The 57,671-nt window shown below is 62.9% G+C and carries 43 protein-coding genes and 1 tRNA gene; 17 read left to right on the forward strand and 27 right to left on the reverse strand.

The window, feature by feature from the left end; translation table 11 throughout:
• Window positions 1-138: 138 nt before the first annotated feature.
• Genes ACTS1Z_RS13440 through ACTS1Z_RS13450 form a run of 3 tightly spaced genes read right to left on the reverse strand, consistent with a single transcriptional unit; the run spans window position 139 to window position 1,579 of the window.
• Entirely contained in the window at window positions 139-801 is a 663-nt protein-coding gene (locus tag ACTS1Z_RS13440) for a hypothetical protein (protein WP_442624983.1), read from the reverse strand.
• Window positions 801-1,010 carry a helix-turn-helix domain-containing protein gene (locus ACTS1Z_RS13445; protein ID WP_442624984.1) on the reverse strand — a complete coding sequence of 70 codons (210 nt, stop codon included), beginning with the start codon at window positions 1,008-1,010 and terminating at the stop codon, window positions 801-803. The genes ACTS1Z_RS13440 and ACTS1Z_RS13445 overlap by 1 nt, the downstream gene beginning before the upstream one ends.
• Window positions 1,010-1,579 (reverse strand): DUF2975 domain-containing protein, encoded by a 570-nt coding sequence (locus ACTS1Z_RS13450; RefSeq protein ID WP_442624985.1) that lies wholly within the window; start codon window positions 1,577-1,579, stop codon window positions 1,010-1,012. Before ACTS1Z_RS13450 ends, ACTS1Z_RS13445 begins: the two co-directional genes overlap by 1 nt.
• A gap of 184 nt (window positions 1,580-1,763) precedes the next feature.
• On the opposite strand from ACTS1Z_RS13450, the gene ACTS1Z_RS13455 reads away from it, so the two are divergent.
• Window positions 1,764-2,510 carry a hypothetical protein gene (locus ACTS1Z_RS13455; RefSeq protein WP_442624986.1) on the forward strand — a complete coding sequence of 249 codons (747 nt, stop codon included), beginning with the start codon at window positions 1,764-1,766 and terminating at the stop codon, window positions 2,508-2,510.
• Window positions 2,507-3,313, forward strand: coding sequence for an SdiA-regulated domain-containing protein (locus ACTS1Z_RS13460; protein WP_442624987.1), 807 nt, complete (start codon window positions 2,507-2,509; stop codon window positions 3,311-3,313). The genes ACTS1Z_RS13455 and ACTS1Z_RS13460 overlap by 4 nt, the downstream gene beginning before the upstream one ends.
• On the opposite strand, the gene ACTS1Z_RS13465 is transcribed toward ACTS1Z_RS13460, so the two are convergent.
• Both ACTS1Z_RS13465 and ACTS1Z_RS13470 read right to left on the reverse strand, forming a co-directional pair.
• Window positions 3,305-4,351 (reverse strand): hypothetical protein, encoded by a 1,047-nt coding sequence (locus tag ACTS1Z_RS13465; RefSeq protein ID WP_442624988.1) that lies wholly within the window; start codon window positions 4,349-4,351, stop codon window positions 3,305-3,307. The two genes, ACTS1Z_RS13460 and ACTS1Z_RS13465, sit on opposite strands and share 9 nt — an antisense overlap.
• A complete protein-coding gene (locus tag ACTS1Z_RS13470; RefSeq protein WP_442624989.1) occupies window positions 4,351-5,430 on the reverse strand; it encodes a metallophosphoesterase in 1,080 nt (359 codons plus the stop codon). Before ACTS1Z_RS13470 ends, ACTS1Z_RS13465 begins: the two co-directional genes overlap by 1 nt.
• 129 nt (window positions 5,431-5,559) lie before the next feature.
• On the opposite strand from ACTS1Z_RS13470, the gene ACTS1Z_RS13475 reads away from it, so the two are divergent.
• From ACTS1Z_RS13475 to ACTS1Z_RS13490, 4 genes are all read left to right on the forward strand, one after another.
• Window positions 5,560-6,396: an alpha/beta hydrolase gene (locus ACTS1Z_RS13475; protein WP_442624990.1), complete on the forward strand. Its 837-nt coding sequence runs from the start codon at window positions 5,560-5,562 to the stop codon at window positions 6,394-6,396.
• A 224-nt stretch (window positions 6,397-6,620) separates the two neighbouring features.
• Window positions 6,621-10,781 carry a DNA-directed RNA polymerase subunit beta gene (gene rpoB, locus ACTS1Z_RS13480; protein WP_442624991.1) on the forward strand — a complete coding sequence of 1,387 codons (4,161 nt, stop codon included), beginning with the start codon at window positions 6,621-6,623 and terminating at the stop codon, window positions 10,779-10,781.
• A 67-nt stretch (window positions 10,782-10,848) separates the two neighbouring features.
• Window positions 10,849-15,036 (forward strand): DNA-directed RNA polymerase subunit beta', encoded by a 4,188-nt coding sequence (rpoC, locus tag ACTS1Z_RS13485; protein WP_442624992.1) that lies wholly within the window; start codon window positions 10,849-10,851, stop codon window positions 15,034-15,036.
• Window positions 15,037-15,162: 126 nt separating this feature from the next.
• Complete coding sequence (locus ACTS1Z_RS13490) at window positions 15,163-16,344, forward strand: glycosyltransferase family 4 protein (RefSeq protein WP_442624993.1); 1,182 nt, start codon at window positions 15,163-15,165, stop codon at window positions 16,342-16,344.
• A 21-nt stretch (window positions 16,345-16,365) separates the two neighbouring features.
• Here ACTS1Z_RS13490 and ACTS1Z_RS13495 read toward each other — a convergent pair whose 3' ends face one another.
• Entirely contained in the window at window positions 16,366-16,959 is a 594-nt protein-coding gene (locus tag ACTS1Z_RS13495; protein WP_442624994.1) for a PadR family transcriptional regulator, read from the reverse strand.
• 115 nt (window positions 16,960-17,074) lie between these two features.
• Between ACTS1Z_RS13495 and ACTS1Z_RS13500 the strand changes: the two genes are divergently transcribed.
• The 4 genes from ACTS1Z_RS13500 (at window position 17,075) to ACTS1Z_RS13515 (ending at window position 20,694) form a co-directional block, all read left to right on the forward strand.
• Window positions 17,075-18,388: a replication-associated recombination protein A gene (locus ACTS1Z_RS13500; RefSeq protein WP_442624995.1), complete on the forward strand. Its 1,314-nt coding sequence runs from the start codon at window positions 17,075-17,077 to the stop codon at window positions 18,386-18,388.
• Window positions 18,389-18,459: 71 nt separating this feature from the next.
• Entirely contained in the window at window positions 18,460-19,710 is a 1,251-nt protein-coding gene (locus ACTS1Z_RS13505) for a mechanosensitive ion channel (protein ID WP_442624996.1), read from the forward strand.
• Window positions 19,710-20,591, forward strand: coding sequence for a hypothetical protein (locus ACTS1Z_RS13510; RefSeq protein ID WP_442624997.1), 882 nt, complete (start codon window positions 19,710-19,712; stop codon window positions 20,589-20,591). The genes ACTS1Z_RS13505 and ACTS1Z_RS13510 overlap by 1 nt, the downstream gene beginning before the upstream one ends.
• Window positions 20,592-20,618: 27 nt before the next feature.
• Window positions 20,619-20,694 (forward strand) — tRNA-Thr (locus ACTS1Z_RS13515).
• A gap of 192 nt (window positions 20,695-20,886) precedes the next feature.
• Here the strand turns inward: ACTS1Z_RS13515 and ACTS1Z_RS13520 are convergent.
• The 9 genes from ACTS1Z_RS13520 to ACTS1Z_RS13560 all read right to left on the reverse strand — a co-directional run bounded on the left by ACTS1Z_RS13520 (window position 20,887) and on the right by ACTS1Z_RS13560 (window position 33,171).
• Entirely contained in the window at window positions 20,887-22,323 is a 1,437-nt protein-coding gene (locus tag ACTS1Z_RS13520; RefSeq protein WP_442624998.1) for an efflux transporter outer membrane subunit, read from the reverse strand.
• On the reverse strand, window positions 22,320-25,517 hold the full coding sequence (locus tag ACTS1Z_RS13525) for an efflux RND transporter permease subunit (protein WP_442624999.1): 3,198 nt from the start codon (window positions 25,515-25,517) through the stop codon (window positions 22,320-22,322). Before ACTS1Z_RS13525 ends, ACTS1Z_RS13520 begins: the two co-directional genes overlap by 4 nt.
• On the reverse strand, window positions 25,514-26,689 hold the full coding sequence (locus ACTS1Z_RS13530) for an efflux RND transporter periplasmic adaptor subunit (RefSeq protein ID WP_442625000.1): 1,176 nt from the start codon (window positions 26,687-26,689) through the stop codon (window positions 25,514-25,516). Before ACTS1Z_RS13530 ends, ACTS1Z_RS13525 begins: the two co-directional genes overlap by 4 nt.
• A gap of 278 nt (window positions 26,690-26,967) precedes the next feature.
• Window positions 26,968-28,362, reverse strand: a complete 1,395-nt coding sequence (locus ACTS1Z_RS13535) for an alginate export family protein (protein ID WP_442625001.1) — start codon at window positions 28,360-28,362, stop codon at window positions 26,968-26,970.
• 2 nt (window positions 28,363-28,364) lie between these two features.
• The gene (locus tag ACTS1Z_RS13540) at window positions 28,365-28,535 is read right to left on the reverse strand and encodes a DUF1427 family protein (protein WP_442625002.1); all 171 of its coding nucleotides are present in this window, start codon (window positions 28,533-28,535) and stop codon (window positions 28,365-28,367) included.
• A complete protein-coding gene (locus tag ACTS1Z_RS13545; protein ID WP_442625003.1) occupies window positions 28,532-28,753 on the reverse strand; it encodes a DUF1427 family protein in 222 nt (73 codons plus the stop codon). The genes ACTS1Z_RS13540 and ACTS1Z_RS13545 overlap by 4 nt, the downstream gene beginning before the upstream one ends.
• Window positions 28,750-30,372 (reverse strand): MFS transporter, encoded by a 1,623-nt coding sequence (locus ACTS1Z_RS13550; protein WP_442625004.1) that lies wholly within the window; start codon window positions 30,370-30,372, stop codon window positions 28,750-28,752. The genes ACTS1Z_RS13545 and ACTS1Z_RS13550 overlap by 4 nt, the downstream gene beginning before the upstream one ends.
• 58 nt (window positions 30,373-30,430) lie before the next feature.
• Window positions 30,431-32,311 carry an amidohydrolase gene (locus ACTS1Z_RS13555; protein ID WP_442625005.1) on the reverse strand — a complete coding sequence of 627 codons (1,881 nt, stop codon included), beginning with the start codon at window positions 32,309-32,311 and terminating at the stop codon, window positions 30,431-30,433.
• Between the two features lie 161 nt (window positions 32,312-32,472).
• Window positions 32,473-33,171: a hydrolase gene (locus ACTS1Z_RS13560; protein ID WP_442625006.1), complete on the reverse strand. Its 699-nt coding sequence runs from the start codon at window positions 33,169-33,171 to the stop codon at window positions 32,473-32,475.
• A gap of 172 nt (window positions 33,172-33,343) precedes the next feature.
• Between ACTS1Z_RS13560 and ACTS1Z_RS13565 the strand changes: the two genes are divergently transcribed.
• Entirely contained in the window at window positions 33,344-34,306 is a 963-nt protein-coding gene (locus tag ACTS1Z_RS13565) for a helix-turn-helix domain-containing protein (RefSeq protein ID WP_442625007.1), read from the forward strand.
• 151 nt (window positions 34,307-34,457) lie between these two features.
• On the opposite strand, the gene ACTS1Z_RS13570 is transcribed toward ACTS1Z_RS13565, so the two are convergent.
• From ACTS1Z_RS13570 to ACTS1Z_RS13580, 3 genes are read right to left on the reverse strand one after another with little or no spacing between them, the layout of a single operon-like run.
• The gene (locus tag ACTS1Z_RS13570) at window positions 34,458-34,775 is read right to left on the reverse strand and encodes a 2Fe-2S iron-sulfur cluster-binding protein (protein ID WP_442625008.1); all 318 of its coding nucleotides are present in this window, start codon (window positions 34,773-34,775) and stop codon (window positions 34,458-34,460) included.
• A gap of 23 nt (window positions 34,776-34,798) precedes the next feature.
• Window positions 34,799-36,046 (reverse strand): cytochrome P450, encoded by a 1,248-nt coding sequence (locus ACTS1Z_RS13575; RefSeq protein WP_442625009.1) that lies wholly within the window; start codon window positions 36,044-36,046, stop codon window positions 34,799-34,801.
• A 24-nt stretch (window positions 36,047-36,070) separates the two neighbouring features.
• Window positions 36,071-37,531: a coniferyl aldehyde dehydrogenase gene (locus tag ACTS1Z_RS13580; protein ID WP_442625010.1), complete on the reverse strand. Its 1,461-nt coding sequence runs from the start codon at window positions 37,529-37,531 to the stop codon at window positions 36,071-36,073.
• A 211-nt stretch (window positions 37,532-37,742) separates the two neighbouring features.
• Here ACTS1Z_RS13580 and ACTS1Z_RS13585 point away from each other — a divergent pair, with 211 nt between their 5' ends.
• Window positions 37,743-38,261 carry a MarR family winged helix-turn-helix transcriptional regulator gene (locus tag ACTS1Z_RS13585; RefSeq protein ID WP_442625011.1) on the forward strand — a complete coding sequence of 173 codons (519 nt, stop codon included), beginning with the start codon at window positions 37,743-37,745 and terminating at the stop codon, window positions 38,259-38,261.
• 21 nt (window positions 38,262-38,282) lie between these two features.
• Here ACTS1Z_RS13585 and ACTS1Z_RS13590 read toward each other — a convergent pair whose 3' ends face one another.
• The gene (locus tag ACTS1Z_RS13590) at window positions 38,283-38,699 is read right to left on the reverse strand and encodes a nuclear transport factor 2 family protein (RefSeq protein WP_442625012.1); all 417 of its coding nucleotides are present in this window, start codon (window positions 38,697-38,699) and stop codon (window positions 38,283-38,285) included.
• A 27-nt stretch (window positions 38,700-38,726) separates the two neighbouring features.
• A complete protein-coding gene (locus ACTS1Z_RS13595) occupies window positions 38,727-41,171 on the reverse strand; it encodes a TonB-dependent receptor (RefSeq protein WP_442625013.1) in 2,445 nt (814 codons plus the stop codon).
• 697 nt (window positions 41,172-41,868) lie between these two features.
• Between ACTS1Z_RS13595 and ACTS1Z_RS13600 the strand changes: the two genes are divergently transcribed.
• Together ACTS1Z_RS13600 and lptB are read left to right on the forward strand one after the other, a co-directional pair.
• Window positions 41,869-43,047 carry a hypothetical protein gene (locus tag ACTS1Z_RS13600; RefSeq protein WP_442625014.1) on the forward strand — a complete coding sequence of 393 codons (1,179 nt, stop codon included), beginning with the start codon at window positions 41,869-41,871 and terminating at the stop codon, window positions 43,045-43,047.
• Between the two features lie 66 nt (window positions 43,048-43,113).
• A complete protein-coding gene (gene lptB, locus ACTS1Z_RS13605) occupies window positions 43,114-43,896 on the forward strand; it encodes an LPS export ABC transporter ATP-binding protein (RefSeq protein WP_442625015.1) in 783 nt (260 codons plus the stop codon).
• 44 nt (window positions 43,897-43,940) lie between these two features.
• Here lptB and ACTS1Z_RS13610 read toward each other — a convergent pair whose 3' ends face one another.
• From ACTS1Z_RS13610 to ACTS1Z_RS13625, 4 genes are read right to left on the reverse strand one after another with little or no spacing between them, the layout of a single operon-like run.
• Window positions 43,941-44,624 (reverse strand): phosphoribosyltransferase, encoded by a 684-nt coding sequence (locus tag ACTS1Z_RS13610; protein ID WP_442625016.1) that lies wholly within the window; start codon window positions 44,622-44,624, stop codon window positions 43,941-43,943.
• Between the two features lie 12 nt (window positions 44,625-44,636).
• Window positions 44,637-45,275, reverse strand: coding sequence for a dienelactone hydrolase family protein (locus tag ACTS1Z_RS13615; protein ID WP_442625017.1), 639 nt, complete (start codon window positions 45,273-45,275; stop codon window positions 44,637-44,639).
• 17 nt (window positions 45,276-45,292) lie between these two features.
• Window positions 45,293-46,633, reverse strand: a complete 1,341-nt coding sequence (locus ACTS1Z_RS13620) for an erythromycin esterase family protein (RefSeq protein ID WP_442625018.1) — start codon at window positions 46,631-46,633, stop codon at window positions 45,293-45,295.
• Window positions 46,634-46,688: 55 nt separating this feature from the next.
• Complete coding sequence (locus ACTS1Z_RS13625) at window positions 46,689-47,567, reverse strand: class II glutamine amidotransferase (protein WP_442625019.1); 879 nt, start codon at window positions 47,565-47,567, stop codon at window positions 46,689-46,691.
• Between the two features lie 67 nt (window positions 47,568-47,634).
• On the opposite strand from ACTS1Z_RS13625, the gene ACTS1Z_RS13630 reads away from it, so the two are divergent.
• Both ACTS1Z_RS13630 and ACTS1Z_RS13635 read left to right on the forward strand, forming a co-directional pair.
• The gene (locus ACTS1Z_RS13630) at window positions 47,635-48,132 is read left to right on the forward strand and encodes a hemerythrin domain-containing protein (RefSeq protein WP_442625020.1); all 498 of its coding nucleotides are present in this window, start codon (window positions 47,635-47,637) and stop codon (window positions 48,130-48,132) included.
• Window positions 48,133-48,217: 85 nt separating this feature from the next.
• Window positions 48,218-49,657, forward strand: coding sequence for a hypothetical protein (locus tag ACTS1Z_RS13635; RefSeq protein ID WP_442625021.1), 1,440 nt, complete (start codon window positions 48,218-48,220; stop codon window positions 49,655-49,657).
• 7 nt (window positions 49,658-49,664) lie between these two features.
• On the opposite strand, the gene ACTS1Z_RS13640 is transcribed toward ACTS1Z_RS13635, so the two are convergent.
• Window positions 49,665-50,750: a site-2 protease family protein gene (locus tag ACTS1Z_RS13640; RefSeq protein WP_442625022.1), complete on the reverse strand. Its 1,086-nt coding sequence runs from the start codon at window positions 50,748-50,750 to the stop codon at window positions 49,665-49,667.
• A 150-nt stretch (window positions 50,751-50,900) separates the two neighbouring features.
• Entirely contained in the window at window positions 50,901-51,470 is a 570-nt protein-coding gene (locus ACTS1Z_RS13645) for a hypothetical protein (protein ID WP_442625023.1), read from the reverse strand.
• A gap of 229 nt (window positions 51,471-51,699) precedes the next feature.
• On the opposite strand from ACTS1Z_RS13645, the gene ACTS1Z_RS13650 reads away from it, so the two are divergent.
• Window positions 51,700-52,719 carry a 2-hydroxyacid dehydrogenase gene (locus ACTS1Z_RS13650; protein WP_442625024.1) on the forward strand — a complete coding sequence of 340 codons (1,020 nt, stop codon included), beginning with the start codon at window positions 51,700-51,702 and terminating at the stop codon, window positions 52,717-52,719.
• Between the two features lie 56 nt (window positions 52,720-52,775).
• Here ACTS1Z_RS13650 and ACTS1Z_RS13655 read toward each other — a convergent pair whose 3' ends face one another.
• The gene (locus ACTS1Z_RS13655; RefSeq protein ID WP_442625025.1) at window positions 52,776-57,581 is read right to left on the reverse strand and encodes a GH36-type glycosyl hydrolase domain-containing protein; all 4,806 of its coding nucleotides are present in this window, start codon (window positions 57,579-57,581) and stop codon (window positions 52,776-52,778) included.
• Window positions 57,582-57,671 lie beyond the last annotated feature (90 nt).

Genomic DNA, 57,671 nt, shown 5'->3' on the forward strand with positions numbered 1-57,671 from the left:
AGAAATCAAGGGCAAGATCGAAGAGGCCGGCGGTACCGTCGAACTCAAATAAGCCCTTCGGATATTCCGAACGCACAAAAGGGGCGGTTCCTGTCGGGACCGCCCCTTTTTTGTATCCCGTCTGGTCGACAAGCTGGACTAGTGCTGCGGCACTGCTACGGGACGCCGCAGCATCAGCATGCCCAGCAGGGCGAACCAGAGGATCTGGCCGAGGCCGAACAGCGCGGCAAAGTCGCCCAGGCCCGGCACAAATGTCACGATACCCGCCAGAGCCACCACGATACCCGGCCAGTTGAGCCAGCGCGGCAATAGGCCCGTCTGCAGGCCGACGATGCTGATCAGCAACATCCACAAACCGCCGACAAGTTCGATCCCACCGCCCAGCGCGGACTGGACGATCCCGACCGCGGACCAGATCGACGCCGCTGCATCGGTGTCGTTCGTCGCGACCGAAGCGACTGTCTGCAGCCCGACCAGTCCGGTCATGCCGCTGGCGAGAACCAGTCCGGACCAGATCAGGCCGAAAGCGCTGGCGATCTGCATGGTCAGTTCGGTATCGGAACCGCGCGCCAGATAGCGGTGCAGCGTGACCACCAATATGGTCAGCGCCACGCCGAAGGCGAGATAGAGCGCCACCATCGCCAGCGCGATCATCGCCTGATTGTCGAGCGCGAATGTGAGATTGCCCGCAAGCCCCTCATATCCGCTGCGGTCCAGCACGGCGAAGAATAGGGCAAAGCCGAACAGATAGGCGGCGGCGTTGAACAGGGCGGCAACGCCGCCGATACGGTTTGGTTTCATTATCGGTCTCCGTCGTAGCGCATGAGATCGCCCGGCTGGCAGCCGAGCTCGCGGCAGATCGCTTCCAGCGTCGAAAAGCGGATCGCCTTGGCCTTGCCGGTCTTGAGGATGGAAAGGTTGGCCAGCGTCAGCCCGACGCGGTCGGACAGTTCGGTGAGCGTCATCCGGCGATCGTGCAGCAGGTCGTCGAGCCTGATCGTGATCGCCATCAGACCGTTCCTTCCAGGTCTTCGCGCATCGCGGCCCCGCGATCGAATACGCGCGCCAGCACGATCAGCAGCAGGCCTAGCAATATGCCCGAAAGCGAGATGCCGGACTCCATGCCCAGGTTCACGTCCGCGCTGGGCTTCCATTCGCCGAGCATGGCGACAAGCGCCGTCGCTATCATCGTGGCCGCAAAGCCGAAAAGCTGGATGGCGAGTACCGCCAGCCCCATGCCGCGCAATCGGACGCCGTTGATGGGTATGAACGGATCGCCCAGCCGGACCGACTCCACGATCCGCCGCAGCCGGTTGAACGCGAAATATGTGAGGCCTGCGACGACAAGGCACATGACGAGCAGCGCCGCCATCATGAAGATCGCCGGCATATCCGGCTGCTCCACCAAGAGGCCACCCAAAGCCTCCAGGATCGGACCGGAGAAGATGAACAGGCAGGGGATCATGATAACCAGCGCGGCGCTGGCGAGTATCAACGCCCATTGCGCAATTATGATGAGGGCGCGCGCGATCTTGAGCACCGCGTCATTCTCACCATGAGCATTTTCCGACTCATACATTGTCTTTTCTCCTTCACTTATCGATATTCAATAAGGATTTATCGATAAACGTCAAGAGATTTATTGTTTTTCAATAATACTGAGCGTCTGAACGGCGGCCGCGCGATTGATCCGCCCTTTTCGTCGCGCGACCGAGCGCATATGCAGCCGGGATGACCACTGGGTTCGATGTGAGGGGGGTAGTATGCGCATTCGGTTTCCGAGGCTCTTCTACGCGCTGACCAAATATTATATCGGCGTGGCGCTCGTCCTGCTGATCGCCTTCGCGCTCAATCCCGAAATCCGAAATTATCTCCCGATCGGCGGCGTCGAGGAGCTGATCGACCAGACCGTCGAGGGGCCGTTCGACGGGATCGAGATCGGCGCGACGGGAACAGGCGCGCTCGGCAGCTTCGTCTGGCTGATCATCGCGGTGGGCGCGGCCCTGCTCGCCGCCCTCCCCGTCAGCTGGACCTATATGGCGATCCGGACGCGCGAGGAATATAACCAGTCGCTGATCCAGACGATCATCCTCCTGCCGATGATCGTCACCGGCATCGTCATCGTCGTTCACAACTCGCTCGCCCTCGCCTTCTCACTCGCCGGCATCGCGGCGGGCGTGCAGTTCCGGAACGCACTCAAAAGCCCCGGCGACGCGCTCTTCATTCTTCTGTCGATCGGCACGGGTCTCGCGGCGGGTATCGGCGCGGTCGAACTCGCCTTCGTGATGACGATCGGTTTCAACTACGGCTTCCTCGTGCTCTACATGTACGATTACGGCGCGCGCGACGGCACGCAGCGTTATATGCGCGCCCGTGGGGAACGGACCTCTGCGAAAACGGACAAGAAGAAAAAGAAGCGCGCGGTAGACGATGCGACCACCGAAACGGAAGCTCCGGACATAGGGGCCGAACCGTCGCCAGCCACAGACAGTTCATCGCGCCAGTCATGATGCGTGCACTGCTTCCGCTGGCCCTCTTGGGTGCCTGCACGCAATCGCAGCCCAACGACGACGCGCGCTATTTCGAACTGCCCGAAGCGCTGGAGGAAATTTCGGGCCTTGCGGTGGCGTCGCCCAACAGCGTGTTCGCGCATAACGACGAATATGCGACGATCCACGAAATCTCGCTCGAAGACGGACGGATCATCCGGTCCTTCGCGCTCGGCAATCCCGTTATCGAGGACGATATCGAGGGGATCGCTGCAGACGGGAACCGGCTCTGGATCATCAACAGCGAGGGCGTGATCCGCGCCTTCGAAGCCGGGCGGGACCGCACCCGTGTCGTCCATGCCCAATATGACACTGGCGCCGGCGATTATTGCGAAGTCGAGGGGCTCTCGCTGTCGCCTGAGCCCGATACGCTGCTCATCGTCTGCAAGAATATGCGCATGGGCACGCGGCGCGGCACGCTTATCATCTACGAATGGGACACCCGGGCGCGCGATCGGGTCGCGCGGCCATGGCGGCAGATCCCGCTCGCCGAGGCGCTGGGCGCGGAACGCAGCGAATTCGCGCCGTCGGGCATCGAATGGCTGCCCGACTACCGCCAACTCCTGGTGATATCGGCGCGCGGCCGCTCGTTGATGGTGCTCGACGAGGACGGCGTTGTCGTAGCACGCCATCGGCTCAACCCGGTCAATCATCCGCAGTCCGAAGGCGTGACCGTCGTCGGATCGGACCGGCTCGTGATCGCGGACGAAGGCCAAGACGGCGAACCGGGCACGCTCGCCGTCTATCCGTTCCCGCTAGGTTAGGCAGTCGTCGATCAGATTGTTCTCGACGTCCTGCGGCGTCGCGATATCCTCGAAGAAATCGGCAAGATAGGATATCGCCCGATCGCGCCGGCGCTCGCTCAATTGCGGAATGGAGGCGAGAACGGCCTCTAGCCGCGGGCGGGCCGCGCGGAATTCGGCCGCTGCCGCGCGCGTCTCGTCGTTATGGAAACAGAAGCCCCGGAACACGCGCGTACGGACGCTAGATACGCGTATCTGGGCGGGCGGCGCCGAGTACGGTGCGTCCACCAGCCCCGTCTGATCGAAATCATAGGGGAGCGAAACGAGGTTGCTCGTGGCCGTTTCGGTCATGCCGATGGGCCGCGTATTGTGGCAGCAATCCTCGCCGCGCGGACCGGACTGCACCGCCCAGTCGAGATTGCCGACCATATATTGGAAGACCGCAATCCGGCCCAGATCGGCGCGGCTGAGCTGCGACGGCGGAAAGCTCGGTGTTTCGACCTCGACCATAGCATTGCGCTCGGCCGCATCGTCGACATCCTCGATCAGGAAACCGATGCGCGAGATGGTCGGCGTGTCCGCGTCCCCGCGATAATAGTCGATCTGCGCCAGCCGGACGCGAAAGCTGCGCGGCGTCATCGCATTGTAGAGGCGGTAAGCCGCATATTCGAGCAGCACATGTTGCTGATGCGCGCCGCGCGACTGACAATGGGTGACGAGTTTGAGACGACGCTGGCCCTGGAACAGACCCGATTCCGGCCGGGCCGGCAGCTCGATGCGGAGCGGCGGAAAGGTGCAGATGCCGTTGTGGCGCCGCGAAACGCCCCGCGGCGATAGCTGGATCTGGTGCGTCTCGGGCGCGGCGCCGTGCAGCGTCAAGGTCGCAGGCCCACCGTCATCGGCGCGCGTGATCCGCCGCAGATCGCCGCGGATGGAAAGCTGGATCATCTCGTCCGAGGCAAAGAGCGGCGTCGGTTCGGCTTGCTGTGCGAAAGCTGGTCGCGCGATGACGATCGGGGCAAGTGCGAGCACGCACCACATAAACCTAAATATTCGCATCACGGACTTTCCCCCTCTTCCCCGACAACATGCGGAGTAACGGTATCGCCGACGATTTCGAGATAGGTTCGTGGCCCGCCATAATAGACCGAGATCCCGGTATCGATCCCGATCAGCCGCCCGTCCAGCAACATCCTAATCCCGCCCAATGACGGCGTGTGCCCGACCACGATGCGAGATACCCCATGGGCGGCCAGCACCAGCGCGATTTCCGGCTCGACATCCTCCGGCGGAATCAGCGCGATCTCGCCGCGTTCGTCGCGCAGGAAATAGCCCCGGTACCAGAGCGGGCCGTCAGGATCGTTGAGTATCGAACCGTTGGAATCGTCGCGTTCGGCAATCGCCCGCGCGACCCGGTCGTTGATCTCGGCGACCGACATCCCGGCATAGTCCGCGCTGATCCCGGCATGGACGAACAGCGTATCGCCGATCTTCGCGACGGCCGGATTGCCGGCCAGCCATTGGCCGATCTCGCCCTCCGGCCCCCAGGCCATGATGAGCTCGGCGCCGCCCAGCGGCGTCTCGCGCAGCCATAACCGCCTGATCTGGTCTTCGGACAGCGCCGGCTGTTGCCGCCGATACGCCCGCTCGATCCGGGCCTGGTTTTGCCGGTAATAGCGGCGCCGGACCCGGTCGGACTCTTCGGAGCGAAAAGCGGCAAAATCGTCCTCGTGGACATAGCGGATATCGCCCAGCACGTTCATCGCTTCGTGATTGCCGATCAGCACGATTACGCGCCCGCCCGCGGCGGCGGCTTCGTCCCGCAACCGCATCAGATCGCGGATGATGGGCAGCGAATTGGGGCCGCGGTTCGGCACATCGCCGACCTGAAGCAAGGTCGCAGTGCCGCCGACCCAGGCGCCGGCGGCATCCACCAGCCCGGCCGCCTCGACGATCGCGCGGAACGCCTCATGATCGCCATGCACGTCGCCGATCGCGACTATGCGTGGGACGGTTTCGGTTTCCCGGCTTTCCTCGAGCCATGCGGGCGCGATGGGCTCGGTAATCGCCGGCGCAGACGCGAATCCGATCAGCAGAGCGGCACAAACGACCAATCCACGCTGCAGCCAATGCGCCATTCCGTTACCCCTCCTTCGTGCTGGAAGGTAAGCACGACCCGTTTGCCAAGGCAAACGCGCAATGGCGGCAAGGCCCAAGATGAGCGCCGCTGGACTGACAGCCTCTCGTCGATGGGGTAGCATGATAGGATGCTGTTCCGGCTCTTCGCCCCCCTTCTCGCCCTGCTGGCGGCTGCCGGATGCGACGGCGTAGTCCGCGACGCCATCTATCATCCACCCCAAGCGCCGCTTTCGCTCGCGGGCCTCCCGGCGGGGGCAGAGATCGTCGAGGTCGAAACGGAAGACGGACTGACGCTATCGGGCATTGCTACGCCGCCGCGCGGCGACCGGCCGGTGCTGCTGCTGTTTCACGGCAATGCAGCGAGCGCCAGCGGGATGTTGCGATGGTTCGCCCCGATGGCGGAGGCCGGCTTCGGTATCGTGGCGGCCGAATATCGCGGCTATAGCGGCAATCCGGGTACCCCCAGCCAGGACGGCATCGCCCATGATGCCGATACTTTTCTGGCGCTGGCGCAAGAACTCGCCGGAGACCGGCCTGTGATCGTCATCGGCCACAGCCTGGGCGGCGGCGTCGCCTTCGATCTCTCGCGGCGCACCCGGCTCGACGCTCTGGTGACGATCGGCACCTTCACATCGATCGAGGATATGGCGCCCGGCTGGGCGCGCGGTCTCGTTCCGGACACCTACGACAATCTCGCCGCGATCCGAGCCGCAGACGAACCGGTGTTCCTGATCCATGGCAGGCGCGATTCCGTCGTGCCGTTCGATCATAGCGAAAGACTGGCGAGCGCCGCGACGATGGCCGGACTGACTGGCGGCCGGACGGTGCTCGCTACGGCCGATCACATACCGGCGGCCGGGGACATCGCGGCCGTGGTCGAAGCTGTAGCCGCACGGCTGGCCCCAGAGCGCCGTAGCGAACGCCTTCGCCCTGAGATCGCCGCGTGGCGGAATTTCGGGGCTTGAGCGCTGCCGAATTGACTCTCCAACAGCCTGTTCCTATATCCCGACTATCACCGCTGCCGTTCGAGCAATGATGCGAATTTGCGCGCCGCATCACAGGAATGGATCGGCTTCGGTCTCATAGACGCTCAAAGCTGCAGATTCCCCGGTTTCGAGGACAGGGAGTCTTGCGGCTTTTTGTCGTCTCTGCGCTGCGAAATTAGAGCAGAAACCGAGGCAAATACTCCATGGCGACCAAGGCGAAAGCGGCTCAGCAGACCCGCACCAAGCGTATCCGCAAGATTTTCGGCGACATTCACGAAGTCATCCAGATGCCGAACCTCATCGAGGTTCAGCGCGACAGCTACGAGCAGTTTCTCCGCTCCAATCCCGAGATCGACTATGTATCGGGTCTGGAAAAGACGCTCCGCTCGGTCTTCCCGATCCGCGATTTCGCCGGCACCGCCGAGCTCGATTTCGTCCATTACGAACTCGAACCGCCGAAATACGATACCGAAGAATGCCGCCAGCGCGGCATCACCTATGCCGCGCCGATGCGCGTCACGCTGCGCCTGATCGTCTTCGAAGTCGATCCCGACACCGAAACCCGCTCCGTCCTCGATATCAAGGAGCAGGACGTGTACATGGGCGACATGCCGCTCATGACCGAGAACGGCACCTTCCTGATCAACGGCACCGAGCGCGTTATCGTTTCGCAGATGCACCGCTCGCCGGGCGTGCTGTTCGATCACGACCGCGGCAAGACGCACGCCTCGGGCAAATATCTCTTCGCCGCGCGCGTTATTCCCTATCGCGGTTCCTGGCTCGATTTCGAGTTCGACGCCAAGGACATCGTCAACGTCCGCATCGACCGGAAGCGCAAGCTGCCGGTCACCGCGTTGCTGCACGCGCTTGGCCTCACCAGCGAGGAAATCCTCCAGCATTTCTACGAGACGGTCACCTACAAGCGTGCCAAGGACGGCTGGGAAATCCCGTTCGTCAGCGAGAATTGGCGCGGCCAGAAGCCGGCCTTCGACATCGTCGATGCGAAGTCGGGCGAGGTCGTCTTCCCGGCCGGACAGAAGATCACGCCGCGCACGGCGACGAAGGCCGAAAAGGATGGCCTCAAGAACCTGCTGATCCCGACCGAGGAGATTTTCGGTCGCTACAGCGCGTTCGACCTGATCAACGAGAAGACCGGCGAGATCTACATCGAGGCCGGCGATGAAGTGTCGGAAGAGAATCTCGAAAAGCTCGACGGCGCGAAGATCAAGGAACTCGTGCTGCTCGACATCGACCATGTCACGACCGGCCCGTGGATCCGCAACACGCTGAAAGCTGACAAGGCCGAGGATACGGACCAGGCCCTGGCCGACATCTATCGCGTCATGCGCCCGGGCGAACCGCCGACGCGCGAGACCGCCGATGCGCTGTTCGAAGGCTTGTTCTTCGATGCCGAGCGCTACGACCTGTCGGGCGTCGGCCGCTGGAAGCTCAACATGCGCCTCGATCTCGACGCGCCGGAAGACCTGACGACGCTGCGCAAGGAAGACATTCTCGCGGTGGTCAAGGAACTGGTCGATCTCAAGGACGGCAAGGGCGAAGTCGACGATGTCGACAACCTCGCCAACCGCCGCGTCCGCTCGGTCGGTGAGCTGCTCGAGAACCAGTATCGCGTCGGGCTTCTGCGCATGGAGCGCGCCGTCAAGGAACGCATGAGCTCGGTCGACGTCTCGACCGTCATGCCGAACGACCTGATCAACGCGAAGCCGGCCGTGGCCGCGGTCCGCGAATTCTTCGGTTCGTCGCAGCTCTCGCAGTTCATGGACCAGACGAATCCCCTGTCCGAAGTCACGCATAAGCGCCGCGTCTCGGCGCTTGGGCCGGGCGGCCTGACCCGCGAGCGCGCCGGCTTCGAAGTCCGCGACGTGCATCCGACCCATTATGGCCGGATCTGCCCGATCGAAACGCCGGAAGGCCCGAATATCGGTCTCATCAACTCGCTCGCTTCGTTCAGCCGCGTCAACAAATATGGCTTCATCGAGACGCCGTACCGCAAGGTCGAGAATGGCAAGGTGACCGACGAGGTCGTCTATCTGTCGGCCATGGAAGAGCAGAAGCATACGGTCGCGCAGGCCAATGCCGATCTCGATGCCAAGGGCGGCTTTGTCGAGGAAATCGTCTCCTCGCGACAGGCCGGCGAATTCCTGATGGCGCCGCGCGATACGATCACGCTGATGGACGTGTCGCCGAAGCAGCTCGTTTCGGTCGCCGCCTCGCTGATCCCCTTCCTCGAAAATGACGACGCGAACCGCGCTCTCATGGGATCGAACATGCAGCGCCAGGCCGTGCCGCTCGTAAAAGCCGAAGCGCCGCTGGTCGGCACCGGCATGGAAGCGACCGTGGCCCGGGATTCCGGCGCCGCCGTCGTCGCGCGTCGCGGCGGTATCGTCGACCAGGTCGATGCGACCCGTATCGTGATCCGGGCGTCGGGCGCGGTCGATGCCAATGAAAGCGGCGTCGACATCTACACGCTGATGAAGTTCCAGCGCTCGAACCAGAATACCTGCATCAACCAGCGTCCGCTGGTGAAAGTGGGCGAGATGGTCGAGGCCGGCGACGTTCTCGCCGACGGTCCGTCGACCGAATATGGCGAGCTGGCGCTCGGCAAGAACACGCTCGTCGCGTTCATGCCGTGGAACGGATACAATTACGAGGATTCGATCCTCATCTCCGAGCGCATCGTGAAGGACGACGAATTCACCTCGATCCATATCGAGGAATTCGAGGTCATGGCGCGCGATACGAAGCTCGGCCCCGAAGACATCACCCGCGACATTCCCAATGTCGGCGAGGAAGCGCTGCGCAACCTCGACGAAGCGGGCATCGTCTATATCGGCGCCGAAGTGCATCCGGGCGACATCCTGGCGGGCAAGATCACGCCCAAGGGCGAATCCCCGATGACGCCGGAGGAGAAGCTCCTCCGCGCGATCTTCGGCGAAAAGGCGTCCGACGTGCGCGACACGTCGCTGCGCCTGCCGCCGGGTGTTGCCGGTACGGTCGTCGAGGTCCGGGTGTTCAACCGCCACGGCATCGACAAGGACGAGCGTGCGCTGGCGATCGAACGCGAGGAAATCGAACGCCTCCGCAAGGACGCCGACGACGAACGCGCGATCCTGAACCGCGCCACCTATGGCCGGCTGAAGGACATGCTGACCGGTCAGACGGCGACCGCGACGCCCAAAGGCGTTACCAAGGGCTCCAAGATCACGGTCGGCATGCTGGACGAGGTCGAGAAGCACGACTGGTGGCAGTTTGCCGTCAAGAACGACAAGCGCCAGGGCGAGCTCGAAGTCGTCAAGCAGCAATATGACGAGGCGGTCGAGAAGATCGAAGCCAAGTTCGAGGACCGTCGCGAGAAGCTGGAGCGGGGCGACGAGCTGCCGCCGGGCGTGCTCAAGATGGTCAAGGTCTTCGTCGCGGTGAAGCGCAAGCTGCAGCCGGGCGACAAGATGGCCGGCCGCCACGGCAACAAGGGTGTGATTTCGCGCATCCTGCCGCAGGAAGACATGCCGTTCCTCGAGGACGGCACGCCGGTCGACATCGTGCTCAACCCGCTGGGTGTGCCCAGCCGCATGAATGTCGGGCAGATTTTCGAAACGCATCTCGGCATGGCCGCGCGCGGCCTTGGCCGGCAGATCCGGGGTGCGCTCGAAGACTGGCGGCATGCCAATCCGGACGCCAAGGCCGGCAAGGCGCCGGCTGCGGTCCGCGATGCGATGAAGACCGCCTATGGCGAACCCTATCACGACAGCATCAAGGCGCTGGACGATGATACGGTCGTCGAGATGGCGGGCCGGCTCACCAATGGCGTGCCGATGGGTACGCCGGTGTTCGACGGTGCGCGCGAGAGCGATGTCTCCGACATGCTCGATCTCGCCGGGCTCGATCAGAGCGGCCAGGTCGTCCTCTACGACGGCCGGACGGGCGACCAGTTCGACCGCAAGGTGACGGTGGGCTATATCTATATGCTCAAGCTGCATCACCTGGTGGACGACAAGATCCACGCCCGCTCGATCGGACCGTACAGCCTGGTCACCCAGCAGCCGCTGGGCGGTAAGGCGCAGTTCGGCGGTCAGCGCTTCGGCGAGATGGAGGTCTGGGCGCTCCAGGCCTATGGCGCAGCCTACACCTTGCAGGAAATGCTGACGGTGAAGTCCGACGACGTTGTCGGCCGCACCAAGGTCTACGAAGCGATCGTCAAGGGCGACGACACGTTCGAGGCCGGCATTCCGGAGAGCTTCAACGTGCTCGTCAAGGAAATGCGCTCGCTGGGTCTCAGCGTCGATTTGAAATCGCTGTCGGAAGACGGCGAGGAAGAAGACGACCTCTCCGAAGCCGCCGAATAAACACGATTATCAGTCCCCTGCCCTCCGGTGATCGGATCGGGCGGGCGGGGGCAGACAAGGATCAGACATGAACGAACTGACCAATTTCCAGAACCCGGTGGCCAAACCGGAGACATTCGACCAGATCCAGATCGGCCTCGCCTCGCCGGAAAAGATCCGCAGCTGGTCCTTCGGCGAGATCAAGAAGCCGGAAACGATCAACTACCGTACGTTCAAGCCGGAACGCGACGGCCTGTTCTGCGCGCGCATCTTCGGTCCGATCAAGGATTATGAATGCCTGTGCGGCAAGTATAAGCGCATGAAATACAAGGGCATCGTGTGCGAGAAATGCGGTGTCGAAGTCACCGTGTCGAAGGTGCGCCGCGAGCGGATGGGCCATATCGATCTCGCTGCCCCGGTCGCGCATATCTGGTTCCTGAAGTCGCTGCCGAGCCGCATCGGGCTTCTCCTGGACATGCAGCTCAAGCAGCTCGAGCGCATCCTCTATTTCGAGCAGTATGTCGTCATCGAGCCCGGTCTGACCGCGCTGGAAAAATTCCAGCTGCTTACCGAAGACGAGCTGCTCGAAGCGCAGGACGAATATGGCGAAGACGCCTTCTCTGCCGGTATCGGCGCGGAAGCCGTCAAGCAGATGCTGATCGATCTCGACCTAGAGCAGGAGAAGGAAGACCTGCTCGAAGAGCTGGCGACGACCAAGTCAACGCTCAAGCCGAAGAAGATCATCAAGCGGCTCAAGGTCGTCGAGAGCTTCATTGAGTCAGGCAATCGTCCCGAATGGATGATCCTCGACATCGTGCCGGTCATCCCGCCCGAGCTGCGCCCGCTGGTGCCGCTGGACGGTGGCCGCTTCGCGACGTCGGACCTCAACGACCTCTATCGCCGCGTCATCAACCGGAACAATCGCCTCAAGCGGCTCATGGAGCTGCGCGCGCCGGACATCATCGTGCGCAACGAGAAGCGCATGCTGCAGGAATCGGTCGATGCGCTGTTCGACAACGGCCGGCGCGGCCGGACGATCACGGGCGCGAACAAACGTCCGCTGAAATCGCTGTCCGACATGCTCAAGGGCAAGCAGGGTCGGTTCCGGCAGAACCTGCTCGGCAAGCGCGTCGACTATTCGGGCCGCTCGGTCATCGTGACTGGTCCCGAACTCAAGCTGCACCAGTGCGGCCTGCCGAAGAAGATGGCGCTCGAGCTGTTCAAGCCGTTCATCTACGCCCGTCTCGACGCCAAGGGTCTCTCCATGACCTTGAAGCAGGCGAAGAAATGGGTCGAGAAAGAGCGCAAGGAAGTCTGGGACATCCTCGACGAGGTGATCCGCGAACATCCGGTGATGCTGAACCGCGCGCCGACTCTCCACCGTCTCGGCATCCAGGCGTTCGAGCCGGTCCTCATCGAAGGCAAGGCAATCCAGCTGCACCCGCTGGTCTGCGCGGCGTTCAACGCTGACTTTGACGGCGACCAGATGGCCGTTCACGTGCCGCTGAGCCTCGAGGCGCAGCTGGAAGCGCGCGTGCTGATGATGTCCACCAACAACATCCTCTCGCCCGCCAACGGCAAGCCGATCATCGTCCCCTCGCAGGACATGGTGCTGGGCCTCTACTATCTGTCGATGGACCGCGAAGGCGAGCCCGGCGAAGGCTCGATCCTCGCCGACATCACCGAAGTGCATCAGGCGCTCGAGGTCGGTGCGGTGACGCTCCATTCGAAGATCCACACCCGCGTCCCGCAAACCGACGAGGACGGTAACACCTTCATGCAGCGCGTCGAAACCACGCCGGGCCGCATGCTGATCGGCGAGAAGCTGCCGCAGTCGCACAAGGTGCCGTATGAGACGATCAACCGTCTGCTGACCAAGAAGGAGATCGGCGACGTTATCGACATCGTCTATCGCCACACGGGTCAGAAGGACACGGTTCTGTTCGCCGACGGCATCATGGCGCTCGGCTTCCGCCACGCCTTCAAGGCCGGCATTTCGTTCGGCAAGGACGACATGATCATCCCGGAATCGAAGGACGAGCTGGTCGAAGAAACCCGCGCGCTGGTCGCCGATTACGAACAGCAGTATCAGGACGGCCTGATCACCCAGCAGGAAAAATACAACAAGGTGATCGACGCCTGGAGCCGCTGTTCGGACCAGGTCGCCAACGCGATGATGGACGAAATCCGCGCCACGCCGAAGGACGAGGACGGCCGCGAGAAAGAGATCAACTCGATCTACATGATGTCGCACTCCGGCGCCCGCGGCAGCCCCGCACAGATGAAGCAGCTCGCCGGCATGCGCGGCCTGATGGCCAAACCGTCGGGCGAGATCATCGAGACGCCGATCCTGTCGAACTTCAAGGAAGGCCTGACGGTTCTCGAATACTTCAACTCGACTCATGGCGCCCGCAAGGGCCTTGCCGACACGGCGCTCAAGACGGCGAACTCGGGCTATCTGACCCGCCGGCTTGTCGACGTGTCGCAGGACTGCACGATCGTCGAGGAAGACTGCAAGACGAAGAACAGCCTGGAGATGAAAGCCATCGTCCAGGGCGGTTCGACGATTGCGACGCTTGCCGAGCGTATCCTCGGCCGCACGGCCGCCGAAGACATTGTCGACGGCAAGTCGGACGAAGTGATCGTCAAGGCGGGCGAGCTGATGGACGAGCCGATGGTCGCGGCCGTCGAAGAGTCGGGCGTCCAGTCGGTGCAGATCCGCTCGCCGCTGACCTGCGAATCCAAGGTCGGCGTCTGCGCGAAATGCTATGGACGCGATCTCGCCCGCGGTACGCCCGTGAATATCGGCGAAGCGGTCGGCGTTATCGCCGCCCAGTCGATCGGCGAGCCCGGCACGCAGCTGACGATGCGGACCTTCCACATCGGCGGCGCGGCGCAGCTCAACGAGCAGTCGAACCTCGAATCGCCGGCCGACGGCAAGCTTGAATATCGCGATCTCAACCCGATCGTGGACAGCAAGAGCCGCACGCTCGCGCTGTCGCGTTCCGGCGAACTGGCGATCATCGACGATGAAGGCCGCGAGCTCGGCGTGTTCCGTATTCCGTACGGCGCACGGCTGCTGCATGATGATGGCCATATCGTCAGCAAGGGCGATCGCATCGCGGAATGGGATCCGAGCTATGCTCCGGTCATCACCGAAAAGGGCGGCACGGCAAAGTTCCAGGACATTGTCGACGCGCGCACGGTCAAGGAAGAAACCGACGAAGCGACGGGCATTACCCAGCGCGTGGTTACCGAAGACCAGGCCAAGTCCAAGAAGGACGATCTCAAGCCGCGTATCACGCTGCTCGATGCCGATAGCGGCGAGGCGGGCGTCTATCGCCTGATCCCCGGCGCGGTCATCTCGGTCGAGGACGGCCAGGAGCTGCAGGAAGGCGATATCGTCGCCCGTCTGCCGCGCGAAGCCGCCAAGACGCGTGACATCACCGGCGGTCTGCCGCGTGTGGCCGAGCTGTTCGAGGCACGTGTGCCGAAGGACAATGCGGTCATCGCCAAGATCGACGGCCGTATCGAGTTCGTCCGCGACTATAAGGCGAAGCGCAAGATCGCGATCGTTCCGGAAGAGGGCGATCCGGTCGAATATCTGATCCCGAAGACCAAGATCATCGATGTGCAGGAAGGCGACTTCGTGAAGAAGGGTGACGATCTCGTCGCCGGTTCACCCGATCCGCACGACATTCTCGAGGTCATGGGGATCGAGGCGCTGGCCGAGTATCTCGTCTCGGAGATCCAGGAGGTCTATCGTCTGCAGGGCGTGAAGATCAACGACAAGCATATCGAGACGATCGTCCGTCAGATGCTTCAGAAGGTCGAAATCACCGATGGCGGCGATACCACGCTGCTGGTCGGCGAGCAGATCGACGAAGAGGAGATGGACGAGATCAACGACCGGCTCGGCAAGGGCAAGAAAAAGGCCCAGGGCAAGCCGGTGCTGCTCGGCATCACCAAGGCGTCGCTGCAGACCCGCAGCTTCATCTCGGCCGCGTCCTTCCAGGAAACGACGCGCGTCCTCACCGAGGCCGCCGTTCAGGGCAAGGTCGATACGCTGCAGGGGCTCAAGGAGAACGTCATCGTCGGCCGGCTGATCCCGGCGGGCACCGGGGCGGGGATGAACCGCGTCCGTGTGACGGCCTCTTCGCGCGATGCTGCGCTCCGCGCCCAGCAGAAGAAGATGGAAGAAGCGATGCTGGCGGCCCAGGAAGCCGAGGCCGAACCGGCGGCCGAAGACGCCGTCGAGGAAGCCAGCGAAAGCTAAGCGCCTTCGCTTCGCGAAACGAAAGAGCCCCGCCGAGGCAAATCGGCGGGGCTTTTTCACGGCCAAAACAGGGGCTTATCCCGCGGCATTGGCCTTTCGAGCGCAAACCACTATCCCCGACACCCCATGGACGTCACCGATCTCCGCATCGCCCTGTTCAGCGGCAATTATAACTATGTCCGCGACGGCGCGAACCAGGCGCTGAACCGTCTGGTCGGCTATCTGCTGCGCCAAGGCGCGGCCGTGCGCGTCTATTCGCCGACGGTCGACGAGCCCGATTTCGAGGCGACGGGCGACCTCGTCCATGTCCCCGCACTCGCCCTCCCCGGCCGCGCCGAATATCGCGCGCCGCTCCGCCTGCCGGGCAAGGTCCGCCGCGACATCGCGGATTTCGAACCCAACCTGTTCCACATCGCGAGCCCGGAAATACTCGGTCATCGCGCGCTGACGCTGGCTCGCCGCTGGAACATACCCGCCGTGGCTTCCGTGCACACGCGGTTCGAAACCTATCCGCGCTATTATGGCATGGCCTTTTTCGAGCCGCTCGTCGTCGCCCTGCTCCGCCGTTTCTACCGGCGGTGCGATGCGATCTTTGCGCCGTCGGAATCCATGGCGCAGATCCTGCGCGAACAACGGATGAGCTACGATGTCGGCATCTGGTCGCGCGGCATCGACCGCGAAACCTTCCATCCGAAGCATCGCGATCTGGAATGGCGCCGCGAGCTGGGCATTGCCGATGACGAGGTCGTGATCGGCTTTATCGGCCGGCTCGTGATGGAGAAGGGTCTGGACGTCTATTCGGACGCGATCGATCAGCTCGAAAAGCGCGGCGTCAGGCATCGCGTGCTCGTGATCGGCGAAGGTCCGGCACGCGAATGGTTCGAGCGGCGGCTGCCGAACGGCGTGTTCGTCGGTTTCCAGCGCGGGTCCGATCTTGGCCGCGCGGTAGCCTCGCTCGACATGCTGTTCAATCCGAGCATCACGGAAACCTTCGGCAATGTGACGCTGGAGGCGATGGCGGCCGGCCTGCCCGTCGTCGCGGCGCGTGCGACGGGCAGCCAGAGCCTCGTCGATGACGGCGTTACCGGCCGCCTCGTACGTCCCGGCGCGATCGAGGCCTTTGCCGATGCGCTGCAATATTATTGCGAGCATGATGAAGCCCGCAACGCCGCGGGCGAAGCCGGCTGCGCGGCCAGCGAACGCTATGGCTGGGACCAGGTCAACCAGGCGCTGGTCGACGGCTATCTGCGCGTCGTACGCCAACGCGCAGACGGGGTTACGGGGCCGCCCCGCAGCCCCGCTCCCTGAACATCTGGCTAGCTAAGCAGCCTAGAGCCGCTCGATCCGCTGCGCGGCCTCGTCGAGAATATCCGTCACCTCGCGGATCAGCTCTTCATCGATACCCTTGGCCGAAAGCCGATGGCCGAGCACGGCGAAGAGGTTGCCCATCGCCCGCTTCACCGCCGCGCTGTCGCCCTTTGCATGGCGCTTCCCGTGGCGGGACAGGCGATCCATCAGCGCCTCGACTTCTTCCGCCTTCTCTTCGAGTTCCGCCTTGCCGTCCTTGGTGATCTTGAACGTCTTGCGGCTGTCATCGCTGTCGACCGGCTTGATCAGCCCGCCATCTTCGAGAAAGCTCAGCGTCGGATAGATGATGCCGGGGCTCGGCGTGTAATCGCCGGCCGTCATTTCCTCGATGGCGCGGATGAGATCGTAGCCGTGACGCGGCTCTTCCTCGATCAGCTTGAGCAAGACGAGCCGCAGCTCGCCGCCATCGAACATCCGCCGTCTACGCTTGCGCTGGCCACGTGGACCCCAGTCTCCTGAACCCTGGCCCCAATTGGCGAACTGCATGGCGAGCAGCGCTTCCGGCCAGCTTCTCGGCCGGCGCGAACCGCAATTATTCCAGCTACGATAGGTCATTTTCGAGTCTCCTAAACCTTGTTCCGATCTATCTAAGATATATCGCAGATATATTTGTCAAGAGGCGGACCCGTAGAAACATGCCATTTGATGCCGTCTGCGCTAGGCTGATCCGATGGCGGACCTGTTTACGGACGATGCGGATTCGGGGGCGGAGGCACGCAGCAATGCGCCGCTCGCCGATCTGTTGCGGCCCGCGACTCTGGACGATGTTGTCGGGCAGGGTCATCTGACCGGTCCCGACGGTCCGATCGGCCGCATGGTGGCCGCCGGCAAGCTCGCCTCGATCATCTTCTGGGGCCCGCCCGGCACAGGCAAGACGACCATCGCCCGCCTGCTTGCAGATGCCGTCGGCTTGCGCTTCGTCGCCATCTCGGCGGTTTTCTCCGGCGTCGCCGATCTCAAAAAGGCGTTCGCCGAAGCGCGGCAGATGGCCAGTGCCGGCAAGCCGACATTGTTGTTCGTGGACGAGATCCACCGCTTCAACCGGGCGCAGCAGGACAGCTTCCTGCCCTATGTCGAGGACGGCACGGTCACGCTCGTCGGCGCCACGACTGAGAACCCGTCATTCGAACTGAATTCCGCGCTCCTCAGCCGCGCGCAGGTGCTGATCCTCAACCGCCTCGATGCGGAGGCGCTGGATACGCTGCTCGCCCGCGCCGAAGCGCATGAGGGCCGCCCCCTGCCCCTCACCGATGCCGCCCGCGATGCGCTGGTCGCGTCGGCCGATGGCGATGGACGGTTCCTGCTCAACCAGGCCGAGACGCTGTTTTCGGTGGAGCTTTCCGAGCCGCTCGATCCGGCGGGCCTTGCCGAAATGCTCCACCGCCGCGTCCCCGTTTACGACAAGGATCGTGAGGGCCATTACAATCTGATCTCCGCGCTCCACAAGGCGATGCGCGGGTCCGACCCGCAGGCGTCGCTCTACTATCTCGCCCGCATGCTCGTCGCCGGCGAAGAACCGCTCTACGTGCTGCGCCGTATCACGCGTTTCGCCTCGGAGGATATCGGCCTCGCCGATCCGCAAGCACTGGTCCAGTGCCTCGCCGCCAAGGACGCCTACACTTTTCTCGGTAGCCCGGAAGGCGAGCTCGCCATCGCCCAGGCCTGCCTCTATTGTGCGACCGCGCCCAAATCGAACGCGGCGTATAAGGCGCAGAAAGCGGCCTGGAAATCTGCGAAGGAAACCGGCTCGCTCATGCCGCCCAAGAATATCCTCAACGCACCGACCAAGCTGATGAAGGAGGTCGGCTATGGCAAGGGCTATGCCTATGATCACGAAGCGGAAAACGCCTTTTCCGGCGACGATTACTGGCCCGAAGAGATGAAGGCGCAAGAGTTTTACGCCCCTTCGCCGCGCGGCTTCGAAGCAAAGATAGCCCAACGCTTGGAATTCTGGAACAAATTGCGCGCGGAACGCCAACAATAGATTCGAAAATGCCGACAAAAGGGGTTATCCCGGCATCCGGCATCACGGTTATCGACAATAGGGGAAGTCCAATGGAATTCGATTTCAATCGCGACATTGACTGGCCGATGGTTTGGGAATGGGTTCTGAAGATCGGCGCGGCGCTGCTGATCCTCCTGATCACGCATTTCATCGCCAAAGGCGTCAAATGGGCCATCGCGCGCATGGTGGATCGCGTACCGGCCCTGCAGAAACACAGTACGGCATCGCCCGGCGAAACCGTGGGCAGCCAGATCGGCACACTCGCCTATTGGATTGTCTGGCTGGTCGGCCTCGTCGTCGCGCTGCAGCCATTGGAACTTTCCGGCGTCCTCGATCCGGTGCGCGCGCTAACGACGGAAATCTTCAATTATGTGCCGCACATCATCGGCGCAGGCCTGATCATGTTCTTCGGCGTGATCGTCGCTACGATCGTGCGGCGCATCGTCGAAACGGCGCTGATGGCGGTCAACGCCGACGGCTGGTTCGCGCGCGCGGGCGTGACGGAAATCACCGGTACCGACGACGCCCCGGCCAAGGGCGAAGGGCGCACGACCCTGAGCTCCGCCATCGGCCTGATCGTATTCGTGCTGATCATCATTCCCGTTGCGACCGCGGCGCTGCAGACGCTCGAGCTGAGTTCGATTTCCGATCCGCTTGTCTCGATCCTCAATGACGTCGCGCACTTCCTGCCGCGGGCCATCGCCGCAGCGCTGATCCTCGGCATCGCCTATTTCATCGGCCGCTGGGTCAAGGACTGGCTGCAGCGGCTGCTGGAGGCGCTGGGCGTCGACAATGCCGCGTCCGGTTCCGGCCTGATGCCGGCCAGCGTCAAGCTGAGCGGCGTGATCGGCACGATTGCGCTGACGGCTATCATGCTGGTGTCCGCGGTGGCGGCGATCGAAGTGCTTGAAATCGAATCGGTGCAGGCGATGGTGACCGAAGTCGTCGCCCTCGGTAGCAGGGTGATCTTCGGGCTCGTGATCATCGCCGTGGGCATCCTGCTCGCGCGCGTGCTCACCAACCTGATGGCGAGCTCCACCGGCGAGACTGCGGGCATGTTGCCGGTCATCCTCAAATGGCTGATCATCGCGCTGTTCGTCGCCATGGGCCTCGAGTTCATGGACATCGCCGACCAGATCGTCGTGATCGCCTTCGCCGCCATCCTCGGCTCGGCGGCCGTCGCGGCGGCGATCGCCTTCGGGCTCGGCGGCCGGCCGACCGCGCACAAGTTGCTCGAGCGCTGGACCGGTGGCGGTTCGACCAAGAGCAACCCGGGAGACAAGACGCCTCCGGGGATTTGATGCGCACATTCGCCAGCTTCGCCTGTTTCGACTGGTCGGGACAGGCGGTGGCGAGACCTACGGGCATAGCCCTGGCGGTAACGAGGGCGGGGGCCGAGGCTCCCGCCCTTGTTGCGTCCGATGGCGGCTGGTCGCGGCAGGACGCACTCGACTGGCTCTTGCAGCAGGCCGCAGCCCAGTCCGACATGCTGATCGGTTTCGATTTTTCGGCTGCGCTGCCCTTCGCCGATCGCGGTGCCTATTTTCCGGGATCGCCCGCCGATCCGCCGCATGCGCGCGTGCTCTGGCAATGGATAGACGAGCGGTGCGCAGACGAACCGCGTCTGTCGGCGTCCAAGCTGGCGGATCGCCAACCGCTGGCCGACCATGTGCGCCGGCAATCCGGGCGCGAAACGATAACGGGCAGCCGCTTCGAACCGCCGCTCGGGCGGCTGCGCCTGACCGAAAAGCGATGCCGCGATCAGAAGCAGGGCAATGCCGTATCCTGTTACAATCTTGTCGGCGCAGCGCAGGTCGGCAAATCGAGCTTCACCGGGATGCGCGTCCTGCACCGGCTGGGCGGGGCGATACCCGTCTGGCCGTTCGACCCGGTGCCGGAGACGGGGCCCATGCTCGTCGAAATCTATACGGGCATCGCCGCGCGCGCCGCGGGCCTCACCGGCCCGACAAAAGTGCGCGGGCTCGCCGACCTCGATAAGGCGCTCGCGGCTCTGGAGAGCGAAACGCACGCCCCCCTGCCCCGCTATGACGATCACAGCACAGACGCGATCCTCGGCAGCGCGTGGCTGCGCCGTGCGGCGGACGACTCCGCACTCTGGCAACCGCCGGGCCTAACCGGCCGGCTCGCACAACAAGAGGGCTGGACCTTCGGCGTGCGATAACGCATGGGAGCGCCGTGCACATGGCGCGCCGGATTAGCTCAGCTGGTAGAGCAACCGCCTTGTAAGCGGTAGGTCGTCCGTTCGAGTCGGACATCCGGCACCACTTTGCGCAATAAACTGAACTAGCGCTGGCGCCGCAAGCGAGATTGGCCCGTGCGCGGCAGGATAATCTGACAGCGGGTTTCCGTGGTTCGTGCGCTAAAAATAAGCGCTCTCGCGAATTTTTCGTGAACTCAGTCGGTCGTAATTTCTGTTGGTACTGAAACGGGTAACGAACCTGTCGGCACACTAGTCTTCACTGCCGGTCTTGCTCGTCGCTCACTTCCCAACCGCCGCCGAGCGCCTTGTAGATTGCGATGATCTGCCGCGCGACCTCGATTTCGCTGACGACGTGCCGGTCTTCATTTTCCAGCGTCACGCGCTCGGCATCGAGCACGGTCAGAAAGTCGTCGACGCCATTGTCGAAGCGCAACCGGGCGAGGCGCGCGGCTTCGCGCGCCGATTGCCGGGCCTGGGCCAGCCGATCGCGCCGTTGCAATTCGTTGCCATAGCGGGTCAGCGCGTTTTCGGTCTCCTCGAAGGCAAGCAAAACGGTCTGTTCATAGCGCGCCGCGGCGGCTTCTGCCCGCGCGCCTTCGGCATCGACGGCCGCGTCGATACGCCCGAAGTCGAGCAGGTTCCAGATGAGCTGCGGACCGAAGGTGAAAGCGAACGCCGACCCTTGGAGCAGGCTGCCGATCGCCGTCGACTGGAACCCGGCGTCGCCGACAATGCTGACGGTGGGGAAAAAATCGGCCGCCGCGACGCCGATCCGCGCGGTGGCCGCTGCCAGCTCGCGTTCGGCGCGCCGGATATCCGGGCGGCGGCGGAAAAGGCCGGACGGATCGCCGATGGCCACCATACGCGGCAGTTCGGGCAGCGGTTGCGGATCGATCAATGTGCCGCGAAGACCGGTCGGCCCGTTGCCGGTCAGTACGCCCAGCCGATGGATCAGCGCATCGATCTCAGCGCGCAGGGGCGGGATCGATGCCAGGGTGGTTTCGAGCTGCGCCCGTGCCCGCTCGGTATCGAGCCGCGTGCCGCGGCCGCCGCGCAGCAACACCTCGGTGAGTGCGTAGCTGTCCTGCTGGTTGGAGGCGTTGCGTTCGGCTACCGCGAGGCGCTGCTGCGCGCCCCGCAGCTCCACATAGGCCGTCGCAACCTCAGCGGCGACCGAGACGAGTAGATCGTCGCGCGTCGCGCCGACGGCCTGTGCATCGGCGCGCGCCGCTTCGTTGGCACGGCCGATCCGGCCGAATATGTCGATCTCCCAGATCGCGTCGAAACCGACATCGTAGAAATCCCGGTCGGGAATGTTGAGGCCGGCCGGCGCGCCCGCCTGCTGCGCTTCTTCGGAGAAACGCTGGCGCGCATAGCTCGCATCGACGCCGCCCGTCGGGAAATAGTCCCAACCACGACCCCGCAGAACCGCACGCGAGGCCCGCAGATTGGCGCGCGCCGCCTCGATATCGCGATTATGTTCGAACGCGCGGCGGATCAGATCGTCGAGCAGCGGGTCGTCGAGCTGCGTCCACCAGGCAGCGATCGGCTCGCCGTCGCTGACCGGCGCGGCTTGCGCCCGGTCGAATTGTGCCGTGCCGACGCTCTCGACGGCCGGCGGACCGCCATAGTCCGGGCCGGCGGCACAGCCAGCCAGACCAATCGCGAGAACAGGCAAGACGTAGCGGATCATTCGGCCGGCTCCGGCAGCGCATCGCCGGACGGTGTTTCGCCATCCGGATCGCCTGTAGCGTCAGAGCCTTTCTTGCGGCGTCCGGCAAGGCTGCGGCACATGACGTAAAAGGCAGGGGTCAGGAACAGCCCGAATATCGTGACGCCGAGCATCCCGAAGAACACGGCCGTGCCGAGCGCCTGGCGCATCTCGAAGCCGGCGCCGCTGGCGATCACGAGCGGCACGACGCCGAGGATGAAGGCGAAGCTCGTCATCAGGATCGGGCGGAGGCGGAGTTTGGCGGCCGCGACCGCCGCCTCGAATCGGTTCATGCCCGCATCCTCGCGCTGCTTCGCGAATTCGACGATCAGGATCGCATTCTTGGACGCAAGCCCGACCAGCACGACCAGCCCCACCTGGGTCAGGATATTATTGTCCATCCCGCGCAGCGCGATGCCGAGAATGGCGGAGAGCAGGCACATTGGTACGATGAGTATGATCGCAAGCGGCAACAGCCAGCTCTCATATTGCGCCGCGAGCAGGAGGAAGACGAACACCACGGCCAGCACGAAGACCAAAGCGGCCGTCGATCCGGCATTCACCTCCTGATAGGCGAGACCCGTCCATTCGAAATCGAAGCCCGAAGGAAGCGTGCTTTCCGCGATCTCCTCCATCGCCGCGATCGCATCGCCCGAGCTGACGCCAGGCGCCGCGGCGCCGTCGATCTCGGCCGCGCCGTAAAGATTATAGCGCGGCTGGCGCGACGGACCGGTGATGTCGCGGAAGTTCACGACACTGCCGATCGGCACCATCTCGCCCGTATAGGCGTTGCGTGCACGCAAGCGGGAGATATCGCTGCGCTCCATGCGGAATGGGGCATCGGCCTGCGCGCTGACCCGATAGGTTCGTCCGAGATAGTTGAAATCGTTGACGAAGGCGGAGCCGAGGAAAACTTCGAGCGTGTTGAACACGTCGGTTATGGGCACGCCCAGCTGCTGCGCCTTGACCCTGTCGATATCGAGGTAGAGCTGCGGCGTCGCCGTCTCATAGGATGTGAAGACATTGACGAGCCGTGGATCGGCATTGGCCGCGGCGACCATCTGCTGGGTCGCGCCGTTGAGTTCGTCGCTGCCGCGTCCGGCACGGTCCTGAACCATCATGCGGAAGCCGCCGGCATTGCCGATGCCTCGGACCGAAGGCGGCGCGATCACGATGATGAACGCTTCGTCTATGGCCTGGAGGCGCTGATTCAGCTCGTTCAGCAGCGCCGGCGCGCCGTCCCGTTCGCTGAATTCCTCCATGACCGAGAAAATCGCCGCAGCGTTGGGGGAGTTGGTGAAGGTGGCGCCGTTGAACCCGGCAAAGCCCGCCGTGTTTGCAAAGCCCGGCGTGTCGAGGATGATGTCGGTCGCTTCCTGCAGCACCGCATCGGTGCGCGAGAGCGAGCTGCCGGGCGGCAGTTGGATTGCCACGATGAGATAGCCCTGATCCTGTTCGGGGATGAAGCCAGTCGGCGTCGCCGTGAACCGCCAGCCGGTGGCCGCGATGAGCAGCGCGTAGACGATGAGCACCGCGCCGGTCATCCGGATCAGCTTGGAAGTGACATTGCCATAGCGCTCGCTGATATTTTCGAAGCTGCGATTGAACCAGGCGAAGAATCTCTGCAGCCGCGCGTGGAACCGGTTGCGTGGCTCGGGCGGCGTTTCGGGTTCGGGCTCGAGCAGGATTGCCGCCAGCGCGGGCGATAGGGTCAGCGAATTGAAGGCCGAGATGATCGTCGCCGTCGCGATCGTCAGCGCGAACTGCTGGTAGAATTGGCCCGAGATACCGCTGATGAACGCGGTCGGGATGAAGACGGCGCACAGAACGAGCGAAATCGCGATCAGCGCACCACCCACTTCGTCCATGGTAGTATGCGCCGCTTCCTTCGGCGTTTTCCCTGCGCGCAGTTCGCGTTCGACATTCTCCACGACGACGATCGCATCATCGACCACGATGCCGATCGCCAGCACCAGACCGAACAGCGTTAAGGTATTGAGCGAAAAGCCGAACGCGCCCATCACGGCAAAGGTGCCAACGAGCGAGACGGGAATCGCTACGATCGGGATGATCGCGGCGCGCCAGCTTTGCAGGAAGATGAATACGACGATCGTTACGAGGATAACCGCCTCGAAGATCGTGACGTACACCTCGTTCACCGATTCCGCGATGAATTCGGTCGGGTTGTAGATGATGTCATAGGCGAGCCCCGCCGGGAAATCCTGGCTCAGCTCCTCGATCGTCTCCTCGATGCCAGCCGCGGTCTGGAGCGCGTTGGAGCCGGGCCGCTGGAAGATCGCGATCGCAACCGCCGGATTGTCGTCGAGATAGGCGTTGGTCGAATAGTCCTGCGCGCCGAGTTCGACGCGCGCAATATCGCGCACGCGCGTGATGCTGCCGTCGGGATCGGTCTTGACGACGATATTCTCGAAATCGTCCGGTTCCTGGAGCCGCCCCATCGTCCGGACGCTGATCTGGTTGGCCGTTTCCGTCTCTACGGGCGGCTGTCCGAGGATGCCGGAGGCGACCTGTACATTCTCAGCGCGCAGCGCCGCGACCACATCGGATGCCGTGAGTTGCAGGCCGGCCATGCGATCGGGATCGAGCCATATCCGCATCGAATATTCGCGCGCGCCGAAGATGGTGATCGATCCGACGCCGTCGAGCCGCGCCAGCGTGTCGCGGATCTGCAGCAGCGCATAGTTGGATATGTAGAGCTGATCCCGGCTGTTGTCGGGCGAATAGAGATGGATAACGGTGAGAAGGTCGGGCGAGCTTTTTTGCGTGATCACACCGAGACGGCGCACTTCTTCCGGCAGGCGCGGTTCCGCGATGCTGACCCTGTTCTGGACGAGCACCTGCGCCTCGTCGAGATCGGTGCCGAGCGCAAAGGTCGCGGTGATCGTCAGTCTGCCGTCATCGGTAGCCTGGCTCGACATGTAGAGCATGTTCTCGACGCCGTTCAGCTCCTGCTCGATCGGCGTGGCCACCGTGTCCGCCACGACTTCCGCGCCGGCACCCGGATAGGTTGCGCTGACAGTGATCGTGGGCGGGGCGATCTCGGGATATTGGGCGACCGGCAGATTGAGATAGCTGATCGCGCCGACGAGCACGATCAGGATCGACAGGACGGCAGCAAATATCGGGCGTTCAATGAAAAAATGCGGAAATTTCACGAGGCGTTGGCCGCGTCGTCGGTCGCGTTTTGCCGCTCGGCCGCTTCAGCCTCTGCCGGCTCATCTGCTACCACCGGGACTACCGGATTGCCCGGCCGCGCCCGCATCAAGCCGCCGACGATGACCCTGTCCGTCCGGGCAAGACCGGACCGGATAACGCGCATATTGCCCTCTTGCAGCGAACCCAGCTCGACCGTGCGCGGCTCGACGATATCTTCCGCGTTGACGACCATCACGATCTTGTTCGACTGGTCGGACAGAATCGCCGCGTCCGGCACGAGGATCGCTTCATATTCGCTCGAGCCGAGCAATTGGAGCCGCCCGAACATGCCGGGAATGAACAGGCCGTCGTCATTTTCGAAGATCGCGCGACCCTCGACCGTCCCGGTATCGGGATCGACGCGGTTGTCGACGAACGTCATCCGTCCTTCGTGGACGAACGCCTCCTCGTCCTGCAGCCGCAGCCGCACGGGGTTGGCGACGTCGCGCGAAGAGGGGCGCGATCCTTCCCGGTTCTGACGGTAATAGTTGAGATAGGCCGCTTCGTTGGCGGTGAAAGTGAAATAGATCGGATCGACCGAGAAGATCGTGGTCAGCAAAGTGGAGGTCGGGCCGCCGCCCGATACGAGGTTGCCCACCGTGATCTCGCGCGCGCCGATCCGCCCGGTGACCGGTGCCCTGATCTGCGTAAAGCCGAGTTCGAGCTGGGCCTGCCGCACCGCGGCCTGGGCAGCGGCCACACTGGTCTGCGTTTCGCGCTGGGCCTGTACCCGCGCATCATATTCTTCCTGGCTGATCGCCTGTTCGCTGAGCAACAGTTCTGCGCGCTGCAGGTCGGCGACCGCGAGATCACGGCGCGTGAGCGCGCCCTGCAGCGCCGCGCGCGATTCCGCCAGCGCGGCCTGGAACGGCCGCGGGTCGATCTGCGCGAGCAGCGTGCCGCGCCGCACGATCGATCCTTCGCGGAAATAGATCTGCTGCAGATATCCGGAGACGCGCGCGCGTACTTCGACGGATTCCACGGCTTCGAACTGGCCGGTATATTCGTCCCAGTCGACAATCGTCCGGACTTCGGGGGTTTGTACGGTAACTTCGGGTGCGGACTGCGTGGCCTCTTCCGATCCGCTGCATCCGGCCAGCAGGGCCAAAACGATCAGGCCAACTCTCAGCACCGTCTTCCTTCCGTTTGTCGCACAGGACGATCTCCTGAAACAAACGCTTCCCCGGACTCAGCCTCGATCGGCCAACGCAACAGGAACTGGAAAACGAATCGTCCCGCATTTTGTTCAGAGTTTTGACGGACTTGGCAACCCGTAAAGCGATGGATTTCCGGCTTTTTCCGCAGTTCCGCATTTGGAAACTGGTTGCGCCGGGTACGATCAATCTTTTCTCCTACGCCGTACAACGCCGCCGTCGTGGCACTTGCCAAAAAAGGATGTGCCACGCGTCTCTAGAAGCGGAACTGGGCGGTCAGTTCGAAGAAATCGATATCCGCCGTCAAACCGGCCTCGCGCAGCGCCGCGCGCGGGCTAACGTGCGTGAAGATGGCGGTGAGGAGCAGCCGCTCGGTCGGCACATAGCTGGCCGTAAGCGACAGCGCTGTGGTCACGAAACGCTCCGCACCGCCCGCCGGGCGGATGAGATTACCGGCGGGCCCATAGACGCCGTCGCCGGTCTCCAGCCGCCAATAGAGATTGTAATCGGCAGTCAGCGCCAGCCGATCGTGCGGATTGACCGTCACGAAACCGTGCAGGTTCCAGAAGTTGCGCGGGCCGAGCACGGCGGCTTCCGAGAAATAGTTGCCGCGGGGAAAGAGCGGGTCGAAGGTGCCAAGATCGGCGTCGTCCGGGTCATCGTCGCCGCTCGCGATATTGGCGCTGAGCGCGATCCGCGGCCGCCACGGCGCGTCTTCGAAAGTGTAGCCGGTTTGGCTCGCAAGCGTCCAGGCGGAGATATTTCCGCCGGCGAAACTGCCAAACTGATAGACGCCCTCCCAGTTCCAGTCCCAACCTCCGCTCTGTCCCGAAAATCGCGCGCCGAGCGAGTGGCGCGTCGCCTCGCCGGCGCCCTGTGCGAAGCGCGCCGTTTCGTCGTGATGGCCGAGATAGTAGATGTCGATCGCTGCGCCCGGCATCAGCGCATTGCGGCGGACGGCATAAACGCCCCACAGCGCCTCGTCATGGCTGCGGTCGTCGTCGAATATGCCGGGATCGGTGTCCATCGGGCGCGCGAGAATCCCGTCCACACGCCAGTCGCCACTTTCAACAAACGGCCGAACCGCATCGAAAGTCCTGCGGACATTCGGACCTTCGCGCACATCGATCAGGCGGCCGGCGCCGAATTGCAGCTCCTGCCGGCCAAACCGCGCTGTGAGCGTGCCGCGCTCGAGCGGCACGCGGAGATCGGCAAAGAGATTCTGGACGGCGAGCCGGTTCTCGTCGACCGGGCTCGCGCCCCCTGCCCGCCCGGTTTCCAGAGCGCTCGACAGCTGGGCGAACACGCGCAGATGCGTACCGAGCCGGAGGTCTCCGTGAATCGTGTAGCGCTGCAGCCAGACCCCGTCGGGATCGTCCGGATCGGCGCCGAAAGCGGGATCCCGCGTAATCTCATAGCGTTGCCGGATTTCACCACCGATATCGAGCCAGCCATCATGGCCAACCGGAATGGCTTTCAGCCGATCGAAGCCCGTGCGGGATTCTGCGCCCCGCAGGCACGTCCAGTCCTCCTCGAAGCGCATTTTCTCGATGGCAACCGGACACTCATCCTGCGCGAGCGCCGCGGCCGGAAAAACCGCCGGCGCCACAAGCAGCGCGCGGATCACCACCCTGCCGAGCGGCCGTATCATACTCACGCAGCGAAGCGGGCCAACACCATGTCGGTCGCCAAAAATCCCAGCGTCATGAAGAGAACGAGCAAAGCTCCGGTCAGCTTTGGCGGCGCGGGCAGCGGCAAGTCGAACCAGCGGCAAGCAGCACCAATACACAGCGCGAGAAGAATGCCGACGACGGCTGAGATCATGATCGCACCTCCTGCGTATCGCCGGTCGGCCCGCCGCATTGGGCGCGCATCTTCGCCTCCCGGTCTGACGCGAAACGATCCGCCAAGAGATAGCCAACGGTCATCGCCACAACGAGGAGCGCCCCGATCAGCGCAGGCGGCGCGGGTAGCGGGATTCCGGCGAGACGACACGCCACGCCGATCGCGATCGCCAATGCAAATCCGAAAACGGTCTTCATGATCGAGCTCCTTTGGCGGCGGAAGCAAGGAAGTGATCGGCTTTGGGCGGCGCATCGCCGCGATGGAGAGCCAGGACGGCGTCCTGCGCCGCCTTGTCCTCGCCCGATACGCGCTCGTGATGGCGTAGATGCTCGGTCCAGGAGGATTCGAACCAGGTCTCGACGAAACGTTCGGGCACCTCGGCATCCTGCATCAGCGTCCACCCATAGCCGCCGCCCCGCCGTCTCGCCCGCGCGAGATCGGCCATCGCCGCCCGAAACGCTTCGGCATCGGCAGGTGCGACGTCATAGGCGATCTGGATCATGACCGGTCCGCGATCCGTCGCGTCGGCCAGGTTGACGACCGGCTCGGGCCAATGACCCGACGGCGTCAGATCGAGCGTCTCGCCCTGACTGAGCTTGGAGCGCCAGGTCAACGGTATCAGCAGGAGCGCACCGATGGCTGCGGCGAGGAGCGCGGTAGGGATCGACCAGCTGCTCGCCACCTGACCCCAGACGAGAGAGCCGCCGGACATGGCGCCGAAGAACACGGTGAGGAAGATCGACAACCCGCGCGCGCGGACCCAGTCGGGGAGTGCGGTCTGCGCCGAGACATGGAGCGAGGAGAGCACGGCGATCCAGCTCACACCCGCAAGCGCAGAAGCGATGGCGGCGACGACCGGGTCCGGGATAACCGCGAAAGCGACGAGGACGAGCGCGGTACCGAGCGTTCCCGCCGCAACCGTCCTGTCCGCGCCCAGCGCCTTGCGAATGCGGGGTAGTATGACGGCGCCTGCGACCGCACCCGCGCCCACCGATGCAAGCAGGATGCCGTAGAGCGTCGGCCCGCCGTCGAGGACATTCCGCGCGATGAGCGGCAGCATCGCCCAATAGGCGCTGGCAAAGGCGAAAAAGGCCGCGGCGCGCACAAGCGTCGCCCGCAACGGGCCGCTGTTGATTGCATAGCGCAATCCGGCGCGGATCGCGCCGCCGACATGTTCGGGGGGCAGCTTGCGTGCCGGATCGGCCGGCGGGCTCCACCACCAGAGCGCGACGATGATCACGAGAAAGCTCGCCGCGTTGACTGCGAACGGCGACCAGAGGCCGAGCGCGACGATCAAGAAACCGGCGAGCGCCGGTCCGATCGCGCGCGAAACGTTGATCCCCATCGAGTTGAGCGCGATCGCCGACGACAATTCCTCGCGCGGAACGAGCTTGGGCACGATCGCCTGCCAAGCGGGCGCCAGAAAGGCCGCGCCGGTGCCCAGCAGAAACGTGAACAGCAGGAGTAACGCGGGTGTCATCGCGCCCGCCGCGACGAGCAGCGCGAGCGCCGTCGTCGTAATGCCCAGCAGGATATTGACGATGATCAGCATCTTGCGGCGATCGACGATATCGGCGACGGCGCCGGCGAGCAGGGCGAACAGAAAGACCGGCAGGGTCGTCGCCGCCTGCACGGCCGCCACGACGAAGGGCGATGGTGACAGTTCCGTCATCAGCCACCCCGCGCCGACATCGTTCATCCATGTCCCGACGTTGGAGACGACCGTCGCGATCCACAGCACGGTGAACGACGCATGGCCGAACGGGGCCCATGCACCGGGCGCCAAGGTCTCTTTGTTGGTTTCGCTTCTCGCCATGGAAGGCCTCCTAGCCGCCGGAGCGACGGTCGGGATCAGCGTCGAGCCTGTTCAACGCTCAGACCGCGAAGCAGGAGCAGCCGAGCGCGCCCCAGAAGGATTTCAGATCCTTTACCGGAATCGGATTGTTCCAGGCGATGCCGTGATCGTGACCATGGATGCCGCAGCTGTTGGCGCAGCCGTCGTGGCAAGCGCGGGCCATCTGCGTTGCCGGCGCTGCGGCGGCCGCAGCCGCGGCGCTGCGCTGGCCGGGGCTCGGCAGATCGAGCACGGGGCTCCATGACGGGCTCGCCGGCGGCAGCGGCGGCGCGCGGTCGGCAAAATCGCCCTCGCCATAGACGACCCGCCCGCCGACCATGGTCAGCACAGCATTAAGCTGCCGGATTTCGGGTGCCGGTATCGTCATATAGTCGGCCGAGAGCGCCGCGAGATCGGCATACATGCCCGGCGCAAGCGTACCCTTCACATCCTGTTCACCGGAGAACCAAGCCGAACCCTCGGTCCAGATGCGCAAGGCGTCCTCGCGGCTCAACACATTGTCCTCGTCGTAAAGCGGCAAACCACCGAGCGTCTGCCCGGTCGTCAGCCAGTGCAGCCCGACCCAGGGATCGTAGGAGGCAACGCGGGTCGCGTCCGTTCCGCCGCCGACGGGCACGTCCATTTCGAGCATCTTGGCGATGGGCGGCGTGGCTTTCGCGGCCTCTGCGCCGTAGCGATCGACGAAATATTCGCCCTGAAAGGCCATGCGGTGCTGCGTCGCGATGCCGCCGCCTAGCGCCTTGATCCGCTCAATATTGCGCTCCGAGATGGTCTCGGCATGGTCGATGATGAAGCGCGTGCGAAACGGCGTGTTCCCGTTGACCCGCTCGAACACGCTGAGAAAACGGTCGATCGTTTCGTCGTAGGTGGCGTGGATGCGGAACGGCCATTCGTTGGTCGCTAGCAGTTCGACGATACGCTCCAGTTCGGCTTCCATCGTGGGTGCGGGCGTCGGGCGCGGTTCGAGAAAATTCTCGAAATCGGCAGCGGACCAGGTGAGATTCTCGCCCGCGCCGTTCATGCGCAGCATGTCCGATCCCGCGCCGGGTTCGGTCATTGCCACCCAGCGCTCATAGTCCGAAAGCTCCTGCCCCGGATTCTGCGCGAACAGGTTATAGGCGATGCGCACGGTCAGCTGGTCGTCATCGTGGAGCCGCTGGATCACATCGTAATCGTCGGGGAAGTTCTGCCCCCCGCCACCGGCATCGATGACGCTGGTGATGCCGAGTCGGTTCATTTCGCGCATATAGTGGCGGGTCGAGTTGATCTGGTCGTCGACCGGCAGCGTCGGCCCCTGCGCCAGCGTCGAATAGAGGATCAGCGCCGAGGGCTTGGCGATCAGCATTCCCGTCGGCTGTCCGTTGGAGTCCTTCTCGATCACGCCGCCCGGTGGGTTCGGCGTTTCAGCGGTGATGCCGAGTGCGTTCAGGGCTGCGCGGTTCAAGAGGGCACGGGCATAAAGATGCAGTACGAAAACCGGAGTGTCCGGCGCCGCTACGTTGATCTCGTCGAGCGTCGGCATCCGGCGCTCGGCAAACTGGAATTCGGACCAGCCGCCGACCACGCGCACCCATTGCGGCGCCGGCGTGCGCTCGGCCTGTTCGCGCAGCATGCGCAGCGCGTCCGCAAGGCTGGGCACATTCTCCCAGCGCAGCTCCATATTATAGTTGAGACCGCCGCGGATCAGGTGCGTATGGCTGTCGTTGAGACCCGGAATGACGCGCCGCCCGCCGAGATCGATCACCTCCGTACCGGAGCCGGCGAGGCGCATGATTTCGTTATCGCTGCCTGTTCGTAAGATGCGGCCGCCGCTGATCGCGATCGCCTGCGCCTCGGGGTTCTGGCGGTCCAGCGTCGTGATGCGGGCATTGTGGAGGATAGTCTCGGGGGTATTGGACATGGTCTGGCTCCATGCAAACTTGGGGGCAAGCGCGAGCGTCGCCGCTCCTGCGGCGAGACCCTTCAACGTAGTGCGGCGGCGGACGGGCATGGCGGCTCTCCGGTTGAGATGAACACAGTGCACCCGGCCGGGATTTGTCGGCCGGGCGTTCGCGGGTGGCGCTACTCGGCCGCCTCGGCCACCGCCGCAGCGATCGGATCGAGCCGCTTGCCGCCAGCGAAACGGGCCGGCGCCTTGTGGACATGCGTGTAGGCGTAATCGATCCCCATGCCATAGGCTCCGGCGTGTTCGCGCAGGATCGTCATGAGATCGTCATAGGTGTCGCGGCGCGCCCAGTCGCGCTGCCATTCGAGCATCGTCTGGATCGTCGTCATCGGTACCACGCCCGCCTGCTCCATCCGGCGCATCGCGGCGTCCTGTGCAACCGGCGACGTATCACCCGAAGCATCCTCGACCATGAAAATCTCGTAACCGCCCTCGGCCATCGCCGAAAATGCGAACATGTTGTTGCAGATGCCGGTCCAGAGCCCTGACACGATTACCTTCTTGCGGCCCGCCGCTTCCAGCGCATCGCGTACCTTCTGATCGTCCCAGCTGTTCATCGACGTTCGTTCAAGAATGTCGTTATCGGGGAACACTTCCAGCAGTTCGGGATAGGTGTTGCCGGAGAAGCTGTCCGTCTCGACCGTCGTGATAGTCGTCGGCACGCCGTAGAGCTTTGCAGCCTTGGCGAGCATGACGGCATTATTCTTCATCGTCTGCCGATCGATCGACTGGACGCCGAACGCCATCTGCGGCTGATGGTCGATGAAGATTAGCTGGCTGTTATCAGGCGTGAGGATCTCGGGTGCGTTGGTCATTCGGTCTGCTCCTTTCTGAGAGTTGCGATTCTTCCGTTGTGCCGCGGCGCGTCTTGCCCTCCCCGAAAACCGCCATGGTCTTGCCAAACCCGATATGCCGATAGCGTCGTGCGATCGCTTTCACCGATGCCGCACCTTTTTCACTCATGTGCGAAAAATCCAATCGATTAGCTTGAAGCCGGTCATAGGCGAAGCCAATGTCAGGGACATGAAAGAGGAGCCCTCTTCCCCATCAGCCGCCGAAGGCGAGCGGTTTTCGTTGAAAGCGGCGGACTACCGAACGATACCTTTCGACGGGCCGCCGGCCACCGAGCTCCCGGAATGGGGTGGCGTCGCGCATGCGGAGGGTCTGAAGTTCATCCTCCATCCGCCGCTCGATTTCGAGATCGCCTATCGCATTCCCGATTATCTGATTTTCACACCCTATGCCCGCGCGGTGGTCGACATCTCGGTGAAGGACGGTCCGATCCGCCGGCAGGCCTGGCCGGCGGGCTCCGCCTTCATCGTCCCGCCCGATACCTGTGTCCGGGCACGCATGGCCGAGCCGGTCGAGTTCCTGTGCATCGCCGTCGATCCGACGCGTGCCGAGACGGTTTTCGCGCGCGTCGCCCGGGACCGGCCCTGGGCGCCACAACTCATCGAGGATTTCGGCGATCCGGGTTTCGCGATGTTGCAGCAGGAGTTGCGCCGGTCACTGCTCGGCGATCCGCTCGTCGAGCCGGTCTATCTTGAAACGTTGGCTGACGGCATGCTGGCCCGTATCGGCTGCTATCTGGCAGGCGCCGCCATCGGCACACCGGCCAAGGAAGCGATATCACCGGGCGTGCTCCGCCGGATCGTCCAGCATATCGAAGCCAATCTGGGCGAGAAGCTCGTCGTCGAGGAACTCGCGGAGGCGGCGGGCCTCAGCCGCTCGCATTTCACCCGGGCCTTCCAGAGCGCCACAGGCGAGCCGCCGCAGGACTTCATCATCGGTCGCCGCCTTAGCCGCGCCCGCGAACTGCTGGCCGATACCGAGCGCGAGATTGCGGAGATCGCCGTCGCAACCGGCTTTTCAAGCCAGGCGCACCTGTCGAGCACCTTCAAGAAACGGCTCGGCGTTACGCCGGCGCGATACCGCAACGCGTTTCGTTGAACGAAACGACCTGCATTGGCATCATCTTCGGCCGTTCTCCAGCTGCCTATCGACCGCCGTAATTAGAAAGGTCGCAAAACGCCGTAATGCTTTTAGGTGTGCGCGGCGCGTATTCCCTGCGCTCAACCATGACCAAATACCTGCATCCGGGTCAGCCTTCCGGCGGCGCGACGCGGCAACGCAACCCCTCCAGATTCGGCGATATCATGATCTGACAGCTCAGCCGGCTTTCGGGGCGCGAATGCAGTTGATCGTCAAGCAAGTCGGCCTCCTCGCCGGTTCGTTCGCCGACGCGATCAAGCCATTCCGGATCGATATAAACATGACAGGTCAGACAGGACATTTCGCCACCGCAGACTGCCTCGACGTCGATATCATTATCGCGCAACGCGACCATCAGCGGTTCGGCTTCGACGGCATCAACACGATGCTCTTCGCCCTCGCGATCGACGGCGATGATCGTCACCATAGCATTGCCTCCTTAACCAGATCTCAGCGAACGAGCCTGATTGGGCATGTTTCGAGGCCGTAATTCAGAAGACCACCGGTCTGACGAAGCCGCGGCGCCGAACCCGGTTCGATGGCGCTGTAGCGGTCGAGAATGCCGTTCAGCATCTGCGTCGCCTCGTTCCGGGCGATGCCCGAGCCCATGCAATGATGGACGCCATGGCTGAAGGTCAGGTGCCGACCGATATTGGAGCGCTTCAGGATGAAATCGTTCGGACGTTCCCAGATTTCCGGATCGCGATTGCCGGAAGCGAAGAAGATCGCCACCCAGTCGCCTTCGCGAATCTTGGTGCCGCCGATCTCGGTATCCTGAGTGCAAACCCGGTGCAGCCGCTGAACCGGACCATCGCGGCGCAGGCTTTCTTCGATGAACGGCCGGATCAGCGAACGATCTTGTCTAAGCTCATCGAAGAAATGCGGTTCCTCGACCAGCGTATCGATCAGATTGCCGAGCAGATAGCCGGTCGTCTCCGCCCCGGCAACGACGAGCGTGACGCAGAAACGGATCACTTCTTCCTTGGTCAGCATATTGCCGTCGGCCTCGGCCTGTATGAAAGCCGACATCAGATCGTCCGGCACATCCCTGCCAGCGGCGATATCGGCATAGCGCTGTCCGACGGCGTCCTGATAATAATTCCACAGCTCGATATTGCACTGATTGCGCTCTTCGGTGGTGAAATCGGACGTCACCATGAAAGCGTTGGCCCAGCGGCGAAGCAGCACATAATCCTCTTCCGGCGTACCGATCAATTTCGTCATCACCAGCGCCGGAAGGTCGGGCGCAAGATTGGCCATGAAATCGACCTCGCCTTCGTCCTCCTTATCGAGTAGCCGGTCGACGACACCCTGCATCCAAGGCGTGACGTCGGCCTCCACCCGCTTGGGCTTGAAGGCGATCTGCGCGATTTTGCGCAGCTCGGCATGGCGTGGGTCATCATGATTGACGAGCATCAGCGTCGGCGCTTCCGACTCTTCCTGCATGATGTCACGCGAGGAGAATATCTGCGGCTTGCGGCAGACCTGGATAATGTCGTGATATTTGAGCACGACCCAGGCGGGATAGGGTTTGTCCTGACCCGGCACGGTGCCCGGCGGGTAGTCTTCGAGACCGAACTGAATCGGTTTGTCGCGGAGCGCGTCATAATAGGGATAAGGATTGGCAATCACCTCGGGCGAATAGAGGTCCTTCGCTTCGAAAGCGTCGAGATCGGAAACAACTGTCGCGCTGGCCATGTCGTGAAATCCCCTGTCTGAAAACTATCCGTGTTTGAGCAGAAAGCGCGAAACGCGCTCGAACATGCGTCCGTAAGGCGGTCGGAGTGCAGCGCCGATGTCGAACGAACTTTGCCGGTAGACGGCGCGCGCGTGGCTAAATTGCTTGAACCCGTCGAAGCCATGATAGGCGCCCATGCCGCTCGCGCCGACGCCGCCGAACGGAAGCGTGTCGATCGTGTAATGCATAATGACGTCGTTGATGGTGACTCCGCCCGACTGGGTGTCTTCGAGCACCGAACGGATCTCGGCATCGTCGGAGCCGAAATAGTAGATGGCGAGCGGGCGCGGTTGCCGCGCCATATAGGCGAAGATGTCGTCCAGATCGCGATAGCCCTTGACCGGCAGGAGGGGACCGAAAATCTCCTCCTGCATCACCTCCATCTTCTCATCCGGGTTGAGAATCAGGGTGAGTGGAACAAGATTGTCGCCGCCTTCGCCGAGCCAGTCGAAACTGACGATTTCCGCGCCCCTAGTGCGCGCGTCTGCAATGTAGCCGCGCAGGCGCTCGGCATGGCGGTCGTTGACGATCGACACGAAGTCCGCCGCCTTACGATCTTCAGGCGCCGTCTTGCGCACGGCATCTTTGAGTGCCGCGACGAAATCATCGATTCCGTCCTCGGGCACGAAGACATGGTCGGGCGCGAGACAGATCTGGCCGGCATTGAGCATCTTGCCGAAGATGACGCGCTCGGCCGCAAGCCGCATATTGGCGCCCTTGCCGATCAGCACCGGTGACTTGCCGCCGAGTTCGAGCGTCACCGGCGTGAGATTTTCGGCAGCCGCGCGCATGACATGCTTCGCCACGGCCTCGCCGCCTGTATAGAGAAGATGATCGAAGGGCAGCGCGGTAAACGCACGGGCGACGCCCGGCCCGCCATTGACTACGGCGACCTCGTCTTCGTCATAGGTGGCCGCGACCAGCTCCTCGATCAACGCCGCGCAGGCCGGTGTCGCTTCGGACGGTTTGATCATCGCCCGGTTTCCAGCCGCCAGAATACCCGCAAGCGGCGCGAAGCTGAGGTTGAAGGGAAAGTTCCAGGGACTGATACAGCCAACGACACCGAGCGGCTGGTACCGCACTTCTGCGCTCGCACCGGCCAGTCGGAACGGCGCGTCGACAGACCGCTTCTCGGGCCTCATCCAACGCTCGACCCGTTTGATCGCCTCTTTTATCGGCTTGGCCGTCGTCACGATCTCGACGAAAAAACTCTGCTGGGGCGAGCGATAGCCGAAATCGGCCATGGCCGCGTCGACAATGCGCTGCTCATTGCCGACAAGCAGATCGAGCAATCGGCGCAACCTGTCCTTCCGAATGGATGCCGAAGGATGGGTTTCGGCGAGAAAAGCCCCGCGCTGAGTATCGAACAGTCGTTTCAGGCCATCCGCACCTTCGGCGCTGGCCGCATCGACCGGTACGGAAGCGGATTGCGTAATATTCAGCACTGCTCTCCTTACAGCAGGTCTCGCGGACATGAGCCACGAGCCGAATGCTCATCGTTCTCGAAAATTATGCTAGCTTAACGACATTATGAGTCAATAGAAAATATGTCTTATAGACATTGTTTCAATTGCTGTCCGTTCCGTTATGTTTGTACGATGCAATCGGATCGGGCCGCAGACTGGTCCGCTCATGAGAAAGCCTGGAAAGTGAACAATGACAAAGGCCAAAGACCCAGCACTCGCCTATCTCGATCTGTTTTTTCCCATCCATTACATCGTCGGCATGCAGATCGAGGACACGTTGCGCAGCGGCGTATTGACGCGCCAGCAGGCCTGCATTCTCTGGACGATCCGCGTTCAGGGCGAGAATGGCCAGATGATGCGCCGCAAGGACATCGAGAGGGCGATGGCGTCTTGGTACGAGGTCACAAGTTCGGCGATTTCCAAATCTCTGCGAGCCCTGACCAAGCCGCCACTGGACCTTCTCCAAATATCCGAAGATCCGCGTAGCGGCCGCGAGAAGCTCGTGCAGCTCACCCCGCGCGGACGAAAGTTCGTCGAGGGGATGATCCGCAATGGCGTTGCGCTTATGGACATCATGATCGAGCGGCTGACCGATGAGGAAATCGCAAACGGCATCCATTTCCTGACCCGTGTGACCGAAGTGTATCAGGACATCCGGGACGAACATGGCGATCGTATTAACGAGGTTGTGACGCAGACCGCTGCCTGATGTTTGGCCCGCGCTGGATCGTCAGCGCTCGGGCGTTTCGACATCGGTGCACACGAAAGCCGCCTTCGCGCTATCCTGAAAGTCGCGGAAGCGGAGCACTTGGCCATCGGCAACGTCGATCACATGGACATAGTCGGAATCATAGACCCGCCCATTGGCGTGCAGCTTGAGCGTGAGATGCCCGACCACCGCGACCTTGCTGCCATCGACGATAAATTCGTCCTGCCGGAAATCCTGAATCTCGACATCGTTGGCGACATGGCCGAAAAATATCCGGCATTTCTCCTTGCCGCGGAAAATGCCGGCAAAGGGGATGACCGAAGGGCCATAATATTCGATCGTGCAATCGTCGGCGAGTATATCGAACAGCGCATCGAAATCGCCGCCATGGATTGCCGCGTAGAAGCTGTCCGCAACGGAGCGGGCATCGTCACTCATCGTCATTCTCCTCAAATGGCTAGCGCCTCAGAACCGCGCGCGAAACTCGATCCCGTACGTCCGTGGCGGACCCAGCGGCCCGACAAATTCGGCGCCATAAACGGTGCCGGTCAGAATCTGGTTCGAGAAATAGACTTCGTCGGTCAGATTGTTGCCGAACAGCGCGAAACTGTAGCGTTCGTCAGCGGTAGTGAAGGCTATCCGTGCGTTAAGCAGACCGTATGAGCCTTCCGAAGCGGCGTCGATATTGAACACCGTAAAGAAGATTTTGTCCTGCCAGCCATAATCGGCGCGCAGGGTCAGATCGCCGGCCGTGCCGATCGGGATGTCTGCCTGGGCCCCGATATTGAACTTCCATTCGGGCGCGCGCGGTAGTCGCAAGCCCGAAAGATCGCGGAGCACTGATCCCGGCGGCTGGCTCAGCGGTGCCGGACGCAGCGGCTCGGTCAGCTCGCCTTCGGTGAACTCGGCATCAACATAGGTGAGGCTACCGTCGATGCGGAAATAGTCGCTGAGATTGGCGATCGCCTCGACTTCGAAGCCGGTGACGCGCGCCTCGCCGACATTGCGGATGATCGGCTGATTGCCGATCGAATCCTGCGCCTGGAGATTGGTATAGTCGTAGCGGAAACCGGCCATGTTGAAGAGCAGCCGATCGTCGAACAACTGCGATTTCAGGCCGATTTCATAGGCCCAGATCGTTTCGGGCTCAAACGGCGTGCGCTGGCTCGAACCGATATTGTAGCCACCGCTCTTGAAGCCGCGCTGCACAGTCGCATAGAGCAGCACCTCGGGCGTCACCTGCCAGTCCAGCCCGATCTTCGGCGTAAAGGCGTCGAAGGTCTCCGGGCCGTCAACCGGCGCGACGACGAAGCCAAACGGATCGGGCATCACGTTATTCCGATCATTGCTGATGGCGTTCGGAAACAGCTGGGCGTTAGGCGCAAAACGCACCTGCTGCCCGCCCGGCGTTGCTGCCAGAAACACAAGATCGAAATTCTGGAAGCCGTCGCGCCGCTCCCAGCTGTAGCGACCGCCAAGGTGTAGCGTCAGCGTATTGGTAATCTCGTAGGACGTATCGAGATAGACGGCGAAGGCTTCGGTTTCCTGGCTGCCGTTCAGATGCAGTTCGCAACACAGATTGGTATCCGGAATGACGATCGGGAAGACGGGGATGACACCGGCAGTCTGAAGATCCTGAAGGCCTTGGCGCAGGATCGGCTCCCAGAAATCGCCGAAGATATCGTTGGTGATGTCATTTTCTTCTTCGAAATAATAGCCGCCGAAAATCCATTGGAACGGCCGGTTTTCCGGCGATGTCAGCTGGAATTCGACACTCCATTGCTGATGATCCTCGGCCCGCCTGTAGATGTTAACGAACTGGTCGGAGAGATCGAATTCGTTCTGGAAATCGGGATTGGTGTCGCGATAGCTGCCGATGAGCGACAGCGTATAATCGCCGAGCGCCCATTCGAGATCGCCGGTAATGCCCCAGATTTCGGTATCGTTGAAATATTCGGCGTCGGCGAAGATATCGCGCGAGCGCGCCGCAGTGATCCGCCCCTGATTCTTGAGCGCAAAATAAGCGAGCGTCTGACTGCCTTCGCGGCTCGCCAACCAGTTCGGTACTTCCTCCTGATAGCCAAGACTAGCGAAATGGAAGACGTTCGCGGTGTCGTCGGCGCGATAATAGTCGCCGCGCAGGGTCAGCACCGCATCGGGGCCCAAATCGGCCTGCAGCGTCAGCCGCATGGCAATATCGTCGCGCGCCTCCACGCGCCGCGTCGGATTGGGCTCGCTTGCCGGCAGGTTACCGCGCGGCAGGTTGACGGTCGTATAGCCGTCGCGATTTTCGTAATTGACCGCCGCCCGTGCACGAAAGCCATCCGTAAGCGGCCCGCTCACGGCGCCGAAAAAGCCCGTCCGGTCGTAATTGCCGAGGATGAAACGCGCCTCGGCTTCGAATTCGTCAGTTGGCTCGCGCGTAATGATATTGACCGCCCCCGCCGTAGCGTTGCGGCCATAGAGCGTACCTTGCGGTCCGCGCAGCACCTCGAGCCGTTCCACGTCGAAAAATGCCGGACCGATCGCCGCCGCGCGAGAGAGATAGACGCCGTTGAGATAGGTCGCGGTAGAACTGTCGCTGCCGGCGATGATCACCGGTGTGCCGACACCGCGGATGAAGATCGAGGTATCGCCCTGATAGGTGGATATCTGGACGCCCGGCGTGAGTGCGGCGATCTGATCGACCGACTGAACGGACCGCGTTTCGAGGGCATCATCCGTGAAGGCGGATACGGAGAGCGGCGTGCTCTGCAAATCCTCTTCTCGCCGACTGGCCGTCACGACGATCGGTGTTCCGGAAAACGGCCCGGCTCCGGCGGAACCGTCCTCGACCTGTGCGTTGGCCTGACCCGCAACACCCATGGCCAAAGCGACCCAAGACGCACACGCATAACGATAGCGCACCATCGCAGCACCTCCTCCCCACATTTATTATGTCTTTGCGACACTATTATTTGTGGACATATTTCATGTCAAGACATGATAAACTGTCGCCATAGCCCCAAAGTGTTGCGTTTCTTCACGGTGGTGGACAACCGGCGTGTAAGGGGGCGGCAAGGCGCGTATGGCGGCGCCAGTTCCACCGCAACTCAAAGCTCGGTCACGGACCCAGGTCCAGCCCTGCCACCAAGCGAAAAGATGTGGTCGGGTGTTAGCGCGTGCTGCCGGCGGGTTTCGCGTGCCCATTCCGAGAATGGCGATTAGGTGTAGTCCGCACCACAGACTCTCTGATTTTTGCGCCACTGCCGACTAACGATTCGACTGCATGCCAGCGGTGTGGGTGCGCAAATCGGACCAACCTGTTCGGAGACCGGTTCGCTCCAAACTGCGTCGCGCACCACCGCAAACCGGCTTTTTGCCTGCGCACAATCGCTGCATTTATGTTTCGACGATGCCCCCACAGCGGGCCGCGAATGTACGCTCTGACGTGATTTCGGGATCCGGCGCGTAACGTACAGTTGATCCGCCTCAACCGGGCAGGCGCTAGACATTCTATCATCCTTTCGAGCGCATGAACTCGAAGGATCGCAACATGATACGCGCGCAACCAACCGATGACCGTGTCGGAGTTTCCAGATGGCGAGCATCGGTCAAAAAATTCGTCTTGATCGCCAGCGCCGCTCTTCTGACGAGCGGATTGCCTGCGCAAGCACCGCAGAGCGGTGCGGCCGATGCAGAGGACATCGTGCGATCGGCCGACAATATCGGGTTCGACGCGTCGGCGGCGGACGATCTGACTTTGGCCGGCGATCGCGTGAGAGTTCGCGGCATGGTGTCGGACGACCTGCTCGCCATCGGCGGCGACATCAGCAGCACCGCCAGTGTCGACGGCGACTCCCTCACCGCGGGTCGCGACGTGGACCTCGAAGGGACGGTCGCGCAGAGCGTGTTCGCGCTCGCGATGGACCTCGCCATTACAGGAACGGTGGGCGACGATCTTTACGCCGCCGGGGCGAATGTGGAGATCGCCGATAGTGCGGTGATCGAGGGAGATGCCCTCATAGCCGGCGACGATGTCGCGATCGACGGCCGTATCTCCGAAGATCTCAGAATTGCCGCGAGCGACACCCGGATCGCCGGCATTATCGGCGGCAATGTTACGATACATGGGAACGAGGTCCGTGTTTTGCCGGATGCCCGGATCGACGGTACCTTGACCGTGACCAGCCCCGAACCGCCTGAAGTTGCAGATAGCGCCGTGATCCGCGGCGGTGTCCGCCACGTCGAGGCCGAAGAGCATGAGAGCCGGTCCAGCCCGATCCTGGAAGCCCTCGGTTCCTGGTTTTTCGGAACCGTTGCGGCGACAATCGTCGGCACGATACTCGTGTTCATGATCCCCTCGATCAGCACATCGATATCGGGATATCTGGTATCGCGGCCGCTCGCCTCTTTCGGAATCGGGTTACTGTTTGCAATCGCGGCGTTCCCTGTCGCAATCCTGTTGGCAATCACGATCGTGGGCATCCCGTTCGCATTCGCCCTTTTTGGCGGATTCATGTTCGCCATATTGGCGGCCATTCCGATGTTTGCGGCCGGCATGGCCATCTACTTCGCCGTAACGCGCGATCGGGATCGACCGAAGCCGCTCCGCAGGACGATAGCCTGGTTGGTGGCGATATCCGCGATATTGGCGTTGATCGGCCTGATCCCGGTCGCCGGACCAATATTGCTGGGCGTCGCGGCGACGACTGCCATCGGCGCTTTCGTCAAAAGCCTTTGGGACGTCCGGCACGCATTCGGGATACAGTCCGCATCCGATATGCTCGGCCGGGCGTCCGCATAGAGACACTCGGCACGCTTCGCATCGACAGAGCAGTATCCGCAACGGGCAGGGACGTAGAGCCGCGACATGACACGACTGGACACGTCCGAGCATGCCGGAGCCGGTTTTTCCACGCCGGACGACACTTCAGAGGGGCTTTCAGTCGTCGAGATCACGAAGATATTCGGCAAGAGGCAGGTCCTCCACGGAATATCTCTGCGCGTCCTGCCGGGCGAAATCATTGGTCTCTTCGGACGGGACGGTGCCGGCAAGACGGTGACCTTTTATTCGATCATCGGCTTGATCAGGCCGAATTCCGGCCGGATTGCTCTCAACGGCAAGGACATAACACACCTCCCCTTTTACCGCCGCGCCATTCTCGGATTGGGCTATCTGCCGCAAGAGCCGTCGATCTTTCGCGGCCTAACCGTCGAGCAGAACATTTTGGCCACGCTCGAGATGGTGGAAACCGACCCAGTGGCCGTATCCCGACGCCTGGACGAGTTGCTGAAGGCGCTGCAGATCGACCATCTGCGGAACGTGTCGGCTAAATCTCTGTCCGGCGGCGAGCGGCGCCGGTGCGAGATAGCGCGAGCACTGGCGCTCGAACCGTCAATCATGCTGCTCGATGAGCCTTTCGCCGGCATCGACCCGTTGACGATAGGCAACATCAAAAGCCTGGTTCGCGAATTCAAGAAGCGGAACATCGGCGTGTTGATCAGCGACCAGGACGTGCCGGATATGCTTGAGCTGATCGACCGCGCCTATGTTATTCACGAGGGCGCGATCCTGTTCGAGGGCACGCCTGCTAAAATGCTGGAGAATGTCGATGTCCGTCAGCTCTATCTCGGCAGCGGGTTTGCCCTCTGACATACGGCGCGCATGATCTGGTCCGGCATTGCCGCGATCCAGCGCTATGTCTCGCCCGCAATGCCGGTCATCGCCTCCTGCCTCTTTGCGAGCAGACCGACCACTTCGGAATCTTCGACTTGCGAGAAATCGTCGTAATGGACGCCGACCGCATAAAAGGGACGCGGCGCCGACAGATAGACAAGTTCGTCGCATTCGGACCGGAATTCGGACACCGCTTCCGCAGGCAGCACGGGAACGGCCAGAACGAGCCGCGCCGGCATGGCCCGCCTCAGCGCTTTCAAGGCAGCCTTCACCGTCGCCCCGGTGGCAATCCCGTCGTCGACGAGGATGACCGTGCGCCCGTCTACATCGGTCGGCTTGCGATCCCCCATATAGGCGCGGCGGCGCGTTTCGATCTCGGCCAGCTTGCGCTGCATCTGAGATCGCAGCCACTCGGGATCCGGCGCGAGATGGGGGAGGATTTCCTCGTTCAATATGAGCTGCGGATTGTCGCCATCGGCGACCGCCCCAATGGCGTATTCCTCTTGGCCGGGCGCGCCGATCTTTTTCACGAACAGCGGCTCGAGCGGCGCGTTTAGCGCTTCGGCAATCTCGTATCCGACCGGGACACCGCCCCTGGGCAGCGCGAGGACAAGCGGATCCTGTCCGGCAAGGTGCGCAAGCTTGCCTGCCAGGGCCTTGCCGGCCTCGGCCCGGTTCGCGATGCGAATGACAGATTGACGCATGACGTTATGCCCTCACTCTTCGGCCGACAGATGGGCCAGAAACCAGCGGCCCGCATGGCGGATTACCTCATCCAGCGTGCCGGGTTCCTCGAACAGATGGCCTGCGCCTTCGACGATGGTGATCTCCTTCACGCACCGGAGATGCCGGGCGGCCGCTTTGTTCATATCGATAACCGGGCCGTCGAGACTGCCGACGATAAGCAGCGTGGGCGCCCGCACGTCGGCCAGCGCCGGCCCCGCCAGATCGGGACGCCCGCCGCGCGATACGACTGCGCCGATCCGGTCGCCCAGATGCGCTGCAGCGACCAGAGCCGCGCCTGCGCCTGTGCTCGAACCGAAATAGCCGACCGGCAGCGTATCGATCCGTGCCGCCGCGTCCACCCAGTCCGTCGCTTCGACGAGCCGGGTCGCGAGCAGCTGAATATCGAACACGTTGGCGCGATCCCGTTCTTCGTCGGGCGTAAGGAGGTCGAGTAGCAGCGTCGCGAGGCCGAGCCGCCGCAGCGCCGCTGCAACATGGTTGTTGCGCGGGCTGAGCCGGCCGCTGCCGCTGCCATGCGCGAATATCACGAGCCCGACCGGTTTTTCGGGAACGTCGAGCAGCGCCTTGAGCCGGTTGGGACCAACCTGCACAGGGACGGGATCGGACATGCTCTCGCCCGCCATCGTCAGAGCCCGAACGGGTAGGTTTCGGGGGCGCCGCGCGGGCGCTCATGGCCGAGCGGCGACACCGCCTGGGTCCGTTCGAACCAGACATAGGCGTCGAACTGCTCGGCCAGGACAGCCTCGAAATAGTGGCTCGCATACTCGCTTTCGGGCCGATAGATCACGCCGACCGCACGTTCCAGCCGCGCGCTTCGCAGCGCCTCGGCGAGATCGCGGCGGTTGGGCTCGCGCCAGTCGGTCAGGAAACGTTCGATGCCGGTCTTGCGGAAGGCATATTCATAGCTGTCCGGACGAACCGGTTTCAGCGTCTTGACCTGCATGTCCGCGCCCCAGGCGCTCGCCGCCGCTACGGTGCCCGTATCCGCGCCGAAACCGATCAGCACCGCCTCTTCGCCATAGGCGAGCTTGCACAGCTCGCCGATATTGAACTCGCCGCGCCATCCCATCGCGGTCGCCGCCGCATTGCCAATGTGCGAGTTGTGCGCCCAGACCACCGCCTTGGCATCCGGCCCGTGATGGGCGAGCAGCGCCTGCAGCGTATCGAACATGTGGCGATCCCGCAGGTTCCAGCTTTCCGCCGCGCCCCGGTACATGGCACAATAATAGCGTTCGGCCGCGCGCACGATCCGCGCGTTCTGGACGGCATCGAACCACTCCTCGCTATCGCGCATGTCATCCAGCCGGAAGGCGAGCATCTCGCGCAGTTGCGCGACCACGCGCTCCTCGCAGCTCTTGAGGCCGGCATGCACGACTGCGCGGCCGTAATGCGTCGGTTCATCCATCCAGGGCGTCAGGCAGCCATATCGGGCGCGTGCGCGATCGGCGACGGCGGGATCGATCGTCTCGAGATGAGCAAGGACTGCATGGATCGATTCCGAAAGGCTGTACACATCGAGACCGCGAAAGGAGGCACGCCGCGATTGGGGCAGGCTTTCATTGTGGGCACGCAGCCAGTCGGCGAATTCGAGGACTTCGTAGTTGCGCCACATCCAGGTCGGGAAGCGGACAAAGGCATCGCCGCGCTGCGGCCGCGGATCGTGATGCCGGACGTAACCGTCGATCCGCGCGGCGTCCGGCCAGTCGGCTTCGACGGCGACGATGGAAAAGCCGTGTTCCTCAATCAATCGGCGCGTAATCCCCGAACGCGCGCGGTAGAATTCGGATGTGCCATGTGTCGACTCGCCCAGCAGCACGACGCGCGCATCCGCGAATCGGTCGAACAGGGGCCCGAACTCGTCAGCGCGAGATGGCGCGGGCAGCGGCTCCGCATAACGGCGCAATATCTCGACCAGGGCGGGCAACCCGTCCCGTGCCTTTCGCGGGTGTAGGTCGACGGTTCTCATGGTGTCTCTCGAACGCCATCCTGGCGCAAATCGACGGCCGGCCAATTGATCGGCCTCAAGCTGGCAACGGTTCGGAATTGCTGCCAGGCATCCCGCCCGCAACAGCGTTCCGCATGCTCCAGAGATAGATATCCATGCCGCCTAACACGTCGGCCTCCCAGATCGAATTGTCGGGCACCTCGATCCAATCCTCTTGGGTCAACGGTTCGGACGCGACGACGACAGCCCGATAATCGGAATCGGGATCGTGCCGGATATGCGGAAAGCCGCAAATCTCGCAATCATGCACACCGTCCCGATGAACGAAGAACAGGCTCCGGTTCATGCGGGAACCGGCGAGCCGCCGTCCGTCGGTCAGCATGACGTTGAGGCCGAGCCGCTTGCCGGGCGCCGCTTGCGCGCTCATCGCCGCGACATCGTCGACCAGGCGCCAGATCGCATCGACCAGACTTTCTTGGGGATGGATCTCGCCGCGCTCGCACAGGCTGAGAAAATAGTGGAAGATATGCTCGCTATCGGTCTCGCCCCCGATCCGCTTCCATTGGCTTTCACTCATGCGATCGCGCATCAGAGACCGGACTTTGTCGAAGCCGGGCACCGTCCCGTTATGTGCGAAAACCCACGGACCCTCGGCAAAGGGATGGGTATTCTCGATCGCCGGTTCGCCGACAGTCGCCCGGCGAACATGGGCCACTACAAGCTCGGAATAGGTGCGCGCCGCGGCGCGGCTGAAATGCTCTCCATGATATGCAGCCCAGGCCTCGCGCTGCACGTCGGGCTCCATTCCGTCATATGTCGCCACGCCCCAACCATGCGCATGATCCAGCCCGGACAGATCCTTCCGGCTTTGCGCGATCAACGCATTCTGGGCGTGAACCAGGGTGCACTCGACCTTGGTCGGCTCCGTGGCGATAAATCCGTACAGGCGGCACATGAGATGATCCGCGTCAATTGGTCCTCAAATCGATGCGCTATCCTGCACCGATGGAAAGCTATCGTTCATGACGCCGATCAATCACGGCTTGTTCGATGCATTTCGCGCGGATCACGCGGTATTGGGCCGCGGTCTGCACGCGCTTCGGACTACGCTGGCCGCGGGCGACGCAGCCGGCGCGAAAGCTACGGCACGCGACGTCGACAAGGCGGTTGGCGCGCATATCGCTTTCGAGGAAGAGAATTTCTATCCGGCGCTGGCGGCTTTTCTCTCGCAAGAGGAAGTCGAGGCCATGTACGCCGAACATGCCGAGGGCGCGCAGATATTGGGACGGATAGACGCACTCGACCCGGATGAGACAATTCCGGCCGCCGAGCTCGAGGCGTTGATCGCCGGCGTCGAGCGGATGGAATATCATGTGTCCGAATGCGGACAGCTGTTCGGCGCGCTGGGTGGACTGGACGAGGCCGTGATGGACTCATTGCTCTCCGACCTCGAACGGTGGCGCCAGCGCGCGCCGAGTTGGAGCAGCTATGCTCGAGACCAAGTGCCAACCGCCGAATAGCGCTTCGCCACCCGCGAACGCTGCGTCTGCAATAGCGCCCTGGCCTATCACCGGCATAACGGATTTCCGCCTGACTGAAGCCGAAATGGCGCGGATATCCGCACTCGCCGCTCGCCAGCTCCAAAGCGAACCCAATATCGACAAACCGGAAATATTCGGCCCGGCCGTCTGCACCGGCTATGCCGAGGCACCCACCGTCTTTCTCGAAGATCATTCGGCGGTCCAGCTCGTCCAGCCATCGCGCGCATCGATCTTCGAGTACCGCTCCTTCGCGCTCGCCCGGCCGAACGATTTCGTCCTGCTGTCGCGCCCGCGCGTTCCCGCTTACGAACGCTATCTTCAGGAAACGGTCGGCCTGCAGAATCCGACTGTCCTCGAGGTCGAGCGCGATCTGACGAGAGGGCCCGTCGCGCTGGCCGCTGCCGGTCTGCGCGATCCTGCAGCAGTTACGCGGCTGGCGGAAGCGGCGCGCGCGCATGGCGGACTGAACATCTGCCCGTTCCTTGCGGCCGGACACAGCTGGCTGCTGGCGGCAGAGATCGCGCGCCGATCGGGTTCGCGCGTGCATGTGACCGGTCCGCTGCCTCAATTGACCCAAAGAGTGAACGACAAGCTCTGGTTCGCAGCGCAGGTTCGCAAGTTGCTCGGCCGCGATTCACTCCCTCTGAGCTTCGCGGTCTCCGGGCCGGCGGCCGCAGCGGCCTATCTGCTGAAGCTTGCCGCGGAGCATGACCGGCTGATCGTCAAACTACCATCGAGCGCAGGATCGATGGGCAACCTTGTGCTGCATGGTCCGGAAATCCGTTGTCTGTCGATGACGGATTTGCGGGAGCGGCTCATCGACAGTCTCAAGGCGCTCGGATGGCGGGGCTATTTTCCGTTGCTCGTCGGCGTCTGGGAGGGCGGCGCTCTGGCCAGCCCCTCTGCGCAGATATGGATCCCGGAACCGAGACATGGTCAGCCGGTCATCGAAGGGGTTTTCGGGCAGTTCCTCTCGACGGAAAGACAGACTTTTGTCGGCGCATCGTCAATCCGAATGCCCGCGAACATCGAGAACCGCTTCCTCGAGGAAGCGCAGACCATAGCCTATTTCCTGCAGTGCTTGGGTTATGTCGGGCGTCTCAGCCTCGACGCATTGCTGATTGGCGAAAGCATTGAAACTGCTGATATTCACTGGATCGAGAGTAACGGCCGCTGGGGCGGCGTCTCCATTCCGATGACCGTCGCGCACAGGCTCGGACTGGATTTATCCGAACAAAGTCTGGTCGTCGTCCAGCAAGCATTGCGGCAAAATTCGGACATGGAATTCGCCGATATTCTGGATCGGACAGCCCCGCATCTTTTTTCGGCGGATCGAAAAGGCTCCGGCCTGGTGTTTCTCGAACCGTTCGGAATTGGCGAGCACCACGCGACATTCTTCGTAATTGCCGATGACGACAAGGAAGGCATGCGCATCGCATCCGACACGCTTTCAATCATCTTCCACGATCGGGAACCGAAACCGCTTACCGGAAAGCCAGAATGACCGATATCTAGCGGTGATTGGGCTGCGCGGATCGAAGCAGCATGAATTCGGACAGGTTTTCCATCGTCACCAGCCCGATCAGGCTCCCGTCTTGACCCGTGACGGCGACCGCAGCTTTGCCACCATCCTGCATGCCAGCGAGGCAATCGGCGAGCGGCGCGTCCGCCGCGATCATAGCGATATCCGTCTGCATGATATCGCCGACCATAGCCTCGCTCCCATGCTCCCGCAGCCCCTTGACCAGCCCGTCTGCGGTGACGAGGCCCTGAAACCGCCCCATGCCGTCGACGACCGGCAGCTCCTTCTGCGTAGTCCGGATCAGCATGTCGGCGGCCTCGGCTATGCGCTGGTCCGGCGTAAGGCGTTCGAGACTGGTTATGGCGGCGCTGCCCGCAAGGTACCCCTCGATCGCATGCTGTACGCGTCCCATCAACGCTTCCGATCCGGCGCCGAGATAAACGAACAGTGCGATGAATATGAGCAGCGGATTGCCGCCGAGCAATCCGAGCAAACCGAACGCGAAGGCTATGCCTTGACCGATGCTCGCTGCGATCTGCGTCGCCTGCCCATGATCGATCCGGAAGGCAAGCAGGGCCCGCAACACCCGCCCGCCGTCCATCGGGAATGCGGGCAGCATGTTGAACGTCGCGATCAGCAGGTTCGCCAGCGCCAGCCGGTCCAGAAATCGGGCCTCGGGATCAAATAGCGACTGCCACCCGGTTTCCGGAAAGCCGCCGACGAGGATCAGGAGGATGGCCGCAATCGCGAGATTGACCGCCGGCCCTGCGAGCGCAACGAGCAGCTCCTGCTGGGGAATGCGGGGGATATGTTCGAGCCGCGCCAGCCCGCCGATCGGCAGCAGAATCATGTCGCGCGTTACGATGCCATAGCGCCGCGCGGTCAGGATATGACCGAATTCATGCGCGACGACGCAGGCGAAGAGCGCGAGAATGAACGCGATGCCCGCAAAGGCGGCCGCCCAGCCGCCCTGGCCGAAATAGACCGCGCCTACCCAGATCAGAAGCAGAGCGAAGGTGAAGTGGACGCGGACCTTGGTGCCGAAAATCGTGGCAACGGTGAGCGATCCTCTCATTGAATAATCATAATATCCAACTGGCGTTCGACGGTTGAGAGCGATCAAGTCGCCTCGGCCGCCATACGGCTTCCTCAGCTTGCGAAGCGCACGTGGACGGCGCTGAAGATATGCGGTCCGCGACATGCCCGCGTTGCGCGGCGCGCGGAACTACCGGCCGTCAGACGATAGGAATTTACGCCAATCGATCTGCGTAAAGCCGATCAGCAAGGCGATCATCGCCAACTGAATCGCCAATCCCACCGGACTGGAAAAGCTCTCACGGAATGCCTCGCCAAAACTCGATTGCGCGATGCGGTTCGCCGTCAAGCCGTAAATCGAATAGGAGACGACCCGGCCGAAGAAGAAGGCCAGAGTAAAACGCAGCAGGCGCACCTTGGCGAGGCCCGCGGCTTCGAAAAGCTGCGCGGACGGGACCGGCGACAATGCGAACATCGCGAGCGCCAGATAGGCGGCTTTCTTTTTCCGTTCGATCAGATGCCCCGCCGCGGCCACATTGCGTTTCGTTTTCTCGGGCACATAGTCGCCGAAGAAACGAAAAGCATAGGCAAGAAGAAAACGTCCGAGCGCCGCGGCTACGGCCGCGACTATGACCAGTGCCGGCAAGGGCAGCGAACTGTTCAGACCGTAAAGCACGATGATCGACCATGTCGGCGGGCCGAAAGCCGGCATCAAGTTGACGCCCAGGACGATGGCGAACAAGATGAGATATTCCGTCACTATGCTGCCTCGGCTTTCACAGCATCAACCGGCGCTTTCGCCGAGAATAGAACTGCGCGCGGGTGGCGCGTTGATTATCGTCAACTCGACGGTCGCGCAGCATCTCATCGCTTCTGGGCCCTGATTCCGGGTAGATTGAGGTCGATCAAGTATGCAGTCAAACTTCGGAGTATGCTGATTTCTTCTTGCTGCCGGACTCCAGAGTCAGCGGTTCGATGGAGCATGCGCCTTGGACGTCGCCATATTCAGCGCAAAACCTTACGATCGTGAATTTCTCGACACGGCCAACGCCGAGGGCATGCATCACCTGACATATTTCGAACCGAGGCTGTCGATCGAAACGGCAAGGCTCGCCGCGAAATGCAACGCCGTTTGCGTTTTTGTAAATGACCTGCTCGATTCTCGCGTCATCCGGGAATTGGCCGCGCAGGGCACCGCCCTTGTCGCCTTGCGTTGCGCAGGTTTCAACAATGTCGATCTTGAAGCCGCCGCCGCCCATGACATCGCCGTAGCCCGGGTTCCCGCCTATTCGCCGTCCGCGATCGCCGAGCACACGATTGCATTGATGCTCACGCTGATCCGCAAGACCCATCGCGCCTACAACCGCGTTCGCGAGGGCAATTTCTCGCTCGATGGGCTGTTGGGATTCGATCTGGCGGGAAAAACCGTCGGTATTGTCGGCACGGGCAGGATCGGCGCCTGCGTCGCCGAGATACTGCTCGGATTCCGCTGCCGGATTCTCGCGAACGATCCGGAACCGAACGCGAAGCTCGAGGCGTTGGGCGTCCAGTACGTGCCCCTCGAAGACATCACCGCGCAATCCGACATAATCACGCTACATTGTCCGTTGGATCCGCAAACCCACCATCTCGTGAACCGCCGGTCGATCTCCGAAATGAAGGACGGTGTGGTGCTGATCAACACGAGCAGAGGCGGCGTTCTCGACACGCGTGCGGTTATCGCCGGGCTGAAACGAAACAAGATCGGATATCTCGGTCTCGACGTTTACGAAGAAGAAGCAGATCTGTTTTTCCAGGATCTCTCGGAAACGCCGATCCAGGACGATATATTCGCGCGCTTGCTGACCTTTCCCAATGTGCTGATCACGGGTCATCAGGGATTTTTCACGCGCGAAGCGCTGACGGCCATAGCCGAAACGACGATCGCGAATATTACGGCATTCGAACAAAGCGGCGCGCCGATAAATCGCGTGTCGACGGAGCGGATCGCAGCCCAATTTCAAAGTTAGCGCTTTGGCGCAACATGTCACCGCACAATGGATGGCGATAGCTTACCGAGATCGCCTTACGCAGCGCTCAAACGCACTATCACGGTCCTGCGCGAGCCATCGGTAGGAAATGCCACCTGCTGTTCGCTTTGCGGCTCGCCATCGACAAGAAGCGTGGTCGGAATATCGTCATCGGCGGCCGAACGTTCGACCTTGACCGATATCGCGCCCTTGGGCCGACATATCGTGGCCTCATATCCATCCCAGGACGTCGGTATGTTCGGCGCGATGCGTAGTTGCCCGTCGCGCAGTGTGAGCCCGAGAATCTCCTCGACGGCCAGCCGCCAGGTCCAAGCCGCGGCGCCCGTATACCAGGTCCAGCCGCCTCGCCCGCCATGTTCGCCGCCGGATGCGATATCGGCTGCCACCGCATAAGGTTCGACGAGATAGCGCGATGCTTTTTCACGCATCGATGCGCGGGTGACCGGGTTCAGCATGTGGAAGATATCGAGCGCCGTGTCGGCGTCGCCGGACCGCGCAAAGGCGATGCCGAGCCAGGCGGCCGCATGCGAATATTGTCCGCCATTTTCGCGAATGCCAGGCGGATACGCCTTGATATAACCGGGATCCTGCAAGGTGTTGTCGAACGGCGGCCAGAGCAGCCGGGCGACGCCGTGCTCCGCGTCGAGAAGATGATCGCGCGCCGATTGCAGCGCGCGGGTAACGCGTACCGAATCCGCGCCCGCGAACAATGCCCAGGACTGGGAAATCGAATCGATCCGGCATTCGTCATTCTGTGCCGAACCCAGAGGATGACCTTCATCGTCATAGGCGCGGCGATACCATTCGCCATCCCAGCCCGCTGCTTCGGCGTTTTCGACGAGCGCGCGTGCGTGTCGCCGCCATCGTTCGGCATTGCTCTCGCGCCCCAGTCGGACGTTGAGGTCAGCGACATGCTCTGCCGTGACCGCCGCGAACCAGGCCAGCCAGACGCTCTCGCCATGACCGCCATCGCCGACCCGGTCCATGCCGTCGTTCCAGTCGCCGCCGCCGATCAGCGGAAGGCCGTGGGCGCCCTGGGTCAGCGCCTGTTCGAGCGCCCGCTCGCAATGATCGATGAGCGAACGGCGCGCGATCGTCCGGTCGAACCGCGCATAGCGGTCATGCTCCTCCGCGGCCAAAGGCGGCGCGTCGAGGAACCGCACTTCCTCGGTGAGGATGGACAGGTCCCCCGTGGCCGCCACATAGGTGCCGACTGCGTAGGGCAGCCAGAGCAGATCGTCGGAACAGCGGGTCCGGACCCCGCGGCCCGAGGGCGGGTGCCACCAATGCAGCACGTCGCCCTCCTCGAACTGATGCTCGGCGCACCTTAGGATATGCGCCCGGGCGCGGTCCGGTTCCGCGAACAGCAGCGCGAGAACATCCTGCAGCTGGTCGCGGAAACCGATCGCGCCGCTCGCCTGATAGAAACCGACACGCGCCAGCACGCGGGACGACAAGCTCTGATAGAGCAGCCAGCGGTTGACCATGATATCGAATGCGGGATCGGGAGTGTGCACCTCGACCGCGCCAAGCAGACCGTCCCACCGGTCCTGCACCGCGGCGAGCGCCTGTTCCGTCATCTCGACCGCGGCCCATTTCTTCGCCAGCGCCTGCGCCTGCTTCCGGTCCCGGCCTTGGCCGATGACGAAGACGACATCTTTCGTTTCGCCCGGTGCGAGATCGACATGCACCTGATAGACGGCGCAGCTCTCCGTGCCGGCGGTTATCTTGCCACTCAGTCCCCAACGATCGAGCGCGGCCGGGCGCGCGGGATCGGCCTCGCGCCCCAGAAATTCGTCCCGATCGGTCGTGAAACCGTGCGGCGGTTCGCTGGCGGTCAGGAACGCAGCCCGGTCACTGAAATCCGGATTCCAGGCGCTGCGTGCGAACAGTGTATGTGAAACAGGGTCATAGTCGCAGAAGATATGCGCCCGGCTGACGCTCGGCAGCGAACCGAGCAGCCATTCGGCATAATAGGTTGCGGTCAGTCGGCGATAGCGTCCACCCGGGTTCCGGAACCGCACATGGACGATCTTCACCGGCGCATCGGGCGGGACCAGAATGCGCATTTGCTGTTCGAGCCCCTGTGCGATCTTGCGCCATTCGCTGAAGCCGGCACCGTGCCGCACTTCGCAGGCTTCGTCGCGACCCGCCGGAGATGGGGTCACGGTCCAAATGAGCGCCGTTTCCTCGTCCCGCAGGTAGAGCGTTTCGACCGGCAGATCCGCAACCGGGTCGTTGATCGAAGGCGTCAGACGGTTTTCGCCGCTATTGATGGCCCAGGTGAAACCGCCGCCCGATTCGGTGACCAGGCAGCCGAAATCGTCATTCGCCAGAATGTTCACCCAGGGCGCCGGAGTCGACGCGCCGGGTTCGAGATGCATCACATAGTCCCGGCCATCCGGCGAGAAACCGCCGAAACCATTGTCGAAGAGCAGATCGGTGGGTCGTTCTACCGGGGCCAAGTCAGAAGATTGGGGCGGCATCGACGGCACGAAGCGCGGCAGCTCCGGCGCCGTCTCGGTCGCACGCCGCAACTGCGCCTCGATCGTGCCATCCGCCTCGTCGAGGATGACGCGCGCAACGGCTTCGAGCAGCCCGACCTGATCGGCGCCGACCTGATCGGCGAATAGCAGATGGATACCGCCGTTCCACCCCAGCAATTCGACGACGCCAAGATCGCGCAAAAGCTCCATGATCTCGTCGCGCAACGGTTCGACATAGCCCGAGCCGCCGACCTGCAGGACAGCGAGATCGACTTCCAGGCCTTGCCGGCGCCAGAACGCGTGCATGGCGAGGAGCTGCTCCAACAGGAACGGACCCTCGGACCGGACTCGCAGCAGCAGGATCGGCAGGTCGCCTGACAGCGCCATACCCCACAGGCCGGGCTGACCGAGATGGCTCGCACGCTGCGTCGCGGGATCGGCGCGGAGCGCAGAATGCGGATAAACCAGTAAAGAACCAAGCATCTGAGTAACCGCAAGATCGACATCATCGCCGAGCGAACGCCCGATCGCCCGTGGCATGTCGGAACCCGCGTCGCCGATGGCCCAGTCGATCGACGAGAGCGTCGTGTAGCGCTCAGCGATTTCGATGGCCGCCTCGCGCGTCGCCGCGGCGACCGTCACATAGCCCAGCTCGCGGCGCTCATAGGGCTTCAGTTCGACATCGACCTGAAGCGCCGCAACCGGGTCCAGCGTGCATCCCTGCCCGTTCGCCAGATCGCCGCGCGCGCCGGCCGGGTCGCGCACGCTCCGGCCGCGCCCGATCATGGCGCGCCGATCGGTCTCGTATCGCGCGCCTTCGACCGGGCCTTCGGCACCCACCACGAACTGCAGCAATACCGGCGGCGTCTCGCGCGGATCGCGCGCACGCCGGGTGAACAGCAATCCACCGAGATGCGGCACCGGCTCGCTGCACACGAACAGTTTGCTGAAGGCCGGATGCCGCTCGTCCTCGAGCGCCGGCGAGAGCACGATTTCGGCATAGCTGGTCAGACGCAGCTTTCGGCTGCGCTCGCTTTCGTTGGTCACGGTGAGACGACGGATTTCCAGATCATCGCCGGCCGCCACGGCGACTTCGAGCCGGGTTTCGATCCGATGGTCGCGCCGGTGGAACTCCGCCATGTGCGCATGGAACACAAAGTCATACTCGTCCGGCTGCGCACCGGTCGGCTGCCGGGTGGCGGACCATAGCGCACCCGTCTCGACGTCCGAGATATAGAGCCACAGACCGTCGGCATCCCGGGTGGCATCGGGCACGAAACGGGTCATCGCATTCTTGCGCCAGCGAAGCCCCCCGCCGCCGCCATCCGATATCCATCCCGAAAGCCGACCGTTACCGAGAAGATGGACCTGCGGAAACGGCGCCGTTGCGGGCCGCCACGGCGGAACAGCTTGCACTGCGCCCTCGCCCTCGATCGGCCGTTCCAGTTCCTCCAGCCGTTCGATCTCGGACGGTTCCTCGCGCGGCAAGCGCTCGCTCAACAGCAGGGATATCAGATTGATCCGGGGATCCCGGCTCAGCCGTTCGACGAGAATATCCCGGTTAAGCGCATTGTTGATCGCGCACAGGATCATCCCCTGATGATGGGCCATATAGGCGATCACCGGTGTGAAAGCCGCATCGTGGTCCACCCGGTCGACCGTAAAATCCACCGCTTCGAAGAGACCGAAACGCCCGCCTGCGCCGAGTTCGGACAAGGCGCGCAGATTGGCGGCCGCGTCGGCCGGCGCCACGGCAAGCGCGAGCGCTGAAGCATAGGACGCAACGACCATGTCCCGGGCGAGGCCGCGCCGCAGGCCGAGCCCGGGCGCCCCGAACGCCTGGTATCGGTAGCGGTGATCGGGATCGCGCGCCGAATAGGCGGACTCGGATATCCCCCAGGGCACGTTGCCGGCCTTGCCATAGCGGCGCTGAACCTCGACCGCGGTGCGTTCGCTCTCTCCGAGCAGGGTTTCCACGGCGCTTTGCAGGACCAGCCGCGGCATCAGATATTCGAACATCGACCCGTTCCAGGAAATCAGCGCCAGAGAACCGTCTACCCGCGTGATCGGGCGTCCCAGATGGAACCAGTGTTCGAGCGGTACGTCGCGCTTCGCGATCGCGAAGAAGCTGGCCAGCCGCGCCTCGGACGCGAGAAGGTCGTAGTGATTCTGGTCGAGCCGGCCCGAGCTCACATTGTGGCCGATATGGAAGAGGCCCCGCTCCTCGTCGTAGAGCGGGGCGAAATCCATCGCATAAGCTTGCGCCACGCATTGATTGGCCAATTGACGCAGATGCGCGGCGCGCGACACGTCACCCCGCAGATCGCGCATCAGCGCCCGCAGTTGATACCGCAACCGGTCGATCCAACCATATACGGACTGCAAGCTCTGCGCGGAAACTTGGGCAGGCGGTGCAACGATCTGGGATATGAGCGCTTCGATCGC

The sequence above is a fragment of the Parasphingopyxis sp. genome, assembly GCF_052168295.1.
Classification (GTDB): domain Bacteria; phylum Pseudomonadota; class Alphaproteobacteria; order Sphingomonadales; family Sphingomonadaceae; genus Parasphingopyxis.

Bases quoted from the DNA above. Each gene is read 5' to 3' on its own strand.
- ACTS1Z_RS13440 (WP_442624983.1), bottom strand. From the start codon at position 801: ATGAAACCAAACCGTATCGGCGGCGTTGCCGCCCTGTTCAACGCCGCC.
- ACTS1Z_RS13445 (WP_442624984.1), bottom strand. From the start codon at position 1,010: ATGGCGATCACGATCAGGCTCGACGACCTGCTGCACGATCGCCGGATG.
- ACTS1Z_RS13450 (WP_442624985.1), bottom strand. From the start codon at position 1,579: ATGTATGAGTCGGAAAATGCTCATGGTGAGAATGACGCGGTGCTCAAG.
- ACTS1Z_RS13455 (WP_442624986.1), top strand. From the start codon at position 1,764: ATGCGCATTCGGTTTCCGAGGCTCTTCTACGCGCTGACCAAATATTAT.
- ACTS1Z_RS13460 (WP_442624987.1), top strand. From the start codon at position 2,507: ATGATGCGTGCACTGCTTCCGCTGGCCCTCTTGGGTGCCTGCACGCAA.
- ACTS1Z_RS13465 (WP_442624988.1), bottom strand. From the start codon at position 4,351: ATGCGAATATTTAGGTTTATGTGGTGCGTGCTCGCACTTGCCCCGATC.
- ACTS1Z_RS13470 (WP_442624989.1), bottom strand. From the start codon at position 5,430: ATGGCGCATTGGCTGCAGCGTGGATTGGTCGTTTGTGCCGCTCTGCTG.
- ACTS1Z_RS13475 (WP_442624990.1), top strand. From the start codon at position 5,560: ATGCTGTTCCGGCTCTTCGCCCCCCTTCTCGCCCTGCTGGCGGCTGCC.
- rpoB (WP_442624991.1), top strand. From the start codon at position 6,621: ATGGCGACCAAGGCGAAAGCGGCTCAGCAGACCCGCACCAAGCGTATC.
- rpoC (WP_442624992.1), top strand. From the start codon at position 10,849: ATGAACGAACTGACCAATTTCCAGAACCCGGTGGCCAAACCGGAGACA.
- ACTS1Z_RS13490 (WP_442624993.1), top strand. From the start codon at position 15,163: ATGGACGTCACCGATCTCCGCATCGCCCTGTTCAGCGGCAATTATAAC.
- ACTS1Z_RS13495 (WP_442624994.1), bottom strand. From the start codon at position 16,959: ATGACCTATCGTAGCTGGAATAATTGCGGTTCGCGCCGGCCGAGAAGC.
- ACTS1Z_RS13500 (WP_442624995.1), top strand. From the start codon at position 17,075: ATGGCGGACCTGTTTACGGACGATGCGGATTCGGGGGCGGAGGCACGC.
- ACTS1Z_RS13505 (WP_442624996.1), top strand. From the start codon at position 18,460: ATGGAATTCGATTTCAATCGCGACATTGACTGGCCGATGGTTTGGGAA.
- ACTS1Z_RS13510 (WP_442624997.1), top strand. From the start codon at position 19,710: ATGCGCACATTCGCCAGCTTCGCCTGTTTCGACTGGTCGGGACAGGCG.
- ACTS1Z_RS13520 (WP_442624998.1), bottom strand. From the start codon at position 22,323: ATGATCCGCTACGTCTTGCCTGTTCTCGCGATTGGTCTGGCTGGCTGT.
- ACTS1Z_RS13535 (WP_442625001.1), bottom strand. From the start codon at position 28,362: ATGATACGGCCGCTCGGCAGGGTGGTGATCCGCGCGCTGCTTGTGGCG.
- ACTS1Z_RS13540 (WP_442625002.1), bottom strand. From the start codon at position 28,535: ATGATCTCAGCCGTCGTCGGCATTCTTCTCGCGCTGTGTATTGGTGCT.
- ACTS1Z_RS13545 (WP_442625003.1), bottom strand. From the start codon at position 28,753: ATGAAGACCGTTTTCGGATTTGCATTGGCGATCGCGATCGGCGTGGCG.
- ACTS1Z_RS13550 (WP_442625004.1), bottom strand. From the start codon at position 30,372: ATGGCGAGAAGCGAAACCAACAAAGAGACCTTGGCGCCCGGTGCATGG.
- ACTS1Z_RS13555 (WP_442625005.1), bottom strand. From the start codon at position 32,311: ATGTCCAATACCCCCGAGACTATCCTCCACAATGCCCGCATCACGACG.
- ACTS1Z_RS13560 (WP_442625006.1), bottom strand. From the start codon at position 33,171: ATGACCAACGCACCCGAGATCCTCACGCCTGATAACAGCCAGCTAATC.
- ACTS1Z_RS13570 (WP_442625008.1), bottom strand. From the start codon at position 34,775: ATGGTGACGATCATCGCCGTCGATCGCGAGGGCGAAGAGCATCGTGTT.
- ACTS1Z_RS13575 (WP_442625009.1), bottom strand. From the start codon at position 36,046: ATGGCCAGCGCGACAGTTGTTTCCGATCTCGACGCTTTCGAAGCGAAG.
- ACTS1Z_RS13585 (WP_442625011.1), top strand. From the start codon at position 37,743: ATGACAAAGGCCAAAGACCCAGCACTCGCCTATCTCGATCTGTTTTTT.
- ACTS1Z_RS13590 (WP_442625012.1), bottom strand. From the start codon at position 38,699: ATGAGTGACGATGCCCGCTCCGTTGCGGACAGCTTCTACGCGGCAATC.
- ACTS1Z_RS13595 (WP_442625013.1), bottom strand. From the start codon at position 41,171: ATGGTGCGCTATCGTTATGCGTGTGCGTCTTGGGTCGCTTTGGCCATG.
- lptB (WP_442625015.1), top strand. From the start codon at position 43,114: ATGACACGACTGGACACGTCCGAGCATGCCGGAGCCGGTTTTTCCACG.
- ACTS1Z_RS13610 (WP_442625016.1), bottom strand. From the start codon at position 44,624: ATGCGTCAATCTGTCATTCGCATCGCGAACCGGGCCGAGGCCGGCAAG.
- ACTS1Z_RS13615 (WP_442625017.1), bottom strand. From the start codon at position 45,275: ATGTCCGATCCCGTCCCTGTGCAGGTTGGTCCCAACCGGCTCAAGGCG.
- ACTS1Z_RS13620 (WP_442625018.1), bottom strand. From the start codon at position 46,633: ATGAGAACCGTCGACCTACACCCGCGAAAGGCACGGGACGGGTTGCCC.
- ACTS1Z_RS13625 (WP_442625019.1), bottom strand. From the start codon at position 47,567: ATGTGCCGCCTGTACGGATTTATCGCCACGGAGCCGACCAAGGTCGAG.
- ACTS1Z_RS13630 (WP_442625020.1), top strand. From the start codon at position 47,635: ATGACGCCGATCAATCACGGCTTGTTCGATGCATTTCGCGCGGATCAC.
- ACTS1Z_RS13635 (WP_442625021.1), top strand. From the start codon at position 48,218: ATGGCGCGGATATCCGCACTCGCCGCTCGCCAGCTCCAAAGCGAACCC.
- ACTS1Z_RS13640 (WP_442625022.1), bottom strand. From the start codon at position 50,750: ATGAGAGGATCGCTCACCGTTGCCACGATTTTCGGCACCAAGGTCCGC.